Origin of the sequence: Serratia sp. BFP-2025 (assembly GCF_050880365.1) — a bacterium.
Taxonomy (GTDB): Bacteria; Pseudomonadota; Gammaproteobacteria; order Enterobacterales; family Enterobacteriaceae; genus Serratia; species Serratia surfactantfaciens.
This window is the reverse complement of record NZ_JBPAFV010000001.1, coordinates 2,336,329-2,393,999: the sequence shown is the minus strand read 5'-3', so window position 1 is coordinate 2,393,999 and position 57,671 is coordinate 2,336,329. Positions and strand designations below refer to the sequence as shown.

General features: G+C 58.7%; 44 protein-coding genes (2 of these 44 only partly in view). 28 read left to right on the top strand and 16 right to left on the bottom strand.

Annotation, left to right across the window (positions count from 1 at the left end):
* The 4 genes from cydC to ACRAWE_RS11440 all read right to left on the bottom strand — a co-directional run.
* On the bottom strand, nt 1-431 hold the 5' end (the start) of the coding sequence (gene cydC / locus ACRAWE_RS11455; protein WP_211130018.1) for a heme ABC transporter ATP-binding protein/permease CydC. It extends 1,309 nt beyond the left edge of the window; 431 of the gene's 1,740 nt are visible here — the first part of the coding sequence; its start codon is at nt 429-431; its stop codon lies off the left edge, out of view.
* Nucleotides 432-433: 2 nt separating this feature from the next.
* Nucleotides 434-2,200, bottom strand: coding sequence for a heme ABC transporter permease/ATP-binding protein CydD (cydD, locus tag ACRAWE_RS11450; protein ID WP_019454558.1), 1,767 nt, complete (start codon nt 2,198-2,200; stop codon nt 434-436).
* A gap of 240 nt (nt 2,201-2,440) precedes the next feature.
* Nucleotides 2,441-3,412 (bottom strand): thioredoxin-disulfide reductase, encoded by a 972-nt coding sequence (trxB, locus tag ACRAWE_RS11445; protein ID WP_019454557.1) that lies wholly within the window; start codon nt 3,410-3,412, stop codon nt 2,441-2,443.
* Nucleotides 3,413-3,570: 158 nt separating this feature from the next.
* Nucleotides 3,571-3,843 carry a hypothetical protein gene (locus ACRAWE_RS11440; protein ID WP_157783378.1) on the bottom strand — a complete coding sequence of 91 codons (273 nt, stop codon included), beginning with the start codon at nt 3,841-3,843 and terminating at the stop codon, nt 3,571-3,573.
* Nucleotides 3,844-4,066: 223 nt separating this feature from the next.
* Here ACRAWE_RS11440 and lrp point away from each other — a divergent pair, with 223 nt between their 5' ends.
* From lrp to serS, 5 genes are all read left to right on the top strand, one after another.
* Entirely contained in the window at nt 4,067-4,561 is a 495-nt protein-coding gene (gene lrp / locus ACRAWE_RS11435; protein WP_004928318.1) for a leucine-responsive transcriptional regulator Lrp, read from the top strand.
* Nucleotides 4,562-4,681: 120 nt separating this feature from the next.
* Complete coding sequence (locus tag ACRAWE_RS11430; protein ID WP_432525356.1) at nt 4,682-8,353, top strand: DNA translocase FtsK 4TM domain-containing protein; 3,672 nt, start codon at nt 4,682-4,684, stop codon at nt 8,351-8,353.
* Nucleotides 8,354-8,548: 195 nt separating this feature from the next.
* Nucleotides 8,549-9,160 (top strand): outer membrane lipoprotein chaperone LolA, encoded by a 612-nt coding sequence (lolA, locus tag ACRAWE_RS11425; RefSeq protein WP_019454555.1) that lies wholly within the window; start codon nt 8,549-8,551, stop codon nt 9,158-9,160.
* A gap of 67 nt (nt 9,161-9,227) precedes the next feature.
* Complete coding sequence (locus ACRAWE_RS11420; RefSeq protein WP_432525582.1) at nt 9,228-10,514, top strand: replication-associated recombination protein A; 1,287 nt, start codon at nt 9,228-9,230, stop codon at nt 10,512-10,514.
* A gap of 109 nt (nt 10,515-10,623) precedes the next feature.
* Complete coding sequence (gene serS, locus ACRAWE_RS11415; RefSeq protein ID WP_019454553.1) at nt 10,624-11,916, top strand: serine--tRNA ligase; 1,293 nt, start codon at nt 10,624-10,626, stop codon at nt 11,914-11,916.
* Nucleotides 11,917-11,969: 53 nt separating this feature from the next.
* Here serS and ACRAWE_RS11410 read toward each other — a convergent pair whose 3' ends face one another.
* Nucleotides 11,970-12,335 carry a DUF1801 domain-containing protein gene (locus tag ACRAWE_RS11410; protein ID WP_432525355.1) on the bottom strand — a complete coding sequence of 122 codons (366 nt, stop codon included), beginning with the start codon at nt 12,333-12,335 and terminating at the stop codon, nt 11,970-11,972.
* 163 nt (nt 12,336-12,498) lie between these two features.
* Here ACRAWE_RS11410 and ACRAWE_RS11405 point away from each other — a divergent pair, with 163 nt between their 5' ends.
* Nucleotides 12,499-13,650, top strand: a complete 1,152-nt coding sequence (locus tag ACRAWE_RS11405; protein ID WP_025159681.1) for an MFS transporter — start codon at nt 12,499-12,501, stop codon at nt 13,648-13,650.
* Nucleotides 13,651-13,699: 49 nt separating this feature from the next.
* Here the strand turns inward: ACRAWE_RS11405 and pflA are convergent, their stop codons facing one another.
* The 4 genes from pflA to ycaO form a co-directional block, all read right to left on the bottom strand.
* Nucleotides 13,700-14,440 carry a pyruvate formate lyase 1-activating protein gene (gene pflA / locus ACRAWE_RS11400; protein ID WP_063919123.1) on the bottom strand — a complete coding sequence of 247 codons (741 nt, stop codon included), beginning with the start codon at nt 14,438-14,440 and terminating at the stop codon, nt 13,700-13,702.
* Between the two features lie 280 nt (nt 14,441-14,720).
* Nucleotides 14,721-17,003: a formate C-acetyltransferase gene (pflB, locus tag ACRAWE_RS11395; protein WP_019454549.1), complete on the bottom strand. Its 2,283-nt coding sequence runs from the start codon at nt 17,001-17,003 to the stop codon at nt 14,721-14,723.
* Between the two features lie 54 nt (nt 17,004-17,057).
* Nucleotides 17,058-17,918: a formate transporter FocA gene (gene focA / locus ACRAWE_RS11390; RefSeq protein WP_019454548.1), complete on the bottom strand. Its 861-nt coding sequence runs from the start codon at nt 17,916-17,918 to the stop codon at nt 17,058-17,060.
* A gap of 457 nt (nt 17,919-18,375) precedes the next feature.
* Nucleotides 18,376-20,139: a 30S ribosomal protein S12 methylthiotransferase accessory factor YcaO gene (gene ycaO / locus ACRAWE_RS11385; RefSeq protein WP_063919125.1), complete on the bottom strand. Its 1,764-nt coding sequence runs from the start codon at nt 20,137-20,139 to the stop codon at nt 18,376-18,378.
* Nucleotides 20,140-20,287: 148 nt separating this feature from the next.
* Between ycaO and ansB the strand changes: the two genes are divergently transcribed.
* The 9 genes from ansB (at nt 20,288) to lpxK (ending at nt 32,594) form a co-directional block, all read left to right on the top strand.
* Nucleotides 20,288-21,334, top strand: a complete 1,047-nt coding sequence (gene ansB, locus ACRAWE_RS11380; RefSeq protein WP_063919126.1) for an L-asparaginase 2 — start codon at nt 20,288-20,290, stop codon at nt 21,332-21,334.
* A 302-nt stretch (nt 21,335-21,636) separates the two neighbouring features.
* Nucleotides 21,637-22,722, top strand: coding sequence for a 3-phosphoserine/phosphohydroxythreonine transaminase (serC, locus tag ACRAWE_RS11375; RefSeq protein WP_025159680.1), 1,086 nt, complete (start codon nt 21,637-21,639; stop codon nt 22,720-22,722).
* A gap of 113 nt (nt 22,723-22,835) precedes the next feature.
* Nucleotides 22,836-24,122 carry a 3-phosphoshikimate 1-carboxyvinyltransferase gene (gene aroA / locus ACRAWE_RS11370; protein ID WP_063919128.1) on the top strand — a complete coding sequence of 429 codons (1,287 nt, stop codon included), beginning with the start codon at nt 22,836-22,838 and terminating at the stop codon, nt 24,120-24,122.
* A gap of 266 nt (nt 24,123-24,388) precedes the next feature.
* Nucleotides 24,389-25,078, top strand: coding sequence for a (d)CMP kinase (gene cmk, locus ACRAWE_RS11365; protein WP_025159679.1), 690 nt, complete (start codon nt 24,389-24,391; stop codon nt 25,076-25,078).
* A 184-nt stretch (nt 25,079-25,262) separates the two neighbouring features.
* On the top strand, nt 25,263-26,936 hold the full coding sequence (rpsA, locus tag ACRAWE_RS11360) for a 30S ribosomal protein S1 (RefSeq protein WP_004928267.1): 1,674 nt from the start codon (nt 25,263-25,265) through the stop codon (nt 26,934-26,936).
* Between the two features lie 62 nt (nt 26,937-26,998).
* Nucleotides 26,999-27,283, top strand: coding sequence for an integration host factor subunit beta (ihfB, locus tag ACRAWE_RS11355; protein ID WP_004928264.1), 285 nt, complete (start codon nt 26,999-27,001; stop codon nt 27,281-27,283).
* Nucleotides 27,284-27,553: 270 nt separating this feature from the next.
* The gene (locus ACRAWE_RS11350) at nt 27,554-29,830 is read left to right on the top strand and encodes a ComEC family protein (RefSeq protein ID WP_432525581.1); all 2,277 of its coding nucleotides are present in this window, start codon (nt 27,554-27,556) and stop codon (nt 29,828-29,830) included.
* Nucleotides 29,831-29,865: 35 nt separating this feature from the next.
* Nucleotides 29,866-31,614 carry a lipid A ABC transporter ATP-binding protein/permease MsbA gene (gene msbA, locus ACRAWE_RS11345; protein WP_025159678.1) on the top strand — a complete coding sequence of 583 codons (1,749 nt, stop codon included), beginning with the start codon at nt 29,866-29,868 and terminating at the stop codon, nt 31,612-31,614.
* The gene (lpxK, locus tag ACRAWE_RS11340; protein WP_019454539.1) at nt 31,614-32,594 is read left to right on the top strand and encodes a tetraacyldisaccharide 4'-kinase; all 981 of its coding nucleotides are present in this window, start codon (nt 31,614-31,616) and stop codon (nt 32,592-32,594) included. The genes msbA and lpxK overlap by 1 nt, the downstream gene beginning before the upstream one ends.
* Nucleotides 32,595-32,596: 2 nt before the next feature.
* Here lpxK and hglS read toward each other — a convergent pair whose 3' ends face one another.
* Nucleotides 32,597-34,003 (bottom strand): 2-oxoadipate dioxygenase/decarboxylase HglS, encoded by a 1,407-nt coding sequence (gene hglS / locus ACRAWE_RS11335; protein WP_019454538.1) that lies wholly within the window; start codon nt 34,001-34,003, stop codon nt 32,597-32,599.
* 525 nt (nt 34,004-34,528) lie between these two features.
* Between hglS and cspE the strand changes: the two genes are divergently transcribed.
* The 6 genes from cspE to ACRAWE_RS11305 all read left to right on the top strand — a co-directional run bounded on the left by cspE (nt 34,529) and on the right by ACRAWE_RS11305 (nt 38,791).
* A complete protein-coding gene (gene cspE, locus ACRAWE_RS11330; RefSeq protein WP_019454537.1) occupies nt 34,529-34,738 on the top strand; it encodes a transcription antiterminator/RNA stability regulator CspE in 210 nt (69 codons plus the stop codon).
* A 221-nt stretch (nt 34,739-34,959) separates the two neighbouring features.
* Nucleotides 34,960-35,181, top strand: a complete 222-nt coding sequence (locus ACRAWE_RS11325; RefSeq protein WP_004928241.1) for a cold-shock protein — start codon at nt 34,960-34,962, stop codon at nt 35,179-35,181.
* Between the two features lie 113 nt (nt 35,182-35,294).
* Nucleotides 35,295-36,521: a winged helix-turn-helix domain-containing protein gene (locus ACRAWE_RS11320; RefSeq protein WP_019454536.1), complete on the top strand. Its 1,227-nt coding sequence runs from the start codon at nt 35,295-35,297 to the stop codon at nt 36,519-36,521.
* Nucleotides 36,522-36,817: 296 nt separating this feature from the next.
* A complete protein-coding gene (locus ACRAWE_RS11315; protein ID WP_004928237.1) occupies nt 36,818-37,000 on the top strand; it encodes a Trm112 family protein in 183 nt (60 codons plus the stop codon).
* Nucleotides 36,997-37,746, top strand: coding sequence for a 3-deoxy-manno-octulosonate cytidylyltransferase (gene kdsB, locus ACRAWE_RS11310; RefSeq protein ID WP_019454535.1), 750 nt, complete (start codon nt 36,997-36,999; stop codon nt 37,744-37,746). The genes ACRAWE_RS11315 and kdsB overlap by 4 nt, the downstream gene beginning before the upstream one ends.
* Before the next feature lie 148 nt (nt 37,747-37,894).
* Complete coding sequence (locus ACRAWE_RS11305) at nt 37,895-38,791, top strand: YcbJ family phosphotransferase (RefSeq protein WP_019454534.1); 897 nt, start codon at nt 37,895-37,897, stop codon at nt 38,789-38,791.
* 7 nt (nt 38,792-38,798) lie between these two features.
* Here ACRAWE_RS11305 and elyC read toward each other — a convergent pair whose 3' ends face one another.
* Nucleotides 38,799-39,572 (bottom strand): envelope biogenesis factor ElyC, encoded by a 774-nt coding sequence (gene elyC, locus ACRAWE_RS11300; RefSeq protein WP_154746873.1) that lies wholly within the window; start codon nt 39,570-39,572, stop codon nt 38,799-38,801.
* A gap of 152 nt (nt 39,573-39,724) precedes the next feature.
* On the opposite strand from elyC, the gene cmoM reads away from it, so the two are divergent.
* The 7 genes from cmoM to ACRAWE_RS11265 all read left to right on the top strand — a co-directional run bounded on the left by cmoM (nt 39,725) and on the right by ACRAWE_RS11265 (nt 50,453).
* Nucleotides 39,725-40,510 (top strand): tRNA uridine 5-oxyacetic acid(34) methyltransferase CmoM, encoded by a 786-nt coding sequence (gene cmoM / locus ACRAWE_RS11295; RefSeq protein ID WP_019454532.1) that lies wholly within the window; start codon nt 39,725-39,727, stop codon nt 40,508-40,510.
* Nucleotides 40,507-41,829 (top strand): chromosome partition protein MukF, encoded by a 1,323-nt coding sequence (gene mukF, locus ACRAWE_RS11290; RefSeq protein WP_004928228.1) that lies wholly within the window; start codon nt 40,507-40,509, stop codon nt 41,827-41,829. The genes cmoM and mukF overlap by 4 nt, the downstream gene beginning before the upstream one ends.
* A complete protein-coding gene (gene mukE, locus ACRAWE_RS11285; protein ID WP_025159676.1) occupies nt 41,810-42,538 on the top strand; it encodes a chromosome partition protein MukE in 729 nt (242 codons plus the stop codon). Before mukF ends, mukE begins: the two co-directional genes overlap by 20 nt.
* Nucleotides 42,535-46,983, top strand: a complete 4,449-nt coding sequence (mukB, locus tag ACRAWE_RS11280) for a chromosome partition protein MukB (RefSeq protein WP_019454530.1) — start codon at nt 42,535-42,537, stop codon at nt 46,981-46,983. Before mukE ends, mukB begins: the two co-directional genes overlap by 4 nt.
* Nucleotides 46,984-47,203: 220 nt before the next feature.
* On the top strand, nt 47,204-49,012 hold the full coding sequence (ldtD, locus tag ACRAWE_RS11275; RefSeq protein WP_025159675.1) for a L,D-transpeptidase: 1,809 nt from the start codon (nt 47,204-47,206) through the stop codon (nt 49,010-49,012).
* A 180-nt stretch (nt 49,013-49,192) separates the two neighbouring features.
* On the top strand, nt 49,193-49,741 hold the full coding sequence (locus tag ACRAWE_RS11270) for a YcbK family protein (RefSeq protein ID WP_025159674.1): 549 nt from the start codon (nt 49,193-49,195) through the stop codon (nt 49,739-49,741).
* A gap of 64 nt (nt 49,742-49,805) precedes the next feature.
* Nucleotides 49,806-50,453 (top strand): MBL fold metallo-hydrolase, encoded by a 648-nt coding sequence (locus ACRAWE_RS11265; protein WP_432525354.1) that lies wholly within the window; start codon nt 49,806-49,808, stop codon nt 50,451-50,453.
* A gap of 79 nt (nt 50,454-50,532) precedes the next feature.
* On the opposite strand, the gene ACRAWE_RS11260 is transcribed toward ACRAWE_RS11265, so the two are convergent.
* From ACRAWE_RS11260 to ACRAWE_RS11240, 5 genes are all read right to left on the bottom strand, one after another.
* Nucleotides 50,533-51,723, bottom strand: a complete 1,191-nt coding sequence (locus ACRAWE_RS11260) for an amino acid aminotransferase (protein WP_432525353.1) — start codon at nt 51,721-51,723, stop codon at nt 50,533-50,535.
* 244 nt (nt 51,724-51,967) lie between these two features.
* On the bottom strand, nt 51,968-53,110 hold the full coding sequence (ompC, locus tag ACRAWE_RS11255) for a porin OmpC (protein ID WP_063919135.1): 1,143 nt from the start codon (nt 53,108-53,110) through the stop codon (nt 51,968-51,970).
* Between the two features lie 301 nt (nt 53,111-53,411).
* Entirely contained in the window at nt 53,412-54,812 is a 1,401-nt protein-coding gene (asnS, locus tag ACRAWE_RS11250; protein ID WP_004928205.1) for an asparagine--tRNA ligase, read from the bottom strand.
* 212 nt (nt 54,813-55,024) lie between these two features.
* A complete protein-coding gene (gene pncB / locus ACRAWE_RS11245) occupies nt 55,025-56,230 on the bottom strand; it encodes a nicotinate phosphoribosyltransferase (RefSeq protein WP_025159673.1) in 1,206 nt (401 codons plus the stop codon).
* Between the two features lie 255 nt (nt 56,231-56,485).
* A protein-coding gene (locus tag ACRAWE_RS11240; protein WP_063919598.1) for a GGDEF domain-containing protein crosses the window boundary here: on the bottom strand, nt 56,486-57,671 show its 3' portion. Its footprint extends 515 nt past the window's final position; only the last 1,186 of its 1,701 coding nucleotides appear in the window; the start codon falls outside the window, past its right edge; it ends in the stop codon at nt 56,486-56,488.

Genomic DNA, 57,671 nt, shown 5'->3' with positions numbered 1-57,671 from the left:
GCACCTACCAGCGGTGAAATCACCCGCAGATAAAGGTGATCCAGCGTGTCCACGTCCGCCACCAGGCGGTTGAGCAGGTCGGCCTGGCGGAAGCGGGCGATGCCGCCCGGCGTAAGCGGCAGGATCTTGCTGAAGGTGAACACCCGCAGATGCGACAGCACGCGGAAGGTGGCGTCGTGGCTGACCACGCGCTCGGCGTAGCGCCCGGCGGTGCGGAAGATCGCCGCGCCGCGCACGCCGGCGGCCGGCAGCATGTAGTTGAAGGTCAGCAGACCCGCCAATCCGGCCAGCGAAGACGCGGCCAGGAACCAGCCGGAGAGCGCCAGCAGGCCGATGCTGGCCAGCAGGGTGACGATCGCTAAAAGGATGCCCAGGCTAATCAGCAGGCTATGGCGGCGATACAACGCCAAAAACGGCAGCAAAACGCGCATGATTAAAGCTCCCCGCGGCGATGGGCGATCAGACTGGCGAACAGGCCCGGTTGGGCGCTGAGGGTGGCGTAATTGCCCTGTTGCGCGATACGCCCATCATCCATCACCCAAATCTGGTCGTAGTCTTCGGTATCTTCCAGCTGATGCGTCACCAGCAGGGTGGTTTGCTGATGCGAAGCGGCGTTCAGCGCCTGCATTACCCGCTGTTCGCTATGGGCATCGAGGCTGGCGGCCGGCTCATCCAGCAGCAGCAGGCGGCGCGGGCCGATCAGCGCCCGGGCGACCGCCACGCGCTGCGCCTGGCCGACCGACAGGCGGGCGGCGTTGTCGCCCACTTCGGTGTCGAGCCCTTGCGGCAGATAGGGCAGCAGTTCGCTGACGTAGGCGTGTTCCACCGCCTGCTGCAGCTGCGCTTCGTCGGCCTGTGGGCAGCCCAACAGGATATTGGCGCGCAGGGTTTGCGCCGGCAAATGCGGGTTTTGCCCGACCCAACTGAGCTGTTGACGCCAGTTTTCTGCGGACAGCTCACGCAGCTCGACGCCGTTGACGGTCAACGACCCACGGTAGGGCAGGAAGCCGAGCAGCAGGTTGAGCAGCGAGCTTTTACCGGCGCCGCTCAGCCCGACCAATGCTACGCGCTGTCGCGGCTGCAGAGTGAAATTGAGCGGCCCGGCCAGTAGCACGCCGTTCGGCGACAGGATTTCCAACTCGTTCGCCTGCAGCGTCAGCGGCTGATCGGCGGGCAGCTGCCGCGTGCCGTTCCCCATCTGCTCGCCTTCGGCGCTGAGGAAGGTTTCCAGCGCTTCCGCCGCGCCGACCGCCTGCGCCTTGGCATGGTAAAAGGCGCCGAGATCGCGCAGCGGCTGGAAGAACTCCGGCGCCAGAATCAGCACCAGAAAACCGGAAAATAGCGTTACGCCGAGGCCGTAGCTGCCGAAGTTGAGTTCGCCGAGGTAGGAAAAACCGAAATACACCGCCACTACGGCGATGGAAATCGAGGCGAAGAACTCCAGCACGCCGGAAGAGAGGAAGGCCATGCGCAGCACTTCCATGGTGCGGCTGCGGAAGTCTTCGGAGGATTTGGCGATCTGCGCGGTTTCGGCCTGTGCGCGATCGAACAGCCGCAGGGTGTCCAGGCCGCGCAGGCGGTCGAGGAAGTTGCCGCTCAATCGCGCCAGCGCCACGAAGTTGCGGCGGTTGGCGTCGGCGGCCCCCATGCCGACCAGCGCCATGAACAGCGGAATGAGCGGCGCGGTCGCCAGCAGAATGATGCCTGCGGCCCAGTTGATCGGGAAGACGGCGATCAGGATAAGCAATGGGATGAACACCGCCAGATACATTTGCGGCAGATAGCGCGAGTAATAGTCCTGCATATCCTCGATCTGCTCGACGATGATGCTGGCCCAGCTGCCTGCCGGTTTGCCCTGGATCCACGCGGGGCCGAGCTGCTGGAGTTTATCCAGCACCTGCTGACGCATGCGCTGACGGATCACCTGACCACACAGGAAACCGACCCGCTCCCGCAGCCAGCTCAACAGCGCCCGCAGCGCAAACGCGACGATCAGCCAGATAAACGAAGGGATCAGCTGTTCGCGCGGAGTGTGCTCGATGATCAGGGCGTGCAGCAGGCTGGCCAGCAGCCAGGCCTGCGCCACGATCAGTAGGCCGCTGAATAGCCCCAACAGCATGGAAAGGCGCAGCCAACGCTGCGCTAACGAACTCTGGGTTTTAAGCCAACGGGTTAACTGTTGCTGTCTGGTTTTTTTCATCAGATATGCGTCTGCGTCGCCGGCGCCCGTTTGTTACGGGCTGGGTTAACGTACTGTTAAATAATAGTGTTTGGCGCAATCGGCGACAAACAAGCGAGGGCTCATGTTACCTCGTCACCCGGCAGACTGAAAAGAATAAAGCGGGCGAAAGTGGCTATAACAGATGGGAGAGGGCGATTGCAGAACGCAGAAACAAAAAAAGCGGCTCGAGAGCCGCTTTTTGCTGATGACGAGAAAGTCTTAGCAGACTTCGGCGCCGGCGATGCCGTCCAGGTAACGCTCTGCATCCAGCGCCGCCATGCAGCCGGTGCCGGCTGAGGTGATCGCCTGGCGATAGATGTGATCCATCACGTCGCCTGCAGCGAAGACGCCGGGGATAGTGGTTTGGGTCGCATTGCCGTGAATGCCGGACTGCACCTTGATGTAGCCGTTTTCCAGCTCCAGCTGGCCACCGAAGATGCCGGTGTTCGGGCTGTGGCCGATGGCGATGAACACGCCGGCCAGCTCCAGTTCACGGGTTTCGTTTTCCGCTTTGGTGCTGCGGATGCGCACGCCGGTCACGCCCATTTCATCGCCCAGCACTTCGTCCAGCGTGTGGTCGGTGTGCAGCACGATATTGCCGCTTTTCACTTTTTCCATCAGCCGGTCGATCAGGATTTTCTCCGAGCGGAAGCTGTCACGGCGGTGGATCAGATGAACCTCGGCGGCGATGTTGGACAGGTACAACGCTTCTTCAACGGCGGTGTTGCCGCCGCCGACCACCGCGACTTTCTGGTTGCGGTAGAAGAAACCGTCGCAGGTCGCACAGGCGGAAACGCCTTTGCCCTTGAACGCGTCTTCGGAAGGCAGACCAAGATAGCGGGCGGAAGCGCCGGTCGCGATGATCAGCGCGTCGCAGCTGTATTCGCCGCTGTCGCCGAACAGGCGGAACGGACGCTGCTGCAGATCGACGCTGTTGATGTGGTCGAAGACGATTTCCGTCTGGAACTTCTCTGCGTGCTCGCGCATGCGTTCCATCAACGCCGGACCGGTCAGGCCTTCGGCATCGCCCGGCCAGTTTTCCACTTCGGTGGTGGTGGTCAGCTGGCCGCCCTGTTCCAGACCGGTAATCAGCACCGGGTTCAGGTTGGCGCGCGCCGCGTAGACGGCGGCGGTGTAACCGGCCGGGCCGGAGCCCAGAATCAGTAATTTGCTATGTTTAGCCGTGCCCATGAATAACCTCTTTATTCCACAATGGCGGACAATGAAGCCGATTGTAGGGAAAATGACGCAGTAAAAAAAGCGCCGGGCGACGTTGTTAACGATTTGTATGATAGTTGTCGCCTATTAATGCGTCCATTGTCGGCAAATCGTACGCCGAACGCAGAAATTTAACTTATCAAAGCCGCCGTCCGCCAGCGAATCATCCACCGCGCAAAAACGGCGCATTCTGCGAGTTCAGCCGCTTCCGCCCGGGGTTTATCTGCCAGCGATTCATAACCAAAAATGGGATGCAGACTTTTCATGACGGTACGTTGTTCTGATTTTGCTTCTTTTACTTTGACAATCCGCTGCGCATTTGCGAAAACATCATAGGAAGAAGAAATTATCCCCGTAACACCAGCAAATCGTACGTATTTACGCCGTAAGGCGGCAATACGCACCAGGTGTGCGGAGCAGGGCGCGCAAGCGTTTGCTGATTTTTTCTCGACCGAAACGTCGTTACCGGCGCTGCGCGGGGTTGGACAGACAGGCTGCGCGGCGTGGAATGATGGTAGTGAAGAAGCATATGACAGGCATCGGGTCTTCGCTTGGAACGAACCCTTACACATTGACGTTGGCTAGGGTGTGGCAAGTGCACGGAAGAAAATAAGAGAGACAATAATAATGGCAGACAACAAGAAACGCCCGGGTAAAGATCTTGACCGTATCGACCGCAACATCCTGAATGAGCTGCAGAAGGATGGGCGTATTTCGAACGTCGAGCTTTCGAAGCGCGTGGGGTTATCCCCGACACCATGTTTAGAACGCGTGCGCCGTCTCGAGCGCCAGGGTTTCATTCATGGCTATACCGCATTGCTCAACCCGCATTATCTGGATGCGTCCCTGCTGGTTTTCGTGGAGATCACGCTGAACCGCGGCGCGCCGGATGTGTTTGAGCAATTCAACTCGGCAGTGCAGAAGCTTGAAGAGATTCAGGAGTGTCATCTGGTTTCCGGCGATTTCGACTACCTGTTGAAAACCCGCGTACCGGACATGTCGGCTTACCGCAAACTGCTGGGCGAAACCTTGCTGCGTTTGCCGGGGGTTAACGACACCCGTACCTACGTAGTGATGGAAGAAGTGAAACAGAGTAACCGTCTGGTTATCAAAACACGGTAAGGTGCAGGTGCAAAACCTGATTAAATTGGTTACACTCCTGTTTATTCATACAGTTTCGGCGCCGGGGAAGCTTCTCGGCGCTGTTGCTATGTCAGCTAACAGGAACCTGGAGAGCCTTTCTTGAGCCAGGAATATACAGAAGATAAAGAAGTTACCCTGAAAAGACTCAGCAGTGGCCGGCGTTTGCTGGAAGCTGTGTTGATCGTGGTAGCGATTTTTGCCGTTTACCTCATGGCTGCGTTGGTCAGCTTCAATCCGTCTGACCCAAGCTGGTCGCAGACCGCGTGGCATGAGCCGATTCACAACCTGGGCGGCGGTGTTGGGGCCTGGTTGGCCGACACGCTGTTCTTCACCTTCGGGGTGCTCGCCTACGCGATACCGCCGATCATGCTGGTTCTGTGCTGGGCGGCCTACCGCCAACGCGGCAACCGGGACTACGTCGACTATTTCGCGCTCTCACTGCGCCTTATCGGCACTCTGGCGCTGGTGCTCACCTCCTGTGGGCTGGCGGCGCTGAACGTTGACGATCTTTATTACTTCGCTTCCGGCGGCGTGATCGGCAGCCTGCTGAGCAACGCCATGTTGCCGTGGTTCAACGGCATCGGCGCCACGCTGGCGCTGCTGTGCGTGTGGGCGGCAGGCCTGACGTTGTTTACCGGCTGGTCCTGGCTGGTGATCGCCGAGAAGATCGGCGGTGCGGTGCTGGGCGTCGCGACGGTGATGACCAATCGCTCACGCCGCGAAGAACGCTATTTCGAGGATGACGAGCGTTACGTTGACGACGAGCCTGAGCAGGCAGGGAAGGGCGCCGCCGCAGCGGTTGCCGCGACCGCCGCCGGAGCCGCGGCCGCCGATGACGACGTGCTGTTCTCCGCGCCTTCGGTCACCGAAAGCGCCAAAGCGGCAGCGGAAGACGCTGCCGATCCGTTGCTCAGCGGCCTGCGTGCCGACGATGACGAAGTCGACGCTGAAGCGGCGCCAATCGCGCCGGCGGCTCCGCCTGCACCGGCGGTAACGGCGGCGGTGCACGAGCCCGTTGCTGCACCGGTTGGCGTTCAGGCGCCGTCGGTGACGGTGGCACCGGCCGCCCCGGCCTCGGTCAACCAGCACCCGGTAAGCGCCCCGCCACAAGACGCTACGCCGCCGCTATATTCTTTCGAGATCCCGGAAGAAACGCCGGCGCCGAAGGCGACGCGTCCGGTCGATCCTTATCAGGATGACGATGAGCCGCGCCTTGGCAACTGGCAAGAGCCGGCTGCGCCGCAACCGCAGGCGCATTCTCCCTTTGATTTTAGCGCTGCGCAGCGCGACAGCGTCGACCTCGGCGGTTCGGGCGGTTTCAGCGCCACCGGCGCCAGGCCGCAGCTGGACACGGCGGCGGCCACTGCCGCGGCGGGTGCAGCAGCAGCCACTGCCGCGGCGGGTGCAGCAGCAGCCACCTTCATGCCTGCTTTCACTGCGACCAGCGACGGCAATCCGCAGGTTAAACAGGGTATCGGCCCTGAGTTGCCGCGGCCGAATCCGGTGCGTATCCCGACCCGTCGTGAGCTGGCTTCTTACGGCATCAAGCTGCCTTCGCAGCGTGCGGCCGAACAGGAGCTGCGCCAGGCCGAGGCGGAGCCTCAACAGCCGGCGGCGGTGAACCCGCAGGAAGAAGAGGCGCTGCAAGAAGCCGCGCTGCGTCAGGCGTTTGCCGAACAGCAAAGCCAGCGCTACGGCGAAAGCTACGCGCCGGAGCAAGATGACGAGAGTGCATTGCAGGAAGCCGAGCTGAGCAAGGCGTTTGCCGAACAGCAGAGCCAACGTTACGGCGAAGAGTATCAACAGGACGACGAAGAGGCGCGGCAAGAAGCGGTGCTGCGTCAGGCGTTCGCCGAGCAGCAGCAGGCGCGCTACGGCCAGCAGGAGTCTGCCCCGCAGGCACCGGCCGCCAGTGCGGTCGATACCCGCAATGCTTTCAGCTTCTCGCCGATGGCGGATTTGGTGGACGATGGCCCTAGCGAGCCGATGTTCACGCTGTCGCCGCAGCTTGAAGAGCGCATTGAACTGCAGAGCGAGCAAGAGGACGATGTGCCGTTCGGCCAGTTTGAGCCTGCGGAACCAGCTGCCCAGCCTCAGCAACCGTACCAGCAGCAGTACCAACAGCCGCAGCAGCAGCCGTATCAACCGTCGCCGCAGCAGCAATATCAGCAGCCGCAGCAGGCACCGCAACAGTCTCAGCAACCGCAGGCCGAGCAGCATCCGGCGATGGACAGCTTGATTCACCCGTTCCTGATGCGCAACGATCAGCCGCTGCAGAAGCCGACCACGCCGCTGCCGACGCTGGATCTGCTGACCGAAGCGCCGAAAGAGGTGGAGCCGGTCGATTCCTTCGCGCTGGAACAGAAGGCACGCCTGGTAGAGGCCAGCCTGGCCGATTACCGCGTGAAAGCCGACGTGGTAGACATCCTGCCGGGGCCGGTGATCACCCGCTTCGAGTTGGATCTGGCGCCGGGGGTTAAAGCGGCGCGCATTTCCAACCTGTCGCGCGATCTGGCGCGCTCGCTGTCGACTTCGGCGGTGCGCGTGGTGGAAGTGATCCCTGGTAAGCCTTACGTCGGTCTGGAGCTGCCGAACACCAAACGTCAGACGGTCTATCTGCGCGAAGTGCTGGATTGCCCGGCCTTCCGCGACAACCCGTCGCCGCTGTCCATCGTGTTGGGTAAGGACATCTCCGGCGAACCGGTGGTGGCGGATCTGGGTAAGATGCCGCACTTGCTGGTTGCCGGTACCACCGGTTCCGGTAAATCGGTCGGGGTCAACGCCATGATCCTGAGCATTTTGTATAAGGCCACGCCGAAAGAAGTGCGCTTTATCATGATCGACCCGAAAATGCTGGAGCTGTCGGTTTACGAAGGCATCCCGCATCTGTTGACCGACGTGGTCACCGACATGAAAGACGCGGCCAACGCGCTGCGCTGGTGCGTGGGCGAAATGGAACGCCGCTACAAGCTGATGTCAGCCCTGGGCGTACGTAACCTGGCCGGCTACAACGAGCGTGTCGATCAGGCCGAAGCGATGGGGCGTCCGATCCCGGATCCGTTCTGGAAGCCGACCGACAGCATGGACATCACGCCGCCGGTACTGGAGAAAGAGCCATACATCGTGGTGATGGTCGACGAATTCGCCGACCTGATCATGACGGTGGGCAAGAAGGTTGAAGAGCTGATTGCTCGCCTGGCGCAGAAAGCGCGTGCGGCGGGCATCCACCTGGTGCTGGCGACCCAGCGTCCGTCGGTGGATGTGATCACCGGCCTGATCAAGGCCAACATTCCGACGCGTATCGCCTTTACCGTGTCGAGCAAGATCGACTCCCGCACCATCCTCGATCAGGGCGGCGCAGAGTCCTTGCTGGGGATGGGCGACATGCTCTATCTGGCGCCGAACTCCTCGATTCCGGTGCGTGTACATGGCGCATTCGTGCGCGATCAGGAAGTGCACGCGGTGGTCAAGGATTGGAAAGCGCGCGAGCGGCCCCAATATAAAGAGGGCATTCTCAGCGGCGGCGAAGACGGCGAGGGCGGAGCCGGCGGTGGGATGGACGGTGACGAAGAGCTGGATCCGCTGTTTGACCAGGCGGTGGATTTCGTGGTGGATAAACGCCGCGCCTCCATCTCTGGCGTACAGCGCCAGTTCCGCATCGGCTATAACCGCGCCGCGCGCATCATCGAACAGATGGAAGCGCAAGGCATCGTCAGTGAGCAGGGGCACAACGGCAACCGCGAGGTGCTGGCGCCGCCGCGGCATGACTGATGCTTTAGCCATTGCAATTCAATAAGAAAGGGCCGCTTAAGCGGCCCTTGTGCAAAGAAGCGTAAACCCGTTTCTTCTCGGAACATTGGCCTACCGACCGGCCGCCGGCTTCGGGTAAAGTAACGGGGTAAAGGGTTGATTTGACCCGCACGGCGTCGCCCTGCGGTTAACGCATTTCATAAGGTATCTGGAATAATGAAAAAACTGTTAGTTGCCTGCTGTCTGCTTTCGGGATTCGCTTCTACCTCCGTGCTGGCCGACGCCGCACAGGATCTGCAAAGTCGCCTGGCGAAGGTGAACAGTTTCCACGCCAGCTTCTCGCAAACCGTAACCAGCGCCGACGGCGCCGCGGTGCAGCAGGGGGAAGGCGAGCTGTGGGTGAAGCGGCCGAACCTGTTCAACTGGCACATGACGTCGCCGGATGAGAGCGTGCTGGTCTCCGATGGCCAGACCCTGTGGTTCTACAACCCGTTCGTTGAGCAGGTCACGGCGACCTGGCTGAAAAACGCCACCGGCAATACGCCGTTCATGCTGATCACCCGCAATAATGCCAGCGACTGGAAACAGTACAACGTGAAGCAAAAGGGCGATGACTTCGAACTGACGCCGAAATCCGCCAGCGGCAATCTGAAGCAGTTCGCCATCAGCGTGACCAACAGCGGTACCATCCGTAGCTTCGCCGCAGTGGAGCAGGACGGCCAGCGCAGTTCCTACACGCTGAAAAGCCAGCAGAACGTCGCCGCCGATCCGGCCAAATTCAAATTTACCCCACCGAAGGGGGTGACGCTGGACGACCAGCGCCAGTGAGGTGCAAGTGAGTAATAATCTGTCGCTCGACTTTTCCCAGAACGAGTTCCAGCCGTTGGCCGCGCGCATGCGGCCGACCACGCTGGCGCAATACATCGGCCAGCAGCATCTGCTGGCCGCCGGCAAACCGCTGCCGCGCGCCATTGAGGCCGGGCAGCTGCACTCGATGATTTTATGGGGGCCGCCGGGCACCGGGAAGACGACGCTGGCAGAGCTGATCGGCCGCTACGGTCAGGCGGATGTCGAACGAATTTCTGCCGTGACCTCCGGCATCAAGGAGATCCGCGAGGCGATCGAACGGGCGCGGCAAAACCGCGACGCCGGCCGCCGCACCATCCTGTTCGTCGACGAGGTGCACCGCTTCAACAAAAGCCAGCAGGACGCTTTCCTGCCGCACATTGAAGACGGCACCATCACCTTTATCGGTGCCACCACCGAGAATCCGTCGTTCGAGCTGAACTCGGCGCTGCTGTCCCGCGCCCGAGTCTATCTGTTGAAGGCGCTGACCGCCGAAGATATCGGCCAGGTGCTGGATCAGGCGATGAGCGACAAGACGCGCGGCTTTGGCGGCCAGAATGTCGAGCTGCCGGCGGAAACGCGTCGCCTGCTGTCGGAGTTGGTGGGCGGCGATGCGCGCCGGGCGCTGAACAGCCTGGAAATGATGGCGGACATGGCGGAGTTAGACGCCAAGGGCGTGCGGGTGCTGACGCCGGAACTGCTGAAAGAGGTGTCGGGCGAGCGCAGCGCGCGCTTCGACAATAAGGGCGACCGTTATTACGATCTGATTTCCGCGCTGCATAAATCGGTGCGCGGTTCGGCGCCGGACGCCGCGCTGTATTGGTATGCGCGCATCATTACCGCCGGCGGCGACCCGCTTTACGTGGCGCGCCGTCTGTTGGCGATCGCCTCTGAAGACGTGGGCAACGCCGATCCGCGCGGCATGCAGGTGGCGATCGCCGCCTGGGATTGTTTTACCCGCGTGGGGCCGGCGGAGGGCGAGCGCGCCATCGCGCAGGCGATCGTCTATCTGGCCTGCGCACCGAAGAGCAACGCGGTTTACACCGCGTTCAAAGCCGCCATGCGCGATGCCAAAGAGCAGGCCGATTATGACGTGCCGGAACACCTGCGCAACGCGCCGACCAAGCTGATGAAGGAGATGGGGCTGGGGGCGGAATACCGTTACGCCCACGACGAACCCAACGCCTACGCCGCCGGCGAGAACTATTTCCCGCCTGAAATGGCCAAGACGCGCTACTATCAACCAACCTCGCGCGGGCTGGAAGGGAAAATCGGCGAAAAGTTGGCATGGCTGGCTGAGCAGGATCAAAATAGCCCGACAAAACGCTACCGCTAGCCTGGCCGTTGCGGTAAGGTTAGCGGGTATCACTCTTCTTTTATGCGGCTATAAATCAGCCGCATAGAACAACAACACTTCTTTCAATAACAACAAGCACAGGATTAGCATGCTCGATCCCAATCTGCTGCGTAATGAGCTAGACGCAGTCGCCGTCAAACTGGCTCGCCGAGGCTTTAAACTCGATCTGGATCTGCTGCGTTCGCAGGAAGAACGCCGCAAAGTTCTGCAGGTAGAAACTGAAACGCTGCAAGCGGAACGCAACTCCCGATCGAAATCCATCGGCGCGGCCAAAGCGCGTGGGGAAGACATCGAGCCGCTGCGTCGCGAAGTGAACGAGCTGGGTGACAAGCTGGATGCCGCCAAGGCGGAGCTGGATGCGCTGCAAAGCGAGATCCGCGATTACGCCCTGACGTTGCCTAATCTGCCGGACGACGCCGTGCCGGATGGTAAAGACGACAGCGAAAACCTGGAGGTCACCCGCTGGGGTGAACCGCGCCAGTACGACTTCGCGGTGCGCGATCACGTCGACCTGGGCGAAATGGCCGGCGGGCTGGATTTTGCCGCCGCGGTTAAGCTCACCGGTTCGCGCTTCGTGGTGATGAAGGGGCAAATCGCCCGCATGCACCGTGCGCTGTCCCAGTTCATGCTGGATCTGCACACCGAGCAGCACGGCTACCTGGAGGCCTACGTGCCTTACCTGGTTAACCACGCCACGCTGTACGGCACCGGCCAGCTGCCGAAGTTCGGCGAAGATCTGTTCCATACCCGTCCGCTGGAAGAAGAAGCTGACAGCAGCAACTACGCGCTGATCCCAACGGCGGAAGTGCCGCTGACCAACCTGGTGCGCGACGAGATCGTGGAAGAGGAATCTCTGCCGCTGAAGATGACCGCGCACACGCCATGCTTCCGTGCGGAAGCCGGTTCTTACGGCCGCGACACCCGCGGTTTGATCCGCATGCACCAGTTCGACAAGGTCGAGATGGTGCAGATCGTTCGTCCGGAAGATTCGATGGACGCCCTGGAAGAGCTGACCGGCCACGCGGAAAAAGTGCTGCAACTGCTGAACCTGCCTTATCGTAAGGTGCTGCTGTGCACCGGCGACATGGGCTTCGGCGCGTGCAAGACCTACGATCTGGAAGTGTGGCTGCCGGCGCAGGATACCTACCGCGAGATCTCGTCCTGCTCCAACATGTGGGACTTCCAGGCGCGTCGCATGCAGGCGCGCTGCCGCAGCAAAGCCGACAAGAAACCGCGTCTGGTCCACACGCTGAACGGTTCCGGCCTGGCGGTTGGCCGTACCCTGGTGGCGGTGCTGGAGAACTACCAGCAGGCCGACGGCCGTATTCAGGTGCCTGAAGTGCTGCGCCCTTATATGGGTGGCCTGGAATATATCGGCTGAACAGCCAATCACCAGAAAAAAGCGCCTGCGGGCGCTTTTTTTATGTCGAGAATTCAGTCTGCCGCCAGCGCGTAAGCCTGTTTAATGTAGTCGGCCAGATGTTTGCTTTTCACCTCGGCGGGTGAGTGGAGCTTGATGTGCCGCCGATACTGGCCGCTGCCTTCAAGTTGGTGATGGCGATCTGTCAATCGGTAGCCGTGGCCGAATTCCACCGTAACGTGGTTGCGATAGGCGAAAACGCCGCAGAAAAATTGGCGATGCGAGAACATGATGCCACCGTATTTGACCGATTCGGTGACGCCATCGCCGCTCGTGGCAGCGGCCCGGCGAACCTGTTGCACTATCTCCAGCAGCTCGCCGTGCGTGCTGCCGATGTCCGCCAGCAGGGCTGCGACCGCCGCATCATTTGCCTGACTCATCCTGTTTCCTTATCGTCAAATACGCACTGCGCTGAGCATAGCGCTTTTTCAGTCGGTTAACCGGAAACAAATCGTGCGGTGGAATGATAAGAGGCGATTGACTTTTTTATCGCCAGTGGCATGATGCGCGCACTCTCATTGCGCGTTCGGTCACAATTTCACTATGTCCGCATACTCCCGCCCGGTGCTGTTATTGCTCTGCGGCCTCTTGCTGCTCACGGTATCCATTGCCGTTTTGAATACGCTCGTGCCCCTTTGGTTAACCCATGCTCAGCTGTCGACCTGGCAAGTGGGAATGGTCAGCTCTTCTTATTTCAGCGGCAACCTGTTGGGCACGCTGGTGGCGGGCAAACTGATCCAACGCGTCGGCTTCACCCGCAGCTATCACCTTTCTTGTCTGGTATTCGCCGCCGCGACCGCTGGTATGGTGCTGTCGATCGATTTCTGGAGTTGGCTGGGTTGGCGCTTCTTCGCCGGCGTCGGCTGCGCCTGGATTTGGGTGATCGTAGAGAGCGCGCTGTTGCGCAGCGGCAACCTGAGCAACCGCGGCCAGCTGCTGGCGGCCTATATGATCGTCTATTACCTCGGAACGGTGACCGGCCAATTGCTGTTGAGCATGACCTCGACCGAATTGCTGCACGTGGTGCCGTGGGTAACCGCCATTGTGATCAGCGCCATGCTGCCGATGCTGTTCGCGCGGGTCAACCGTCATGAAGATGAGCCGCAGCAGGCGGCGGTGTGGTCGATGCTGAGACGCCGCAGCGCGCGCCTTGGCATCAACGGCTGCATCATCTCCGGCATTGTGCTCGGTTCGCTGTACGGCCTGATGCCACTGTACCTCTCTCATCAGGGCATGAGCGACGCCAACGTCGGTTACTGGATGGCGCTGCTGGTCAGCTCCGGCATCGTCGGCCAATGGCCGGTTGGACGCCTGGCCGATCGTTACGGGCGTCTGCTGGTGCTGCGCATTCAGGTGTTCGTGGTGATCCTCGCCAGCGTGGCGATGCTCGGCAACTATGCCATGGCGCCTTCGCTGTTCATCCTCGGTTGCGCCGGCTTTACCCTGTATCCGGTAGCGATGTCCTGGGCCTGTGAGAAGGCGATGCCACACGAGCTGGTGGCGATGAACCAGGCGCTGTTGATGAGCTACACCATCGGCAGCCTGCTGGGCCCATCGATGACGGCGCTGCTGATGCAAAACTACTCCGACCGCGTGCTGTTCGTGATGATTGCCGCCGTGGCGCTGGTTTATCTGCTGATGCTGCTGAAAAAGCAGAAACCGGATCACCACCACACGCCGTTCGCCGCCGCCTGAGCATAAAAAAACCGGCCATGAGCCGGTTTTTTCTTGTGGCGTGCGCCAATCAGTAGATCACTTTGTGGCCGTAGCTTTCCAGGATGCCTTTGACGCGATCCATGGTCTCGGCTTTTGGCGGATGCACGCCGTCCAGCTTGTACTCTTCCCCCATCGCCACCCATTTGTGCTTGCCCAGCTCGTGGTAGGGCAGCAGCTCGATTTTCTCGATGTTGGCCATGTCCTTGGTGAACTCGCCCAGCAGATGCGCCGACTTATCGTCGTCTGACCAACCCGGTACCACCACGTAGCGGATCCAGGTGCGCTGGTTGCGTTTCGCCAGGTAGCGGGCGAATTCCAGCGTGCGGTGATTGGAGACGCCAACCAGGTTCTGGTGGATCTCGTCGTTCATCTGTTTCAGGTCCAGCATCACCAGATCGGTGGTATCCAGCAGCTCGTCGATCACCGGATCGTAGCGGCGCACGAAACCGTTGGTATCCAGGCAGGTATTGATGCCTTCGGCATGGCAGGCGCGGAACCAGTCGCGCACGAATTCAGCCTGCAGAATCGCTTCGCCGCCGGATGCGGTCACGCCGCCGCCGGAGGCATTCATGAAGTGGCGATAGGCCACCGCGTCTTTCATCAGCTCTTCGACGGTCACTTCTTTGCCGCCGTGGGTGTCCCAGGTATCGCGGTTATGGCAATAGAGGCAGCGCATCAGGCAGCCCTGGAAGAAGACGATAAAGCGGATCCCGGGCCCATCGACGGTGCCGCAGGATTCGAAGGAGTGGATGCGACCAGTTACTGACATTGCGGGGTTTTCTCCAATATTGACTGTCAAACGCAGTCTAAAAATAGGCGCGTGGCCGCCGGCCAGGTATCTGCGATGCAGCGGCGGGATGAGCCCGCCACCGGGGGTAATGATGCCTGTCGGCCGGTCAGTTGCCGGATAACTGTTTTGCCGGCTATCCATTCAGTATAGATGTCCGGCAAAACAGACTCGCACAGAGTCAGGGGAGAGCGGTGGGAGAAAAGGGCCGGAAGAACCGGCCCGACGTTGCTACCGGGCGGTTTCCCGCCTGGCTGGCGCATTACATCGTTTGAGTGAAGGTACGAGTAATGACGTCCTGCTGTTGCTCTTTGGTCAGCGAGTTGAAGCGCACGGCGTAACCGGAGACGCGGATGGTCAGCTGAGGGTATTTCTCAGGGTTTTCCATCGCATCCAGCAGCATTTCGCGGTTCATCACGTTGACGTTCAGGTGCTGGCCGCCTTCGATGGAGGCTTCATGGTGGAAGTAACCATCCATCAGGCCAGCCAGGTTGGCTTTACGCACGTCGTCGTCTTTACCCAGCGCGTTAGGCACGATGGAGAAGGTGTAGGAGATCCCGTCTTTCGCGTAGGCAAACGGCAGTTTGGCTACCGAGGTCAGGGAGGCTACTGCGCCTTTCTGGTCGCGGCCGTGCATCGGGTTGGCACCTGGGCCGAATGGTGCGCCAGCGCGGCGGCCATCCGGGGTGTTACCGGTTTTCTTACCGTATACCACGTTGGAGGTGATGGTCAGTACGGACTGAGTTGGTACCGCGTGGCGGTAGGTGCGCAGTTTCTGAATTTTCTTCATGAAACGCTCAACCAGGTCGCAGGCGATGTCATCGACGCGGGCGTCGTTGTTACCGAACTGCGGATACTCGCCTTCCACTTTGAAGTCGATAGCCAGGCCGTCTTCGTCGCGAATGGTGGTGACTTTCGCGTACTTGATGGCGGACAGGGAGTCGGCCGCAACGGACAGACCGGCGATGCCGCAAGCCATGGTGCGATAAACGTCACGGTCATGCAGCGCCATCAGCGCAGCTTCGTAGCTGTACTTGTCGTGCATGTAGTGAATGATGTTCAGCGCGGTCACATACTGCTTGGCCAGCCAATCCATAAAGTGGTCCATGCGGGCCATGACTTTGTCATAGTCCAGCACTTCGTCCATCATTGGCGCTTCTTTCGGGCCGACCTGCATTTTCAGTTTTTCGTCAACGCCGCCGTTGATGGCGTACAGCATGGTTTTCGCCAGGTTGGCGCGGGCGCCGAAGAACTGCATTTGTTTGCCGACGATCATCGGGCTGACACAGCAAGCGATGGCGTAGTCATCGTTGTTGAAGTCAGGGCGCATCAGGTCGTCGTTTTCGTACTGTACGGAAGAGGTGTCGATGGACACTTTCGCCGCGAATTTCTTGAAGTTCAGCGGCAGCTTCTCAGACCACAGGATGGTCATGTTCGGTTCCGGAGACGGCCCCATGGTGTACAGGGTGTTCAGGAAACGGAAGCTGTTTTTGGTGACCAGGGTACGGCCGTCGACGCCCATACCGGCCAGGGACTCAGTCGCCCAGATTGGGTCGCCGGAGAACAGCTCATCGTACTCAGGGGTACGCAGGAAGCGCACCATACGCAGTTTCATCACCAGGTGGTCGATCAGTTCCTGCGCTTGTTCTTCGGTCAGTTTGCCCGCCTTGATGTCGCGCTCGATGAACACGTCGAGGAAGGTGGACACGCGGCCGAAGGACATGGCAGCGCCGTTCTGGGATTTCACTGCGGCCAGGTAGCCGAAGTAGGTCCACTGCACCGCTTCTTGCGCGCTGGTGGCCGGGCCGGAGATGTCGTAACCGTATTTGGCGGCCATCTCTTTGATTTGAGCCAGAGCGCGATGCTGTTCAGCGATCTCTTCGCGCAGCTGGATGGTCATTTCCAGGTCTTCGCCGTTTTCCAGTTTTTCCTGCAGCGATTTGAACTGGTTCAGCTTGTCGGCCATCAGGAAGTCGATACCGTACAGCGCCACGCGGCGGTAGTCGCCGATGATGCGGCCGCGGCCGTAGGCGTCTGGCAGACCGGTCAGCACGCCGGATTTACGGCAGTTCAGGATGTCTTTGGTGTAAACGTCGAATACGCCCTGGTTGTGGGTTTTGCGGTATTCGGTGAACACTTTTTTCAGCTGCGGATCCAGTTCGCGGCCGTACACTTTGCACGAACCTTCGACCATTTTGATACCGCCGAACGGGATCAGTGCGCGTTTCAGAGGGGCGTCGGTCTGCAGACCCACGATGGTTTCCAGCTCTTTGGCGATGTAACCCGCGTCGTGAGAAACGATGGTTGAAGCAACGTTGGTGTCGAAATCAACCGGCGCGTGAGTGCGGTTTTCCAGTTTGATCCCTTCCATAACCTTGTCCCACAAGGTGGTGGTGGCTTGAGTAGCACCAGCCAGGAAGGATTCGTCACCCTCATAAGGCGTGTAGTTTTTCTGGATGAAGTCACGAACGTTGACTTCATTCTGCCAGTCACCCTTGCTGAAACCTTCCCAAGCGTTGGCTAATTTCTCGTTAAGTTCGGTCATTGTACACCTACCTTTGATTGTGGATTTCTAACTCTGCGCGCGGTAACTCACAGCTTAGTGCTGCTCGCGGCCCCCGCGCAGATAAATTACCCAGTAAGTCAACCCAACCAGCAGACCGCCGCCGATGATGTTACCGATGGTGACCGGAATCAGGTTGTCGATGATGAAGTTGCTTACTGTCAGATGAGCGAATTGCTCAGGTACCGCCCCTACGGCTTGCCAGAATTCTGGCGTGGCGAAGTGTTTGACCACGATGCCCATAGGGATCATAAACATGTTGGCGATGCTGTGTTCGAAGCCGCTGGCGACAAACATACCGACCGGCAGCACCATGGCGAGCATCTTGTCGGTCAGGGTGCGGCCGGAGTAGCTCATCCAGACCGCCAGGCAGACCATCAGGTTGGCCAGAATGCCGAGGCATACGGCTTCGATGAAGGTGTGATGCAGCTTATGGTCTGCGGTTTGCAGGACATTCAGGCCCCACTGGCCGTTGGCGACCATATACTCGCCGGAGAACCAAATCAGCGCCACGAAGAACAGCGCGCCGACCAGGTTGCCGAGATAAACGTTCAGCCAGTTGGCGCCCAGCTGGCCCCAGCTGATGCGGCCGCTGGCCTTGGCGATGACGATAAGTACGGTAGAGGTGAACAGGTCGGCGCCCGACACCACCACCAGCATTAACCCGAGAGAGAAGCAGATGCCGCCGACCAGTTTCGCCAGCCCGAAAGGCACGCCGGCGGTGCCGGTAGTCGCCGTGATGTAGAAGACGAAGGCGATGGAAATGAAGACACCAGCGGTGATCGCCAAATAAAACGTTTTCAGCGGATGTTTGGTGGCTTTATACACGCCGGCATCCTCAGCGATTTTCGCCGTTGCCGCAGGTAAAATCAGATCGAAGGGGCTGTCAGTTTTCAAACTAACTCTCGCTCTTAAGGGTTAAAACAACGCAATGAGATACTAGCAAAGCAGTATAGGGGAAAATTTGATTTGGATCATAAGGCGGGGAAGTAGAGCGGCAAAATGACGTGTTTTTTGTGTGGTTTTTGTGGTTAATTAACTGATTTTTAAGAAAAAACAATTTTTTAATGTTTGCAAATTTTTTTGAATAAGCAGGGTGGGCCGCAGGCGCTAAAGTTAAATTTTTAGACGTTTTGTCGCTGTTCGTCGCTGAAAGTTTAATTATCGGTTAATTATTATTTCACCGTCCGGCAACAATCGCCGGTTTATTTCTTTTTATGGCCGTTTAACCGCCTACTTCCCAGCTGGAAAATAAGTCAGAATACGTTGAAATAACGCGCAAAAATAAAAACGCCGCAACGGAGTGCGGCGTTCAGCAACAGGGGTACTCCCAAAGTGGCAGCCCCCGATGGCATTAGGCCTTGGCCCAGTGGCGACGTTTGGCCGCTTGCAGCTTCTCGTAGGCCGCCAGCAGCGCCTGGTGGGCCGGCAACGCTTTCAGATCGGCATCGACGGCGAACAGCCCGTTGAAGCGCTCTTCACCGCTGATGGCGGCGGATGCTGCGTCAACCGCTTCCTGGCCGTACATCTTCACGAACGCGGTATAGTACTGCGCCGCTTCGCGCTCAGGCTCCTGCGCCAGCAGCAGCAGCGTTTGCAGGCAGCGGTAGTAGTTGCTGCGCGCCGGGCTCAGCACCGAGGCGTTGAAGTCCTGCGTCCATTCGGTCCAGATCAGCGCCTGATCCAGATCGCCGCCCGCCAGCGCCAGCATCGACTTCAGCTCGCCGATGCGCAGGGTATGCCAGGCGTTGTCTTTGCCGCTGGCAATACCCAGCAGTTCGCGCACGCGGGTGAAATCGTCCAACCCTTCGTCGTCCAGCTGTTCGATCAGCGCCAGGTATTCTTCCGGTTCCCACTCGCTGCCCGGCAACGCCAGCAGGGTGTCGCGCAGGTGCGCGCCCATGCTGTTGTTGGCCAGCAGCAGGTCTTCCGCCGGATAAATGTCGGACATGCCCGGTACGATGATGCGGCAAGCGTAGACGCCCAGATGCTCGTAGTCGGCGATGTACACTTCCGCGTCTTCTTTGTCGAAGATGCTCATCAGGGTGGCGAACTCTTCCTGCGTGCTGCCGCTGAAGCTCCAGTCAACGAACGGATAATCCGCGTCCTGCTTGAACAGATCCCAGGAGATCAGGCCGCTGGAATCGATGAAGTGCGTTTCCAGGTTGGTGTGTTCCGCCACTTCTTCGTCATCGAAGGTTGGCGCGGTGAACACGTCGAGATCTTTCAGGCTGCGGCCCTGCAGCAGTTCGGTCACCGTGCGCTCCAGCGCTACGCCGAAGTCCGGGTGCGCGCCGAACGAGGCGAAGCAGGTGCCGTTGGTCGGGTTGAACAGCACCACGCAGATCACCGGGTAGTTGCCGCCCAGCGACGCGTCGTAGGAGAGGATCGGGAAACCTTCCTCTTCCAGCTTGGCGATGGCTTCCACCACGCCCGGGTAGCGGTTCAACACCTCGTCCGGGATCGCCGGCAGGCTGATGGATTCGGCGATGATGCGGTTTTTCACATAGCGCTCGAACACTTCCGACAAACCCTGCACGCGCGCTTCATTAGCGGTGTTGCCGGCGGACATGCCGTTGGACACATACAGGTTGCCGATGATGTTCATCGGGATATACACGGTTTGCTGGTCAGACTGACGGGTAAACGGCAGCGCACACACGCCGCGATCGGCATTGCCCGATTGCAGATCGACAAGATCGCTGGCGCTCAGCTCTTGCTGCGGATCGTAGAAGGCGTGCAGACGCTCGTCGAGCAGGCCGGCCGGCAGCGTATCGTCCGCCGGGATCGGGAACCATTTCTCATTCGGATAGTGCACGAAGTCGCCTTCGGCGATCTGCCGGCCCAGGTAGAAATCGGCGAAGAAGTAGTTGGTGGACAGGCGCTCGAAATATTCACCCAGCGCCGAGGCCAGCGCGGCTTTTTTGCTGGCGCCTTTGCCGTTGGTGAAGCACAGCGGGCAATCGCGATCGCGAATGTGCACCGACCATACGTGCGGCACCGGGTTCAGCCAGGAGGCTTCTTCGATGTTAAAACCGAGATCGCTCAGTTTCTGCTGGAAACGGGCGATGGAGTCTTCCAGGGCGGCGTCTTTACCGGGGATAAAAGTTTGCGTCATTGTCTTCACTTTTTGCGCGTACTAAAAACGCGCAATGATACGGGGTTTTACGCCGGAGCTCCACGTATTCCTAAAGCGGCGGCAAAGTCACAGTTTTTTTAAGGATAAAGGCCATAATTCAGCGAGTTATCTGTCAAGGAGAAATCTAATGAAATCAGTGAAACTCAGCGTGTTAACCCTCTTGTTGACCGGCGTCAGCGCCTCGGCGCTGGCGCTGCCCAACATCACCCTGCTGGCGACCGGCGGCACCATCGCCGGCGGCGGCGACTCGGCGACCAAGTCCAACTATACTTCGGGCAAATTGGGCGTCGAGGCACTGGTCGATGCGGTCCCGGCGCTGAAGGACATCGCCAACGTGCAGGGGGAGCAGGTGGTGAACATCGGCTCGCAGGACATGAACGATCAGGTCTGGCTGACGCTGGCGAAGAAGATCGACGCCGACTGCGGCAAAACCGATGGCTTTGTCATCACCCACGGCACCGATACGCTGGAAGAGACGGCCTATTTTCTCGACCTGACGGTGAAGTGCGACAAGCCGGTGGTGCTGGTCGGGGCGATGCGGCCGGCGACGGCGATGAGTGCCGATGGTCCATTCAACCTGTATAACGCGGTGGTGACGGCGGCGGATCCGCAATCGGCCAATCGCGGGGTGCTGGTGGCGATGAACGACAGCGTGCTGGACGCACGCGACGTCACCAAAACCAACACCACCGCCGTGCAGACCTTCCAGTCGCCGAACTTCGGCCCGCTGGGGTATATCCACAACGGCAAGGTCGATTACCAGCGCTCGCCGCAGCGCAAACACACCCGCGATACGCCGTTCGACGTCAGCAAGCTGAACGAACTGCCGAAGGTCGGCATCGTCTACAACTACGCCAACGCTTCCGATGCGCCGGCCAAGGCGCTGATCGCCGAAGGCTACCAGGGCATCGTCAGCGCGGGGGTCGGCAACGGCAACCTGTATAAAACGGTGTTCGACACCCTGGCGACGGCGGCGCACAACGGCGTGGCGGTGGTGCGTTCTTCGCGCGTGCCGACCGGCGCCACCACCGAGGACGCGGAAGTGGACGACGCCAAGTACGGCTTCGTCGCGGCCGGCACGCTGAATCCGCAAAAAGCGCGCATTCTGCTGCAGCTGGCGTTGACGCAAACCAAAGACGCGAAGCAGATCCAGCAAATGTTCAATCAGTACTGATCGTTTTCTCTCCTGCGGGCGCCGGCCGGGCTCCCGCAGCCATCTCGGCTGAATACAGCATAAAACACCGCGTTAACCCGCTGAATTTCCCCATGTCGCAGGGTTTTATCGTCCAAACAATCGCGACGGCCGCAGAGCCTGTCATCACCCGGTGCGGCCGTTTGCCGCCGACGGGTGAATAAGCGTTGCAGCTATGGGGCGTGAGTGATAAAACCGAAGGGTTGGTTAACGCGAGCGTTAACTTCGGGCGTCTTTTCGACAGGTCGCTTTTCTGCGGCGAACAGTGAATGTGGTGAGGGGAAATGACTCAGGTTTATAATTTTAGCTCTGGCCCGGCGATGCTGCCGGTGGAAGTGTTGCGTCGTGCGGAACAGGAACTGTGCAACTGGCACGGTCTGGGAACGTCAGTGATGGAGATCAGTCACCGCAGCAAAGAATTCATCGCCGTTGCCGAGCAGGCGGAACAGGATCTGCGCGATCTGCTGAAAATCCCCTCCAACTATAAAGTGCTGTTTTGCCACGGCGGCGCCCGCGGTCAATTCGCCGCGCTGCCGCTGAACCTGTTGGGCGACAAGACCACCGCCGACTATATCGACGGCGGCTATTGGGCGCATAGCGCCATCAAGGAAGCGGAAAAGTATTGCGCCCCGAACGTCATCGACGTGAAAACCCGCATCGACGGCCTGAGCGGCATCAAGCCGATGAAAGAGTGGCAGCTCAGCGCCGACGCCGCCTATGTGCACTATTGCCCGAATGAGACCATCGACGGCGTGGCCATCGATGAAACGCCGGACTTCGGCGACAAAGTGGTGATTGGCGATTACTCCTCGACCATCCTGTCCCGCCCGCTCGACGTCAGCCGTTTCGGCGTGATTTACGCTGGCGCGCAGAAAAATATCGGCCCTGCCGGCCTGACGCTGGTGATCGTGCGCGACGATCTGCTGGGCAAGGCGCGCAAAGAAGTGCCGTCAATCCTCGATTACACCGTGCTGGCCGAGAATGACTCGATGTTCAACACGCCGCCGACCTTCGCCTGGTATCTGTCCGGGCTGGTGTTCAAATGGTTGAAAGAGCAGGGCGGCCTGGTGGAGATGCAGAAACGCAATCAGGCCAAGGCCGAGCTGCTGTATGCGACCATCGATAAATCCGACTTCTACCGCAGCCAGGTGGCGATCGCCAACCGTTCGTGGATGAACGTGCCGTTCCAGCTGGCCGATGCTGCGCTTGACAAAGTGTTCCTCAGCGAAGCCGAAGCCATCGGCCTGCAGGCGCTGAAAGGCCATCGGGTGGTTGGCGGCATGCGCGCTTCTATTTACAATGCCATGCCGCTGGCCGGCGTGCAGGCGCTGACCGACTTTATGGCCGACTTCGAACGTCGTCACGGTTGATCCCGGCAGCTCGCTAGGTGCGGGCTGCTCAGGCTGTTGTCCTTTTGCATTAAAGCGGCTCCGGCATTATCCCGGAGCCGTTTCGTTTATCAGAATTGGAGAGTTTTGTTCACATGGTGGATTCCCTGACGTTACAACCGGTTGCCCTGGTCAATGGCACCGTCAACTTACCCGGCTCCAAGAGCGTTTCTAACCGCGCTCTGCTGCTGGCTGCGCTGGCGAAAGGAACGACCCGGCTGACCAACCTGCTGGACAGCGACGACGTGCGCCATATGCTGAACGCGCTGCAGGCGTTGGGCGTGAGCTATCAGCTTTCCGCTGACCGCACCGTGTGCGAAGTGACCGGCGTGGCCGGCCCGTTGGTGGCCGAACGGCCGCTGGAACTGTTCCTCGGCAATGCCGGCACCGCGATGCGCCCGTTGGCGGCGGCGCTGTGCCTCGGCGAAGGCGACGTGGTGTTGACCGGTGAACCGCGCATGAAAGAGCGCCCGATCGGCCATCTGGTGGATGCGTTGCGCCAGGGCGGGGCGCAGATTGACTACCTCGAGCAGACCGATTACCCGCCGATTCGCCTGCGCGGCGGCTTCCAGGGCGGCGACGTCACCGTCGACGGCAGCGTCTCCAGCCAGTTCCTGACCGCGTTGCTGATGACCGCGCCGCTGGCGCCGCAGGATACGCAGATCCACATCAAGGGCGAGCTGGTCTCCAAGCCGTACATCGACATCACGCTGCATCTGATGCGCACCTTCGGTGTAGCGGTCAGCCACGACAACTATCGGGTGTTCCATATCCAGGGGCGCCAGACGTATATCGCGCCGGGCGATTACCTGGTTGAGGGCGACGCCTCTTCCGCCTCTTACTTCCTGGCGGCGGCGGCGATCAAGGGCGGCACCGTGCGTGTGACCGGCATTGGTCGCAAAAGCGTGCAGGGCGACACCAAGTTCGCCGACGTGCTGGAGAAAATGGGCGCGCGCATCACCTGGGGCGACGATTTCATCGAGTGCAGCCGCGGTGAACTGCGCGGCATCGACATGGACATGAACCACATTCCGGACGCGGCGATGACCATCGCCACCGCGGCGCTGTTCGCCGAGGGGCCGACCACCATCCGCAATATCTACAACTGGCGGGTGAAGGAGACCGATCGTCTGGCGGCGATGGCCACCGAGCTGCGCAAGGTCGGGGCGGAAGTGGATGAAGGCGAAGACTACATTCACGTAGTGCCGCCGGCCAAGCTGCAGTTCGCCGAGATAGGCACCTACAACGATCACCGCATGGCGATGTGTTTCTCGCTGGTGGCACTGTCGGATACCCCGGTCACCATTCTCGATCCGAAATGCACCGCGAAAACCTTCCCTGACTATTTCGAACAGCTGGCGCGCATCAGCCAGCCGGCGTAACCCGTCAAATCGTTTATTTTAAGGCCCCTTTGCGGGCCTTTATCATTTTTAACCTTTGGCGACCGGCGTTTCTTCTATACTTTTTCGCGGTTGTGCGCTTATTTTCAACAACCGGACAGTTCCAGGGTAACAGATCGCCGTAGGGCAGCGTATAATACGCCACCGTATTTGCCCCTGATTGGGCAGGTGACAGAGAGTGCGGCGCGCGGGCTTTGAGCCGAAGCACGCCGTGTCTCTGTGAGGTTTTCTACCTGAAGGAGAGAGAAATGACGGCTACAGCCCCGGTGATAACCGTTGATGGACCAAGTGGCGCAGGCAAAGGCACGCTGTGTAAAGCGTTGGCCGAGTCCCTTGGTTGGCGTTTGCTGGACTCCGGCGCGATCTATCGCGTGCTGGCGCTGGCGGCGTTGCATCATCAGGTGGATATCACTTCTGAGGAAGCGCTGGTTCCGCTGGCCGCACATCTCGATGTTCGCTTCGTTGCCCAGGACGGCAAGCTGCAGGTGATTTTGGAAGGTGAGGACGTCAGCAACGAGATCCGCACCGAAACCGTCGGCAACACCGCGTCGCAAGCGGCGGCGTTTCCGCGCGTGCGCGAGGCGCTGCTGCGCCGCCAGCGTGCATTCCGCGAGGCGCCCGGCCTGATTGCCGATGGCCGCGACATGGGCACGGTGGTGTTCCCGGACGCGCCGGTCAAGATTTTCCTCGACGCCAGCTCGGAGGAGCGCGCGCACCGCCGCATGCTGCAGTTGCAGGAGAAGGGCTTTAATGTTAACTTTGAACGTCTTTTAGCCGAGATAAAGGAACGGGACGACCGTGACCGTAATCGGCCTATCGCGCCTCTGGTGCCCGCTTCAGACGCCCTCGTGCTGGATTCTACCAGCATGTCGATCGAAGAAGTAATCCGGCAGGCGTTGACGTATGCACAGAAAGTGTTGGCGTTGCCGCAGCGATAAGCGCGGCGGCGCTATTGGCTTTTTGTCATATTTGTCATAGCGGTATCGCAATATATCGGGTAAAATTTTACCCCTGTAACCTTAAACCCTGTCGGCATGGAGCCAATGGCGGGGTATGTGAAACAACCCCATTCGGCGGGATGCTAAATGGACGTTAAACTAAAGAACCCTGAAGATTAACAACATGACTGAATCTTTCGCTCAACTCTTTGAAGAATCCTTAAAAGAAATCGAAACCCGCCCGGGTTCCATCGTTCGTGGCGTCGTTGTTGCTATCGACAAAGATATCGTACTGGTTGACGCCGGTCTGAAATCTGAGTCTGCCATCCCGGCTGAGCAATTCAAAAACGCCCAGGGCGAGCTGGAAATCCAGGTTGGTGACGAAGTTGACGTTGCTCTGGATGCTGTTGAAGACGGCTTCGGTGAAACCCTGCTGTCCCGTGAGAAAGCTAAGCGTCACGAAGCTTGGATCACGCTGGAAAAAGCCTACGAAGAAGCTGAGACTGTAACCGGTGTTATCAACGGCAAAGTGAAGGGTGGCTTCACCGTCGAGCTGAACGGCATCCGCGCGTTCCTGCCAGGTTCCCTGGTTGACGTGCGTCCGGTACGTGACACTCTGCACCTGGAAGGCAAAGAGCTTGAGTTCAAAGTCATCAAGCTGGATCAGAAGCGCAACAACGTTGTCGTTTCTCGCCGTGCGGTTATCGAATCCGAGAACAGCGCTGAGCGCGATCAACTGCTGGAAAACCTGCAGGAAGGCATGGAAGTTAAAGGTATCGTTAAGAACCTCACTGACTACGGTGCATTCGTTGATCTGGGCGGCGTAGACGGCCTGCTGCACATCACTGACATGGCTTGGAAACGCGTTAAGCACCCAAGCGAAATCGTCAACGTTGGCGATGAAATCACTGTTAAAGTGCTGAAGTTCGACCGCGAGCGTACTCGTGTATCCCTGGGCCTGAAACAGCTGGGCGAAGATCCATGGGTTGCTATCGCGAAACGTTACCCAGAAGGCACCAAGCTGACTGGTCGTGTAACCAACCTGACTGATTACGGCTGCTTCGTAGAAATCGAAGAAGGCGTTGAAGGTCTGGTACACGTTTCTGAAATGGATTGGACCAACAAAAACATCCATCCGTCCAAAGTTGTTAACGTGGGCGACGTAGTGGAAGTGATGGTTCTGGACATCGATGAAGAACGTCGTCGTATCTCCCTGGGCCTGAAGCAGTGTAAATCCAACCCATGGCAGCAGTTCGCAGAAACCCACAACAAGGGCGACCGCGTTGAAGGTAAAATCAAGTCTATCACTGACTTCGGTATCTTCATCGGCCTGGACGGCGGCATCGACGGCCTGGTTCACCTGTCTGACATCTCCTGGAACGTTGCAGGCGAAGAAGCAGTACGTGAATACAAGAAAGGCGACGAAATCGCTGCGGTTGTTCTGCAAGTTGACGCAGAGCGCGAGCGTATTTCCCTGGGCGTGAAGCAACTGGCTGAAGACCCGTTCAATAACTACCTGTCTATGAACAAGAAAGGTGCTATTGTTACTGGTAAAGTCACTGCAGTTGACGCCAAAGGTGCTACAGTTGAATTGGCAGGCGGCGTAGAAGGTTACCTGCGTGCATCTGAAGCCTCTCGCGACCGCATTGAAGATGCAACTCTGGTTCTGAACGTAGGTGACGAAGTTGAAGCTAAATTCACCGGCGTTGACCGTAAGAACCGCGTTGTAAGCCTGTCCGTACGTGCTAAGGACGAAGCTGACGAGAAAGACGCCATCGCAACTGTTAACAACAAACAGGAAGAAGGCAACTTCTCTAACGCAATGGCTGAAGCTTTCAAAGCGGCTAAAGGCGAGTAATGACGGGGGGCGGTCTCTGGCCGCCCCGATACGGTAGTTTAGCTGCAAAGCTTGGAGGTACTATGACCAAGTCTGAACTTATTGAAAGACTTGCTGGCCAGCAATCTCATATTCCGGCGAAGGCCGTTGAGGATGCAGTGAAAGAGATGCTTGAGCACATGGCCGCTACGCTGGCCGAGGGCGAACGCATTGAGATCCGCGGATTCGGCAGTTTTTCTCTTCACTACCGTGCCCCGCGTGTAGGTCGTAACCCGAAAACCGGTGACAAAGTCGAGCTGGACGGCAAGTACGTTCCTCACTTCAAACCAGGCAAAGAGTTGCGTGACCGCGCCAATATCTATGGTTAGTCGCTGACTGCTCATAGCGTTGTTGCTTGTAAAGAATATAAAACGGTGCCTTTAAGGCGCCGTTTTTTTTCGCCTGTGGTTCTCAGCGCTCCGCTCGTGAATTGCGTACCGCGCCGCATGTGCAGTGTGGTTACTGCATAAACTTCTCTTATCCTGCCAGGTTCACCGCATCTTCGCTAAAGCCCGCTGGCGGCGGCATATCGCCTGAATAATCCTGTTTGCCTGCCGCGACGCGCTTTTGCTGATGGCGGGTAGGATGGGAGAAGAGCGATCAAACTTTCGCTGGATCTGGCGATTTTCGCCGTTATCGGCGGCATTCTGCCGCTGCTGGTTTTACCGCGGTTGCCTGAGCCATGGCTGCTGTGGCCGATATTGCTTGCCGCCGGTTTACTGCTGCGTATGCGTTGGTCGTTCTGTCGCTATTTGGCCTGTCTGGGGTTGGGATTCACATGGGCGGTTTTTAACGCCGGAACCCTGATCGGGCAAATGGAACGCTTAAGCCACGGGCCGGAGGTGACGGCGGTGGCGCAGGTAAGCAGCATCGCGCTGGAGTCCGCCGACAGCAAGCAGACATTGATGCGTATCGAGCGGATCGATGGCCATTGGCTGGTGCCTGCGCTGGCGTTTACCACCGCATGGGTTCCGCAACAGCGGCGGTTGTGCGCCGGGCAGCGTTGGCAATTGAAACTGCGTTTACGCCCGGTGCATGGCAAGCTCAATGAAGGGGGATTCGACAGCCAGCGTTGGGCTATCGCACAGCGCCAGCCGCTGACCGGCCAGGTCAGGCAGGCTTATTTATTGGAAGGCGGTTGCAGCCTGCGCCAGCGCATCATCAGCCATGCGGAAACCAATATCGGTGAGCTGCGTTACAAGGCCGTTTTGCTGGCGCTGGCGTTTGGGGAACGAACCGCGCTGGAACAGGCTTTACGCACGCTGATGCTGAAAACCGGCATTGCACATTTAATGGCCATTTCAGGGCTGCATGTAGCGATGGTCGCCATCTTGCTCTGGGCTGTGCTGCGCGGGCTGCAGTTTTTTCTTCCCGCCCACCTGATTGGCTATCGTTTTCCACTGATCGCGGGCTGGGTGGCGACGCTGATCTATGTCTGGTTGGTGGGCGCCCAGCCGCCGGCGGTGCGCTCCCTCCTGGCAATGACATTGTGGATGTCGCTGCGCCTGCGTGGGGTGCTTTGCTCTTCCTGGCAAGTGTGGCTGTGGTGTGTCGGGCTGATTTTGCTGTGCGATCCGCTGGCGGTATTGTCAGACAGCTTCTGGCTGTCGGTGTTGGCGGTAGGTTGCCTGATTTTTTGGTTTGAATGGGCGCCGCTCGGTGAACGATTTCGCTCAGCCTGGTACTGGGCGCCGGTGCGCTGGTTACATATTCAACTTGGCATGACGCTGCTGCTGGTGCCGATGCAGGCCGCGTTGTTTCTGGGCCTGACGCTGACCTCATTGCCGGCTAATTTGTGGGCGGTGCCCATCGTTTCATTGATGACGGTGCCGTTGATCTTGCTGGCGGTGATCTTTGGCTTCGCTCCTTCATTAAGCTACGGGTTATGGTGGCTGGCGGACGTCACGTTGCACTGGGTGTTTGTGCCGCTGAATCATCTGCAGCATGGCTGGGTGGATTTGGGGGCCGCTTCGCTGGTGGCCAGCGCAGCGGGATGGCTTATCGTTATCTGTTGGCGATTTCATTGGTGGTGGCGCTATGCGCCGGGGCTGGCGGCGGTGGCGATATGCTGCGTGTTGTGGCGTGGCAAAGCGCCGGACTATCGTTGGCGTGTCGATATGCTTGATGTCGGGCACGGGTTGGCGGTGGTTATCGAGCAAAACGGCAAGGGGATACTGTACGATACCGGCGATCGTTGGCCCGCGGGCAGCGCTGCCGAGCGACATATCTTACCGATGCTGAACTGGCGGGATATTGAGCTGGAGCAGATCATTATCAGCCATATTCACCTCGATCATATCGGCGGGTTGCCGGCGGTGCGGCGGGCGTTTCCGCAGGCTACGGTGCGCAGCCCGATACGCGGGGAAGGGCACTTGCCCTGCGTCGCCGGTGAGCGTTGGCGCTGGCAATCGCTGCAATTCGAGGTGCTGTGGCCGCCGAAAACGCTCAAAAGGCCGGTCAATGACGACTCCTGCGTGATCCGTATCGACGATGGAAAATACAGCCTGCTGCTCACCGGCGATGCGGAAAAGAAGGCGGAGGCGCAGTTGTTACGGTTGCGGCGCGATCGTTTGGCCGCCACGGTGTTGCAGGTGGGACACCACGGCAGCAGGACGTCCTCGACGCCGCCGTTTCTGCGCGCGGTCAATCCCGAAGCGGCGCTGGCGTCCGCATCTCGTTACAACAAATGGCGATTACCGGCGCGGAAAGTGGTCGCCAGATACCGGGCAAATGGCATCCAATGGCGCGATACGACGCGCTCCGGTCAGTTATCGGTACTTTTTTTCGACAACGATTGGCAAATTAAAGGCTTTCGCGAACAATTAATGCCCCGTTGGTATCATCAGCGGTTTGGCGTAGAGGGTGATAATGAGTAAAATAGGCCGCTATTTCTTCCGATGCTGGTATTTGCATGATGAATGATAAAGATCTCTCGACCTGGCAGACGTTCCGTCGACTCTGGCCGATGATCACTCCTTTTAAGACCGGGCTGATTGTGGCCGCCATTGCGTTGATTATGAACGCAGCGGGGGACACGCTGATGCTGTCTCTGCTTAAACCGCTATTGGACGATGGGTTTGGAAAAACCGACAGCAGCGTGCTGGTATGGATGCCGTTGGCGGTCATTGCGCTGATGTTGATGCGTGGCGTGACCAGCTTTGTTTCAAGCTACTGCATTTCCTGGGTTTCCGGCATGGTAGTGATGCAGATGCGTCGCCGCCTATTTGGCCACATGATGAGAATGCCGGTGGCCTTCTTCGATCAGCAGTCCACCGGGACTCTGCTGTCGCGCATCACCTATGATTCCGAGCAGGTGGCTTCCTCCTCCTCCAGCGCGCTGGTGACCGTGGTGCGGGAAGGGGCCTCGATCATTGGCCTGTTCATCATGATGTTCTACTACAGCTGGCAGCTGTCGGTGATCCTGATCGTGCTGGCGCCGATCGTTTCCATCGCCATTCGCCTGGTGTCCAAGCGTTTCCGCAACATCAGCAAGAACATGCAGAACACCATGGGGCAGGTCACCACCAGCGCCGAACAGATGCTGAAAGGCCATAAAGAAGTGCTGATCTTCGGTGGCCAGCAGGTGGAAACCGAGCGCTTTAACTCGGTGAGCAACCGCATGCGCCAACAGGGCATGAAACTGGTGTCCGCGTCTTCGATCTCCGATCCGATCATTCAGTTGATCGCTTCGCTGGCGCTGGCGTTCGTGCTGTTTGCCGCCAGCTTCCCAAGCGTGATGGAAACCCTGACCGCCGGTACCATTACCGTGGTGTTCTCGTCGATGATCGCGCTGATGCGTCCTCTGAAATCGCTGACCAACGTCAATGCCCAGTTCCAGCGTGGGATGGCGGCCTGCCAGACGCTGTTCTCCATTTTGGATATGGAACAGGAAAAAGACACCGGCACCCGTGAAGTGAAGCGTGCGAAAGGCGATATCGAATTCCGCAATGTCACCTTCTACTACCCGGCCAAAGAAACGCCGGCGCTGCGTGACATCAACCTGAAAATCGCTGAAGGCAAGACCGTGGCGCTGGTAGGGCGTTCGGGGTCAGGTAAATCCACCATCGCCAACCTGCTGACGCGTTTCTACGATATCCAGGAAGGCGAAATCCTGATGGATGGCCACGATCTGCGGGAATACACGCTGGCTTCGCTGCGCAATCAGGTGGCGCTGGTCTCGCAAAACGTGCACCTGTTCAACGACACCATCGCCAACAACATCGCCTATGCGCGCGAAAGCGAATACAGCCGCGAGCAGATTGAGAAAGCGGCCGAAATGGCGTACGCGATGGACTTCATCAACAAGATGGAAAACGGCCTGGACACGGTGATCGGTGAAAATGGCGTGATGCTGTCCGGCGGCCAACGTCAGCGTATCGCCATCGCGCGTGCGCTGCTGCGCGACTGCCCGATCCTGATCCTGGATGAGGCCACTTCTGCGCTGGATACGGAATCCGAACGCGCCATTCAGGCTGCGCTGGACGAACTGCAGAAAGACCGCACTTCGCTGGTGATCGCGCACCGTTTGTCGACCATTGAGAAGGCGGACGAGATCCTGGTGGTGGAAGATGGGCGCATCGTCGAACGCGGCGAGCACGCTGAGTTGCTTGAACAGCACGGCGCCTATTCGCAGCTGCACCGCATGCAGTTTGGCCAATAATGATCGAGCGCATTTGGTCCGGCGGATCGCTGCTTTATCTGGCGCTGCTGCCGCTCTCCTGGCTGTATGGCCTGTTCAGTTGGCTGATTCGCCTAAGCTATCGCTGCGGCCTGCGCAAAAGCTGGCGCGCGCCGGTGCCGGTGGTGGTGGTGGGCAACCTCACCGCCGGCGGCAACGGCAAAACCCCGATGGTGATCTGGCTGGTGGAACACCTGCAGCAGCGGGGCTACCGCGTTGGCGTGGTGTCGCGCGGCTACGGCGGCAAGTCGGCAGTCTATCCCCTGGTGCTCAGTCGGAATACTTCAACCCGTGAGGCGGGGGATGAGCCGGTGCTGATTTATCAGCGCACCGGGGCGCCTGTGGCGATCGCGCCCAAGCGGGCTGAGGCGGTGCAGGCATTGCTGCAGCAACAACCGTTGGATGTGATCATCACCGATGACGGCTTGCAGCACTATGCTTTGCAGCGCGATTTCGAGCTGGTGGTTATCGACGGCGTGCGCCGTTTCGGCAACGGTTGGTGGTTGCCGGCCGGGCCAATGCGCGAGCGCGCCGCGCGGCTTGCCAGCGTCGACGCGCGCGTCGCCAACGGCGGCGTGGCGCAGGCTGGGGAAATCGCCATGCGCTTGCAGGCGCGTGACGCGGTTAATCTGCTGAGCGGTGAACGCCGCCCGGCGGCCGAGCTGCCGCGCGTGGTGGCGATGGCAGGCATCGGCCATCCGCCGCGTTTCTTCGCGACGCTAGAAAAGTTGAACGTCGACGTTGTGCAGGAAGTGGCGTTCGCCGATCATCAGGAATATCAGCAGGCGCAGTTGGCGGCACTGGTCTGTGCAGACCAAACGCTGCTGATGACGGAGAAAGACGCGGTGAAGTGTCGCGCCTTTGCTCAGCCCAATTGGTGGTATTTACCGGTTGATGCGGTGCTGCCGTCCGCTCAGGCTGAGCAACTGCTGCAGGATATCGAATCCTTGCTGACTAAATAACCTCAGGATGCCAGCGTGGCAAGCCCCAGGGCTTGTGCGCAGGCCTCCAGCGAACGCTGCTGGGTCTGCTGATACAGCGCTAGTTCATCGATCACCTCACTGCCCAACGCTTGTTCAAACGCCGCCCGGCTGGAAACCGCGTTGTACTGCGCGTGACGGCTGTCCCCCAGATTCGACTGGAAAATCCCCGCAGCGCTGACCGGTAGAAAATCTTCATACACCAGCGGTTGGAAGCGAACGTGTTCTTTCGCGATCAGCTGCTCCAGTGTGCTGTGTTTATCCAGCGATTCTTTGGCCGCCAGGCCGCATTCGGTCGGGAAGTAGCGGAACCAGGCCAGCTGCTGCTCGCGCAGCGTGGCGTAATCATCCGGAAACGCCCGGAAGTTTTCTTCCAGCAGTTGATAGTAGCGTTCCGCATTTTTCTCGCTCGGCGGCGCCTGCAGCGCATCGTTGGTCGCTTGCAGCAGGCGATCGTAGAGTTCACGGCCTTTAGGTGTCAGCGCCACGCCGCGCTGTTCGATTTCGCCGAAGCGTGCGGTATGGTGACCGGCGACGGCGTGGCCATCTCGCTCAACGAAATCGACGCTTTCCTCCAATGCTTTGAAGCTGGTTTGGCGCAGCAGGATTGCACGGCGGCGGCGCGGCGGGCCCTCGATAACCGCCTTAGGCGTAATGCCGCGGCCGGGCATCGCCTGCTGAACGCGATCGATATCCAGCGTGCGCGGCGTCAGGTGGTTGATATGCGGCCCTTTAAACGCCACCACGTCGGCGATCAGGCGATGTTGATCGTGCAACTGTCGGTATTCTTCGGCGCTGACCGTCGCCTGATTGTGCCAGCGGAAGGTTTCCAGCGCTTGCTCGACAAACTCTTGCGCCTGCGCTTCGTTCAATCCGCCTTGCGTTTCTTGCAGCGCGATCAGTTCCAGCGCGCGTTCGGTAAAGATGCGGCGGCGCGCCAGCAAGCGCTCGGCCAGCTCACGCAGCGCGAGATCTTCAATCAGTTCCAGGCGCAGCAGTGAGGTGAATACGCGGAATGGGCTGACCTGCAGCGCGTCTTCGTGTACGGCGCGAAAGGCGGTGGAGTGCACCGGAACGCCCGCCACCGACAGATCATAGTAGCCGACCGGCGCCATGCCCATCACCCGGAACAGGCGGCGCAGGGTGGCCAACTCGTCCGCGGTGCCGACGCGGATTGCGCCGTGGCGCTCCATCGCGAGGCGTTCGATCTCGCCGGTAATTTGCAGTTGATGGGCCAGTGCGGCATCTTCGCGCAGAACCTGTCGGTTGGTTTCCGCCACCAGTTCCAGCAGATCGCCGTACAGCGGTACCTCTTTTTGGTACATGTCCGACATGGCGTGAGAGAATCTGGCGCGGATTTCATTAGGTGAAACGAACTGCTGGGCGGTCATGCGCATAGCTCCTTGATTCAGCATAATCTGAAAAATCGTGTTTTTAGCGGCAAAAGTGCTGGCGAAAAAGCCGTCTGCCTTGTTTTCCCCTCAAGTTTAGCCATCTGATTTGGGATTTGTTATAGACGCGCCAAGCATATTAGAGTTTTATGCGTTAGCTCTCATTTGCAGCGTACGGACGGGCAAAGGATGCCCTGGCGAGGGGGCGGATGCGGCGGATGGGCTGCGGCGAACGATAAATTAATTCATGTATATTCAGCAGGATAAAAATAAATCCGGCGTAATGGCGAATTTAATGCAATAAACCTCTTGTGCATTCACCATTTTTATGAGTAAATGCAAGTCGGCCTGTAATCCAGACCTATTTATGTTCGAGTTTAGAGTTAAGCAGTTCCTCCAAAAACGTTATCATCCGATTCCGCTTCAAAGACGAACCTTCTAAGTACCTCCCATAAGTAATGTTTCTGAAATGGCCCCAATTGCCTCTTATGGCAGGTTTTGTAAATATATTTAAAGGTAAATGTAATGTCTAAGAAGACTGGTCAGGTTAAGTGGTTCAACGAAAGCAAAGGTTTTGGTTTCATTGAGCAGAACGACGGCGGCAAAGATGTATTCGTACACTTCTCCGCAATCATGACCGACGGTTTCAAGACCCTGGCTGAAGGCCAGCGTGTCGAGTACACCATCCAGGACAGCCCGCGCGGGCCGGCTGCCGCCAACGTTGTTGCTCTGTAAGAATACAGGGAACGCGTATAAGAGATCTTAATACAACCATGGTGACGCCTCAGCGCTGAGTCATGCGGAAGATATTAAGTTCAACAAGCCCGCCTTAGTGCGGGTTTTTTATTTTTTGCTCACGAGAGGTTTGTTACGAAAAACTTTAGGATGGGCTGGTAGCGTCCAGACAATATAAAAAATGACGTTGTCAAGGATGCTCAAGTAAAAGGATATCAGTTATGTTTAAAAATACCGTGTTAAAAATGGGCCGTGTGAAATGGTTTAATCAGGCCGAAGGTTATGGTTTTATTTCACCGGTAGATGGCAGCGACGAAATCTATGTCAATCGCAACGCTATCGCCAACACCAAAAATAAGTCGTTGAACGAAGGTCAGAACGTTGAGTTCTCGATCTATCGCAGCTCGCATGGGCTGTCCGCGGCAGACGTTATCGCGTTCTGATCGCACCCTCCTTCCTCGCCAGTGCCGGTGTCGCCACCCGCATGCACTGGCGAAGATAAATCCCTCGATATCCACTATTATCAGGCCATTGCCTACTCGTCACGGATATCAGGATGACCACCCCGATGATTTCCCTTACCGCCGCTCGCGCGCTGCACCTTGCCGCCCAGGGGTTGCTTTCTCCGCTTAAACGCCAGGCTCGGCCCGATGACGTCGTGAGCGCGATCCGGCGCATGGGGCTGTTACAAATCGATACCATTAGCGTTGTCGCCCGCAGCCCGTATCTGGTGTTGTTCAGCCGCCTGGGGGCCTATCAGCCGGAATGGCTGGAGCAGGCGCTCGCCGGCCGCCAGCTGTTCGAATATTGGGCGCACGAGGCCTGCTTCCTGCCGATCGAGGATTTTGGTCTGTTGCGACATCGCATGTTGGCGCCCCATGACATGGGTTGGAAATACTCCGCCGACTGGGTGCGGCAGCATCAAGCGGCGATGGAAAGTCTGTTGCGGCACATCGAACGACAGGGGCCGGTGCGTTCCGCGGATTTCAGCGCCGAGAAGAAGGGCAACAGCGGGTGGTGGGACTGGAAGCCGGAGAAACGGCACCTGGAGATCCTGTTTACCGCCGGCAAACTGATGGTGGCCGAACGCCGCAACTTCCACCGGGTTTACGATCTGACCGAAAGGCTGCTTCCGGCCTGGGACGATGCGCGCCATACGCTGCCTGTAGAGCAGGCGCGCCGACAGATGCTGCGCCGTACCTGCCGCTATCTGGGCATTTTTCGCGCCGAATGGTTGGCGGATTATTATCGCTTGAAGCGCGTGGCGCCAAAAGCCTTGCTGGCCGAGTTGCAGGAGCAGGGAGAGATTACGCCGGTGCGGGTAGCGGAGCTGGAAGGGCAGTTCTATGTGCATGAATCACTGGCGGAACTGCTGCCGCTGGCGGAGCAGGGCAAGCTCAAATCGACGGTCACCAGCCTGCTGTCGCCTTTTGATCCGGTGGTTTGGGATCGCCGCCGTGCGCTGGAGCTGTTCGGCTTTGACTATCGTCTGGAGTGTTACACGCCGAAAGAAAAACGCCGCTACGGTTACTTCACGTTGCCGGTGCTGCATCGCGGTGAGCTGGTGGGGCGAATTGACGCCAAGGCACACCGCCGCCAGGGCGTATTCGAGATCATCAGTTTCCATGCCGAGCCTCAGGTGCGCTTCGGCAAACAGCGGGCGCAGGATATCCGGCAAGCCATCGCACGCACGGCCAAATGGCACGGTGCTCAACGCGTAGCGCTGGGCGACATTCCGGCGGCGCTGGCCGCTGAATGGGGAGCTGGCTGGGAAGTGGGATAACGAGCGACGCCGTCGGTGGGGTAAAACGAAGTACCGCGTCGCTCGTTACAAAGGGGCTCAGTGGCTGTAGTTAGCGAACAGAGCGATGATCTTATGCAGACGTTTGATCACGTATCACTGCCTTTTTGTGATTTGTATCACAAAATTCTACGCCGGGATGCGCCGCAGTTCAAGCCGTTGCGCCGGCGTCGTGAGGAAATATCGGCGGGTGGACGCCGCCGGTGATTAACCTGAGGCCGGACGTTATGCTATCCTCATCCCCTTTCCCAGATGACCTATCCCCTTGCGGAGGATGCATGGACCACCGTTTACTCGAAATCGTTGCCTGCCCGGTATGCAACGGCAAACTCTATTTCAATAAAGAAAACCAGGAACTGGTGTGCAAAGCGGACGGGCTGGCTTACCCGCTGCGCGATGGCATTCCGGTGCTGTTGGAAAATGAAGCGCGTGCGCTGTCGCTGGACGAGAAGCACGCATGAGTTTTATCGCTATTATCCCTGCTCGCTACGCCTCGACCCGTTTGCCGGGCAAACCGCTGGCCGATATTCACGGCAAACCGATGGTGGTGCACGTGATGGAGCGCGCCCGTGAGTCCGGCGCCAGCCGCGTCATCGTGGCGACCGATCACCCTGAAGTCGCCAAAGCGGTGGAAGCCGCCGGCGGTGAAGTGTGCATGACCAGTCCGGATCATCATTCCGGCACCGAGCGTTTGGCGGAAGTGATCGCGCATTACGGCTTTGCCGACGACCAGATCATTGTCAACGTGCAGGGCGATGAGCCGCTGATCCCGCCGGTGATCGTGCGGCAGGTGGCGGAGAACCTGGCGGGCAGCCAGGCCGGCATGGCGACGCTGGCGGTGCCGATCGACAGCGCCGAAGAAGCTTTCAATCCTAATGCGGTGAAGGTCGTGATGGATGCGCAGGGTTATGCGCTCTACTTTTCGCGCGCCACCATTCCGTGGGATCGCGAGCGTTTCGCCGCGTCGAAAGAGAGCATCGGCGACAGCCTGTTGCGTCACATCGGTATCTACGCTTACCGCGCCGGCTTCGTGCGCCGCTATGTCAGCTGGGCGCCAAGTCAGCTGGAACAGATCGAGCTGTTGGAACAGCTGCGCGTACTGTGGTACGGTGAAAAAATCCACGTGGCGGTCGCGAAAGCGATCCCGAGCGTGGGGGTCGATACGCCGGAAGATCTCCAGCGCGTGCGCGACAGCATTCAACCCTGAGCCTGAGTTCGTCGGCGCGCTGCGCAACGCGCCGACGATGCAATACCCCCTATCTGATCCCCGTTTTGTTGATCTGCGTTGAAGTATTTTTCCGCTCACCGTTCGATGATGTTACGCATCCCCCTTATTAGCCTGAGGTGAATGCTTTATGGAGCAGTTACGCGCCGAACTGAGCATTGTGCTGGGTGAGTCCATCAGCCGGCTGGAACGGGTGAGCGAGCAGCCTTACGCACATATGTATTCCTTGTACGATCGGCAGGGCAACGCCATGCCGCTGATGGCGAAAAGCTTTATCTGTCAGGGCATCGCCCAGCAAGAGGCTTACAAGCTGTCGATGCTGGCGCGCGACGGGGATATTCGTCTGCCCACGGTGTACGGCGTGGTATGCACCCACCAGGCGCCGTATAAGGAAATTTTGCTGATCGAGCGCCTGCGCGGCGTATCGGTCGAAGCGCCGACACGTTCGCCGGATCGCTGGAACATGCTGATGGAGCAGATCGTCGATGGGATGTTGGCCTGGCACCGCATCGACAGTCACGGCAGCGTAGGCAGCGTCGATAGTACGCAGGAGAACGACTGGTTTTGCTGGTATCAGCAGCGGGTCGAAGTGCTGTGGGCGACGGTGGTCAATCTCAATACGCCGCAGTTGACCATGGCGGATCGGCGTTTGCTGTACCGCACGCGCGAAGCGCTGACCCATTTCTTCGTCGGTTTCGACGATCCCTGCGTGCTGGTGCATGGCAACCTGTCGCTGCGCAGCATGCTGAAAGATCCCAAAACCGATCAGCTGCTGGCGATGCTGAATCCCGGCGTGGTGCTGTGGGCACCGCGCGAATACGATCTTTTCCGCCTTTGCGAGGCGGGCATGCCCAGCCAACTGCTGTTCAGCTATCTGCAGCGGGCGCCGGTCGCCGATTCATTCCTGGCGCGACGCTGGCTGTACGTGGTGTGGGAAGCGGTAGGGCGTTTGATACATACCGGCCAGCTGGAGCGGCGGCCGTTCGACTCTGCGTCGCAACAGCTGCTGCCCTGGCTGGCCGGTTGAACGGAACTTACTCGGCGCCGGCGTGATCCGCGCCTTTCAGCCATTGCCACAGGCTGCCCAGCGTTTCATACCAGGCGCGCTCGGTATGGCCGAGGAACATCGACGACGGCGTGGCGCGATCCCAGATATTCAGCGGCGAGTCGATCGCCAACTGGTTGGCCGGCGCCGGGATCGGGTGCAGGCCTTTCGCCTCGAAGAAGCGCATGGCGCGCGGCAGATGGTTGGCGGAGGTCACCAGAATGAACGGTTGCTCGCCGACCAACTTGGCGACCTGAGCGGCTTCTTCCTCGGTATCGCGCGGTTCCCTCAGGATCACCATATCGCTGCGCGGCACGCCCAGGCTTTCGGCCACCAGCGCCGCCGTGGCGGCGTTGCTTTGCATGCTTCCGGCGGATGCGCCGGTAAACACCATTCTGGCGCCGGGATGCGCAAGGTAAAGCCGCACGCCTTCCGTCACGCGCGGCAGGCTGTTGCCGAGCAAATTCGAGCTGGGCGCCCAATCGGGATTGTAGGTATAGCCCCCGCCCAACACCACGATGTAACTGACCGGATCGTTGCCGCGATAAGTCTGGTATTGGGCTTCGATCGGCCGCAGCAGCCGGTCGGCCACCGGCTGCAGGCTGAAAAGCAGTAAAAACAGCCAGCTCAGCGTAAAAATCGTTTTACCGCTTTTTTGCCAGCGGGTGAACCACAGCAGCAGCAGCGCCAGCCCCATCAGCAGCATCAACAGCGGCAGCGGCATCAGCATGGCGCCAAAGAACTTTTTCAGGTTGAACAGCATCGAAAATCAGATCCTTTTGGGTGAAAAAGCGGCATCCAGGCATAAACAGGCCGCAAGAAGATACATTCTAAGCCAGTCTGTGCCAAAATAGCAGGTTTGAATGGGCGTGCGCTTTGCCGCCGACAAGAATGAGATCAGCGGAGCCGTTGTCCATGCAGGATCGCAATTTTGACGATATTGCTGAAAAATTTGCGCGTAATATTTACGGCACCACCAAAGGAAAAATCCGCCAGGCGGTGGTTTGGCAGGATCTGACCGGGTTGCTGGCGCAGTTGCCGCAGCGGCCGCTGCGTATCCTCGACGCCGGGGGCGGTGAAGGCCATATGGCCTGCCAACTGGCAGAATTAGGACATCAGGTGTTGTTGTGCGATCTTTCTGGTGAGATGATCCAGCGCGCTGCGCAGCTGGCGGAGCAGAAAGGTGTGAGCCAGAACATGCAATTCGTACAAAGTTCTGCGCAGGATATTGCTCAACATTTGGAACAGCCGGTTGATCTGATATTGTTTCATGCAGTGCTTGAATGGATCGCCGAACCCGAAGCGGCGCTGGAGGCGTTGTATGACTGCCTGACGCCGGGGGGCGCGCTGTCGCTGATGTTCTTCAACGCCAACGGCCTCTTGATGCGCAACGTGGTGTTGGGTAACTTCCAACTGGTGGATCCCGAGGTCAGGCGGCGCCGCAAGCGTTCGCTGTCGCCGCAATATCCGCACGATCCGCTATTGGTCTACGGCTGGCTGGAACAGCTGGGCATGCGCATCAGCGGCAAAACCGGCGTGCGGGTGTTCCACGACTATCTGCAGAGCAGACAGCTGCAAACACAAAAATTTGAAGAGTTACTGGCGCTTGAACAGCACTATTGCCGGCAGGAGCCGTACGTGAGTTTGGGGCGCTATATTCACGTCATGGCGCATAAACCAAACCTGAAGGACGAACTATGAGTGAATTTTCCCAGACAGTACCCGAACTGGTCGCCTGGGCACGGAAAAATGATTTCTCTATTTCGCTCCCTACGGAGCGTCTCGCATTTCTGCTCGCCATCGCTACCCTGAATGGCGAACGGCTGGACGGCGAGATGAGCGAAGGTGAGCTGGTTGATGCATTTCGCCATGTCAGCAAAGGTTTTGAACAGACGCATGAAACGGTGGCGATGCGCGCCAACAATGCGATCAACGACATGGTGCGCCAGCGCCTGTTGAACCGCTTTACCAGCGAACTGGCAGACGGTAATGCGATTTACCGCCTGACGCCGTTGGGTATCGGCATTACCGATTACTATATTCGCCAACGCGAATTCTCCACGCTGCGCCTGTCGATGCAGCTGTCGATCGTGGCGCAGGAACTGAAGCGCGCCGCCGACGCCGCCGACGAAGGCGGCGACGATTTCCATTGGCACCGCAACGTGTTCGCGCCGTTGAAATATTCGGTGGCGGAAATCTTCGACAGCATCGACATGACGCAACGCGTGATGGATGAACAGCAGCAGAGTGTGAAAAACGACATCGCGGCGCTGCTGAGCAAAGACTGGCGGGCGGCGATCTCCAGCTGTGAAATGCTGTTGTCGGAAACCTCAGGCACCCTGCGCGAGCTGCAGGATACGCTGGATGCGGCGGGCGATAAGCTGCAGGCCAACCTGCTGCGCATCCAGGACGCAACCCTCGGCAACGTGGAGCTGGGCTTCGTCGACAAGCTGGTGTTCGATCTGCAGAGCAAGCTGGATCGCATCATCAGCTGGGGCCAGCAGGCGATCGACCTGTGGATCGGCTACGATCGTCACGTGCACAAATTTATCCGTACCGCTATCGATATGGATAAAAACCGCGTGTTCGCCCAACGCCTGCGCCAGTCGGTGCAAACCTATTTCGACCACCCGTGGGCGCTGACCCATGCCAATGCCGATCGTCTGCTGGACATGCGCGACGAAGAACTGGCGCTGCGCAGCGAGGAAGTGACCGGGGAACTGCCGCCGGATCTGGAGTTCGAAGAGTTCAGCGAAATTCGCGAACAGCTGGCGGCGATGATCGAAGAAGCGCTGAAGGTGTACCAGGAACAGCAGATGCCGCTCAACCTTGCAGCGGTGATGCGCGATTACCTGGCGCAATATCCGCGTGCGCGTCATTTCGACGTGGCACGTTTAGTGGTCGACCAGGCAGTGCGCCTCGGTGTGGCTGAAGCAGATTTCTCAGGGTTGCCGGCGGAATGGCAGGCAATCAATGATTACGGAGCCAAGGTCCAGGCCCATGTCATCGACAAATATTGAACAAGTAATGCCAGTCAAACTGGCCAAGGCGCTGTCCAACTCGCTGTTCCCGGCGCTGGACAGCCAACTGCGCGCGGGTCGTCACATCGGTATCGATGAGCTGGACAACCACGCCTTTTTAATGGATTTCCAGGATGAGCTGGAAGAGTTTTACAACCGTTACAGCGTCGAGCTGATTCGGGCGCCGGAAGGCTTCTTCTATTTGCGCCCGCGCTCCACCACGCTGATCCCGCGTTCGGTGCTGTCCGAGCTGGATATGATGGTCGGCAAGATCTTGTGCTACCTGTATCTCAGCCCCGAGCGCCTGGCGCATGAAGGTATCTTCAGCCATCAGGAGCTGTACGACGAGCTGCTGAGCCTGGCCGATGAGAACAAACTGTTGAAGTTCGTCAACCAGCGTTCCACCGGTTCGGATCTCGATCGGCAGAAGCTGCACGAAAAGGTGCGCACCTCGCTGAACCGCCTGCGCCGTCTCGGCATGGTCTATTTCATGGGCAATGACAGCAGCAAGTTCCGCATTACCGAGGCGGTGTTCCGCTTTGGCGCCGACGTGCGCAGCGGCGACGATCCGCGTGAAGCACAGCTGCGCATGATTCGCGACGGCGAGGCGATGCCGGTTGAAACCAGCCTGTTGCTGAACGATGAGAATGACGCTGAGGATCAGCAGGTTGATAACGCTCCTGACGGTGCAGAGGATGAACAGGAATGATTGAACGCGGTAAATTTCGCTCGCTGACGCTGGTTAACTGGAACGGCTTCTTCGCCCGCACCTTTGATCTCGATGAGTTGGTGACCACGCTGTCCGGCGGTAACGGGGCGGGGAAATCCACCACCATGGCGGCTTTCGTCACCGCATTGATTCCCGATCTGACGTTGCTGCACTTCCGTAACACCACCGAAGCGGGCGCCACCAGCGGTTCGCGTGACAAAGGCCTGCACGGCAAGCTGCGCGCCGGCGTGTGTTACTCCACCCTCGATGTCGTCAACTCGCGCCACCAGCGCGTGGTGGTTGGCGTGCGTCTGCAGCAGGTGGCGGGGCGCGATCGCAAGGTCGATATCAAGCCTTTCACCATCCAGGGCCTGCCGACTGCAGTACAGCCGACCGAGCTGCTGACCCAGACGGTGGGTGAACGCCAGGCGCGCGTGCTGTCGCTGCAAGAATTGAAAGAGCGCGTGGAAGAGATGGAGGGCGTGCAGTTCAAGCAGTTCAACTCCATCACCGATTACCACTCGCTGATGTTCGATCTGGGCGTGATCCCGAAACGCCTGCGTTCGTCCGCCGATCGCAGCAAGTTCTACCGACTGATCGAAGCGTCGCTGTATGGCGGTATCTCCAGCGCCATCACCCGCTCGCTGCGCGATTACCTGCTGCCGGAAAACAGCGGCGTGCGCAAGGCGTTCCAGGACATGGAAGCGGCGTTGCGCGAGAACCGCATGACGCTGGAGGCGATCCGCGTCACCCAGTCGGATCGCGACCTGTTCAAACATTTGATCTCCGAGGCCACCTCTTATGTGGCGGCGGACTATATGCGCCACGCCAACGAACGCCGCATCCATCTGGACGGCGCACTGGCGCTGCGCAGCGATCTGTTGGGCAGCCGCAAGCAGCTGGCCGCCGAACAGTATCGCCATGTGGAAATGGCGCGCGAGCTGAGTGAGCAGAGCGGTGCCGAATCCGATTTGGAAACCGATTACCAGGCCGCCAGCGACCACCTGAATCTGGTGCAGACGGCGATGCGTCAGCAGGAGAAGATCGAACGCTATGAAGCCGATCTGGAAGAGCTGACCTACCGTCTGGAAGAGCAGAACGAAGTGGTGGCCGAGGCGAGCGAACAGCAGGCCGAAAACGAAGCGCGCGCCGAAGCGGCCGAGCTGGAAGTGGATGAGCTGAAGAGCCAGCTGGCCGACTACCAGCAGGCGCTCGACGTGCAGCAGACCCGCGCCATTCAGTATCAGCAGGCGCTGCAGGCGTTGGAGCGCGCGCGCGCGCTGTGCCAACTGCCGGATCTGACCGCCGACAACGCCGAGCAGTGGCTGGACACTTTCCAGGCCCGCGAGCAGGAAGCGACCGAAGCACTGCTGATGCTGGAACAGAAGTTGAGCGTGGCCGACGCCGCGCACGGTCAGTTCGAACAGGCCTATCAGCTGGTGGGTAAAATCGCCGGCCAGGTCAGCCGCAGTGAAGCCTGGCAGTGCGCGCGCGAATTGCTACGCGACTGGCCTTCGCAGCAACACCTCGCCGAGCGCGTTCAGCCGCTGCGTCTGCGCCTGAGCGAACTGGAACAGCGCCTGCGCTCGCAGCAGGACGCCGAGCGCCTGCTGCAAGAGTTTTGCAAGCGCCATGGCCAAGAATACCAGCCTGACGATCTCGACATGCTGCAGCAGGAGCTGGAAGAGCGCCTGGAAGCGCTGTCGCAGAACGTCAGCGAAGCCGGCGAACGCCGCATGGAGATGCGCCAGGAGCTGGAGCAGATCCAGCAGCGCATCCGTGAGCTGACGGCGCGCGCCCCGGTGTGGCTGGCGGCGCAGGACGCCCTGGGCCAGCTCAGCGATCAGAGCGGAGAGCCGCTGGAAAACAGCCAGCAGGTGACCGAATACATGCAGCAGCTGCTGGAGCGCGAGCGCGAAACCACCGTCGAGCGCGACGAAGTGGCGGCCCGCAAGCGTGAAGTGGAAGCGCAGATCGAACGTCTCAGCCAGCCGGGCGGCGCGGAAGATCAGCGCCTGGTCACGTTGGCCGAGCGTTTCGGCGGCGTGCTGCTGTCGGAAATTTACGATGACGTTACCATCGACGACGCGCCTTACTTCTCGGCGCTGTACGGCCCTTCGCGCCACGCCATCGTGGTGCCGGATCTGTCGTTGGTGCGCGAGATGCTGGAAGGGCTGGAAGATTGCCCGGAAGATCTTTACCTGATCGAAGGGGATCCGCAGTCGTTCGATGACAGCGTGTTCGCCGTCGAAGAGCAGGACAAAGCGGTGGTGGTGAAAATCGCCGATCGCCAGTGGCGTTATTCCCGCTATCCGGAAGTGCCGCTGTTCGGCCGTGCGGCGCGCGAAAACCGCCTGGAAGTGCTGCATGCCGAGCGTGAAACGCTGGCGGAACGCTACGCCACGCTGTCGTTCGACGTGCAGAAAACCCAGCGTTCGCACCAGGCTTTCAGCCGCTTTATCGGTACCCATCTGGCGGTGGCGTTCGACGCCGACCCGGAAGCGGAGATCCGCGGCCTGAACGGCCGTCGCGGTGAGATCGAGCGCGCGCTGAACAACCACGAAGCGCAGAACCAGCAGCAGCGTCAGCAGTACGATCAGGCCAAAGAGGGCATTTCCGCGCTCAACCGCCTGATGCCGCTGGTATCGTTGCTGAACGACGAAACGCTGCAGGACCGCGTCGACGAAATCCGCGAAGAGCTGGAAGAAGCACAGGACGCCGCGCGTCATATTCAACAGCATGGCGTATCGCTGACCAAGCTGGAGCCGCTACTGTCGGTGCTGCAAAGCGATCCGCAGCAGCATGAACAGCTGCAACAGGACTACGCGCAGGCGCAAAGCGTGCAGCGTCAGGCTAAACAGCAGGCGTTCGCGTTGACTGAAGTGGTGCAGCGTCGTGCGCACTTCAGCTATACCGACTCCGCCGGTATGCAGAATGCCAACAACGATCTCAACGACAAGCTGCGTCAGCGTCTGGAGCAGGCGGAAGCCGAACGCGCCCGCGCCCGCGAGCAGCTGCGTCAGTATCAAACCCAGTTCACTCAGTACAGCCAGGTGCTGGCCTCGCTGAAAAGCTCGTACGAAGCCAAGCGCGACATGCTGAAAGAGCTGAGCCAGGAACTGGTGGACATCGGCGTGCAGGCCGACGCCAACGCCGAAGCGCGCGCGCGCCAGCGTCGCGACGAACTGCATGCGGCGCTGAGCAACAACCGCGCTCGTCGCAATCAGCTGGAGAAACAGCTAACCTTCTGCGAAGCCGAAATGGATGGCCTGCAGAAAAAACTGCGCAAGCTGGAACGCGACTATCATCAGCTGCGCGAGCAGGTGGTGACCGCCAAGGCGGGATGGTGCGCGGTGATGCGCCTGGTGAAAGACAACGGCGTGGAGCGCCGCCTGCATCGCCGCGAGTTGGCGTATATGGATGGCGACGAACTGCGTTCGATGTCGGATAAGGCGCTCGGTGCGCTGCGTCTGGCGGTAGCGGACAACGAACACCTGCGCGACGTGCTGCGCCTGTCGGAAGATCCGAAGCGCCCGGAGCGTAAAATTCAGTTCTATATCGCGGTCTACCAGCACCTGCGCGAGCGTATCCGCCAGGATATCATCCGTACCGACGATCCGGTCGAGGCCATCGAGCAGATGGAGATCGAGCTGGGCCGTCTGACCGAAGAGCTGACCGCGCGCGAGCAGAAGCTGGCGATCAGTTCGAAAAGCGTGGCCAACATCATCCGCAAAACCATTCAGCGCGAACAGAACCGCATTCGCATGCTGAACCAGGGGCTGCAGGCCGTTGCCTTCGGCCAGGTGAAGAGCGTGCGCCTGAACGTCAACGTGCGAGAAGCACACGCCACCCTGTTGGACGTGCTCTCCGAACAGCAGGAACAGCATCAGGATCTGTTCAACAGCAACCGCCTGACCTTCTCCGAAGCGTTGGCCAAGCTGTACCAGCGCCTGAATCCGCAGATCGACATGGGGCAGCGCACGCCGCAGACCATCGGCGAGGAGTTGCTCGATTACCGCAACTACCTGGAGATGGAGGTGGAGGTATATCGCGGTTCCGACGGCTGGCTGCGTGCGGAAAGTGGCGCGCTGTCTACCGGTGAAGCCATCGGTACCGGGATGTCAATCCTGGTGATGGTGGTGCAGAGCTGGGAAGAAGAATCCCGTCGTCTGCGCGGTAAAGACATCTCGCCGTGCCGCCTGCTGTTCCTCGATGAAGCGGCGCGTCTGGATGCCAAATCGATCGCCACGCTGTTCGAGCTGTGCGACCGTCTGGAGATGCAGCTTATCATCGCGGCGCCGGAAAACATCAGTCCGGAGAAGGGCACCACCTATAAACTGGTGCGTAAGGTGTTCCAGAACCACGAGCATGTACACGTGGTGGGGCTGCGCGGTTTCGCCAGCGAGCCGCCGGCGTTGGGCACTGCGCCGGTCGAAACGCCGTAACGCAAAAAAACGCCCTAAAAATCTGAAAATAGCCGCCGCAGGGTGGCTATTTTTTTGTGCGCGTGGATGATAGTCCTGCTTTTTTATCCGTTGAAAAGCGGTTAGTTTAATCACATAAACAGTTATTCGACGCCCGCAGGGCGAAACGGCCTTTCTGTTTGTATACTGAAACTATATGCAGTTTTTGACGTTTTTTTTGTGAGCATACAGGGGGCAAGGGATGGTGCTTAAAAAGGGAAACTCTCTACGACGTTTGGCGCTGAGTGGCGCTATCGCCTGTAGTCTTGTGTCGTCGTTTTCCGCATCGGCCACCGTGACGGCGTTACCGGTGGCATCAGCAGGCATGTCCGTTGCGCAGAGCCGTTCTGAACTGTTGGCCGCGCTGCCGCGCGGCATGGAACTGCATTACCTTTCCACGCTGGCACCGCTGTATGCGGCGAATCATATGCAGCCGATGTGGCAGGATCGCGAGGCCGTTCAGCAGTTTCAACAGCAGCTGGCTGAGCTGGCAATGTCCGGCGTGCAGCCGCAGTTCACCCAATGGGTGAAAATGTTGACCAATCCGGCGCTCAATGACGTAGGCCGCGATGTGGTGCTGTCCGATGCGATGCTCGGTTACCTGCAGTTCGTGTCCGCTATCGGCGCCAACGGCAACAACTGGCTGTACAGCAATATTCCCTACAAGCTTGGTTTGCCGCCTAATGCGGTGATCAACCAATGGCAGCTGGCGGTGCGCCAGGCGCGCACCCTGAGCTACGTGAACTCGCTCGCGCCGCAGCATCCGCAATACGCCAAAATGCATCAGGCGCTGCGCGACATGCTGGCGGATAATCGTCCCTGGCCGCAGGTGGGCAGCGGCCCGAGCCTGCGCCCTGGGCAAATGAGCAATGATATTCCAGCGCTGCGGGAAATCCTGACCCGCACCGGCATGCTGGCCGCCTCGGCGCCTGAAGCGGAGCCGGAGCCGGCGGTGGTTTCGGCGAAGAGCAATGAGCCGGACGACGGCGGGCTGACGGTAGACGAAGAAAAAAGCCGCGTGACGGTCAGCCCATCGGCGGCGCCGGTGACGGAACTGACGGCGGAACAGACACCGCCGCAGGTCGGCAGCGTGGTGAGCGACAACCTCTACACCAACGAGCTGGTGGAGGGCGTCAAGCGCTTCCAAAAATGGCAGGGGCTGACGGCGGACGGCGTGATTGGCGTGCGCACCCGCGAGTGGCTCAACGTGTCGCCAAAGACTCGCGCCGCGCTGCTGGCGCTGAATATCCAGCGCCTGCGAATTTTACCGGGGCATGTCAGCACCGGCATTATGGTGAATATTCCCAACTATTCGCTGACCTACTACCAGAACGGCAACGAGGTGCTCTCTTCCCGCGTTATCGTCGGGCGCCCAAGCCGCAAGACGCCGCTGATGAGCAGCGCCTTGAACAACGTGGTGGTCAACCCGCCGTGGAACGTGCCGACCACTCTGGTGCGCGAGGATATTGTGCCGAAGGCGATGCGCGACGGTAATTATTTCCAGAAACACGGCTATACCGTGCTGTCGGGCTGGAGCAACGACGCGGAAGTGATCAATCCGGCGATGATCGACTGGAGCATGGTCTCTGCACGCAATTTCCCCTATCGCGTGCGCCAGGCACCGGGCGCCACCAACTCACTGGGGCGCTTCAAGTTCAACATGCCGAGTTCAGACGCTATCTACCTGCACGATACCCCGAACCACAGCCTGTTCCAGAAAGACATTCGCGCGCTTAGCTCCGGCTGCGTGCGGGTGAACAAAGCGTCCGATTTGGCGAATATGCTGCTGCAGGATGCCGGCTGGAACAACAGCCGCGTTTCTTCCACGCTGAAAGAGGGGAATACCACTTATGTGAATATTCGCCAGCGTATTCCCGTAAAACTGTATTATCTGACCGCCTGGGTTTCGGATGACGGCCAACCGCAATTCCGCACAGATATTTACAATTATGATAATACGGTGCGATCGGGCGCACAAATTTTGGCTCAGGCCAAAAAATTAATGCAGTAAATGCAGTAATTATAAATAAATAACGGTCAGAATGTTTGGCTATACCACAGGCCCCCACAGGCGGGGGCCTGTAAACCTAGGCGTATCGCGGGTTGACTCAGCATACGCAGGCGGTTATGGTTCGGACAGTGCGCTGCTTTGTGCATTTATTTTGACATTCTTGCCGGGTTTAACAGAGTCATGGACAAAATTGATCATCACCGCCGTAAATGGCTGGCGCTAGGTGGCGCTGCTATGGGCATAGCGCTGCTCCCAGGGCAGGCGTTTGCCAGTCTTTCCACCGCTCGACCGCGTATTTTAGTGCTGAATAACCTGAATACCGGTGAATCTATTAAAGCCGAGTTCTTTGACGGCAAAGGTTACAATAAAGAAGAGTTGGTTCGGCTAAATCATCTGTTCCGCGATTATCGCGCCAACAAGGTCAAATCGATCGATCCCAGCTTGTTTGATCACCTCTACCGCCTGCAGGGGCTGCTGGGTACCAGCAAGCCGGTGCAGCTGATCTCCGGTTACCGTTCCGTAGATACCAACAATGAACTGCGCGCTCACAGCCGCGGCGTGGCCAAGCACAGCTACCACACCAAGGGCCAGGCGATGGATTTCCATATCGAAGGTATCCAATTGAGTAATATCCGTAAAGCGGCGTTAAAAATGCGCGCCGGTGGTGTAGGATATTACCCACGTAGCAACTTCGTGCACATCGATACCGGCCCGGTTCGGAACTGGTAACCGCTGTGCCCTCAGTGAATAACGCCGCTCCTTGCGGAGGCGGCGTTATTGTCGTTGGAGCCTTATGAAATACCATCTTATTCCCGTTACCGCCTTTAGCCAGAACTGCAGTCTGATCTGGTGTGAAAACACGCAACAGGCGGCGTTGGTCGATCCCGGTGGCGAAGCGGAAAAAATTAAAGCGGAAGTGGCGCAGCAGGGTGTGACAATTACGCAGATTTTGCTGACGCACGGCCATTTGGATCACGTCGGCGCGGCGGCGGAGCTGGCGGATCATTATCAGGTGCCGATTTACGGCCCGGATAAAGAGGACGCTTTTTGGCTGGACGGTTTGCCGGCGCAGAGCCGGATGTTCGGGCTGGAAGAGTGTGCGCCGCTGACGCCGACTCGCTGGCTGTCGGAAGGCGATGAGATGCGGGTGGGCGAGATGACGCTCAAGGTGCTGCATTGCCCAGGGCATACGCCGGGCCACATCGTCTTTATTAATGAACAGGCGCGTTTGGCGCTGGTGGGGGACGTGCTGTTTAACGGCGGCGTGGGGCGCAGCGACTTCCCGCGCGGTGACCATCACGCGCTGATCGCCTCTATTCGCACCAAGCTGCTGCCGCTGGGTGACGACATGCGCTTTATTCCCGGCCACGGCCCGATGTCGACCTTCGGCCACGAACGCCAGACCAACCCGTTCCTGCGTGAAGAGCCGGCGGTGTGGTAACGATTATTTCCCGGCAGAAATAATCAAGGGGCGCTTAGAGCGCCCCTTTTTTATGTCCTGATGGCCTGCGCCGACGCGCTTAGAGCACGGCGACGATGGCTTCGCACAGCGGCGCCATGTTGTCCGGCGTCATGCCGGCAACGTTAACCCGGCCCGAGTTCACGGCGTAGACGCCAAACTCTTCGCGCAGACGCAGCACCTGTTCTTTGGTCAGGCCGCTGAACGAGAACATGCCGTTCTGCTGGATGATGAAGCTGAAGTCCTGCTGTGCGCCTTTCTCCTGCAGAGTGTTCACGAACAGCTGACGCATGCGGTGAATGCGCTGACGCATATCGGTCAGCTCCTGCTCCCACATCGCACGCAGCGCGTCATTGCCCAGAATGGTGGCGACAACGGCCGCGCCGTGTGACGGCGGGTTGGAGTAGTTGGCGCGGATAGCCGCTTTCACCTGGCTAAAGGCGCGATCGGCGGTCTCGGCATCGGTAGCAACAATGGTGCAAGCGCCGACGCGCTCATTGTACAGACCGAAGTTTTTCGAGTAGGAGCTGGCGACGATCAACTCTTTATGTTTGGCGGCGAAAATACGCAGACCTTGCGCGTCTTCTTCCAGCCCGTTGGCGAAGCCCTGATAAGCGAAGTCGAACAGCGGCAGCCAGCCGTTGACGACGGAAAGCTCAGCCAACTGAGCCCACTGCTCCGCCGTCGGATCGATACCGGTCGGGTTATGGCAGCAGCCGTGGAACAGCACCACATCACCGGCCTGCGCCTGTTTCAGGCTGTTCAGCAGGCCGTCAAAGTCCAGCGCGTGGTTGGCGGCGTCGTAATAGGCGTATTCCAGCACTTCCAGGCCCACGGCGCTAAAGACGTTTTTGTGGTTCGGCCAGCTTGGGTTGCTGATCCAGATGCGTTTGGCGCTGGTCTGGTTAGCGATAAAGTCTGCCGCCACGCGCAAGCCGCCGGTGCCGCCTGGCGTCTGTGCGGTGCGCGCGCGACGATCGGCGACGATCGGGCTCTCTTTACCGAACAGCAGCTCTTGCGTGCAGCTGGCGAATGCCGGGATGCCCTCAATGCCGAGATAGTTTTTGGTGGTCTCATTTTCCAGCAGATACTGTTCAGCTTTTTTTACGCTGGTCAGCACCGGGGTTTTACCGGTTTCGTCTTTATAAACGCCAATCCCTAAATTGATTTTATTCGGGCGGGCGTCGGCGCGGAAAATGTCGGTCAGGCCCAGGATCGGGTCGGCGGGTGCGGCGGTGATTTTTTCAAACATGTCAGGTGCTTCCAAATCTCGGAGTTAAGCAGACAGAAGCATCAGGGTAACGCCAGTTACCGGCTTTGCCAACCGTTTGCGACAAAAACACCGCGATCTTGTGAAGGGGAAGAGTTAGGCAGAAAAAATGATGGGGAAGGGGGAATTGGCAGAATAAAAAGTTACCGGCTGACACAAACAAAAACAGGGCCGAAGCCCTGTTTTTTAACTTAGCCGGCAGTAAACCGCCGTTAAGCGAGACAACTTAGAACTGGTACACCAGACCAACAGCTACGATATCGTCGGTAGCGATGCCGGCTGCTTTGGTGAACGCGTTGTCATCCAGCAGGTTGATTTTGTAATCAACGTAGGTGGACATGTTTTTGTTGAAGTAGTAAGTGGTACCAACAGAAACATATTTAACCAGATCCTGGTCAGAGCCCGCGCCTGGGACGTTCATGTTCTTGCCTTTAGACTGCAGGTAAGACACTTCTGGACGCAGACCGAAGTCGAACTGGTACTGTGCGGTCACTTCGAAGTTCTGAGTTTTGCTGGCGAAACCACCGCAGCTGTTGTTCTGAGTGTCTGCACAAGAGGTAGTGCCGTCTTTCAGAGAGTTGTTACCACCGTAAGGGGTCATGTTACGGGTTTCTGCGTACATTGCCGCCAGGTAAACGTTGTTGGCGTCGTATTTCGCGCCCACGGTCCATGCGTCAGCCTTGTCGCCACGCTCGTTGGACTTGTTCTTCTGAGCATCGGTACGGTTGGAGGATGCGTATGCTGCACCTACGCTGATGCCTTCGCCGATGTCATAAGTAGAGGAGATACCCCAGCCGTCGCCGTTCTGTTTCTTGATGTCGCGACCGTCGTTCTGGTTTTTGCCCTGGTATTGCAGAGCGAAGTTCAGACCGTCAACCAGACCGAAGAAGTTGTTGTTACGATAGGTCGCAACGCCGTTGGTACGGCCGGTCATGAAGTTGTCGGTGTAGGTGTAGGTATCGCCACCGAACTCTGGCAGCATATCGGTCCAGCCTTCCACGTCGTACAGTACGCCGTAGTTACGGCCGTAGTCGAAGGAGCCGTAGTCAGCGAATTTCAGACCGGCGAAGCCCAGACGGGTTTTGGTGCCTTCGGTGCCCTGAGACTCGGAGTGGTTGGACTGAACGTTGTATTCCCACTGGCCGTAACCGGTCAGTTGGTCAGTAATTTGGGTTTCACCTTTGAAGCCAAAACGAACATAGGTCTGATCGCCGTCATTACCTTTGTCTTTGGAGAAGTAGTGCAGACCGTCAACTTTGCCGTACAGATCCAGCTTGTTGCCGTCTTTGTTGTAGATTTCAGCTGCGTTTGCTGCACCAGCAGCCAACAGAGCCGGGATAACCACTGCAAGAATGTTGCGCTTCATCATTATTACCCTCATTGGTGTTATTCGGACACCTTTGCCACTGCCGCCAATAATTCTTTGGGAACTATTGTTGATAGATTGGTGTCGTCCTGTGTCTGAACGCAGTGTTCCATTCACAGGCGGGTTAATCTAGGACGAAAATGATACCAATGTCCCAATCAGGTTGCAAAAAGAAAGTATGTGTAACTAAATGTAATTTTTAGGGAACTTTGTGACGTGCGTCAATATTAAAAAATGCGAAAGGCCAGCGATGCTGGCCTTTGTTTTGTAACGAAATCGTTTAAAAAACGTTTGATCGTATAAATTAGAAGCTTGCGTTACGTGGTGTGCGTGGGAATGGGATCACATCGCGCACGTTTTGCACGCCGGTGACATAGGCGATTAAACGTTCAAAGCCCAGGCCGAAACCAGAGTGCGGCACGGTGCCGTAGCGGCGCAGATCGCGGTACCACCAGTAGTCTTCTTTATTCAGACCCATCTCTTCCAGACGCTGATCGAGCACGTCGAGGCGTTCTTCACGCTGCGAGCCACCGATGATTTCACCGATGCCCGGTGCCAACACGTCCATGGCCGCGACGGTTTTGCCGTCTTCGTTCATACGCATATAGAAGGCTTTGATGTCTTTCGGGTAGTTTTTCACCACCACCGGCGCCTGGAAGTGTTTCTCTGCCAGGTAACGCTCATGTTCGGAAGAGAGATCGATGCCCCAGGAAACCGGGTTTTCGAAGGTTTGGCCCGATGCCAGCAGGATTTCGATGGCGTCGGTGTAGTCCACCTGGGCGAAATCGGAAGAAACGAAGCGCTCCAGACGGGCGATAGCGTCTTTATCTACGCGCTCGGCGAAGAATTTCAGGTCATCGGCGCGCTCATCCAGCACCGCCTGGAACACATACTTCAGCATGCTTTCGGCCAGGCCGGCAACGTCGTCTAGCGTAGCGAAGGCCACTTCCGGCTCGATCATCCAGAATTCCGCCAGGTGACGGCTGGTGTTGGAGTTTTCAGCGCGGAAGGTTGGGCCGAAGGTGTAAACCTTGGACAGCGCGCAGGCGTAGGTTTCGCCGTTCAGCTGGCCGGAAACGGTGAGGAAGGCTTCCTTACCGAAGAAGTCTTCGCTGAAGTCGACGGCGCCCTTGTCGGTGCGCGGCAGGTTTTCCAGATCCAGCGTGGATACGCGGAACATCTCGCCAGCGCCTTCGGTGTCGGAGGCGGTGATCAGCGGGGTGGACACCCAGAAATAGCCATTTTCATGGAAGAAGCGATGGATCGCCTGCGCCAGGGTATGACGCACGCGCGCCACGGCGCCGATCAGGTTGGTGCGCGGGCGCAGGTGGGCCACTTCGCGTAGGTATTCAATGCTGTGACGTTTGGCCGCCATCGGGTAGGTGTCCGGATCGTCGACCCAGCCGACCACTTTGATCGCGGTGGCTTGCAGTTCGAAGCTCTGGCCTTCGCCCGGTGAGGCGACAACCTTGCCGGTGACTTCAACCGAACAACCGGTCGTCAGATGCAGCACTTCATCCTGATAATTCGGCAGAGAATTATTAACGACGGCCTGTAACGGATCAAAGCAGGAACCGTCATAGACGGCCAGGAAGGAGATACCAGCTTTTGAATCTCTCCGGGTACGTACCCAGCCGCGTACGGTGACTTCACTGTCAACCGCAGCACGACCTTGCAGTACGTCGACTACAGGCACTACGCTCATAGATTTCTCTCTTTAATAATTTGGTTTAGAAATAGCTTACAACCCAAGAATATGGGGGTAATGGCTATGTTACTTGCCGCGGTGCAGAGCACAAGCAGAAATCATCGGATTGGCGCAACATTTATCGCGGCTGGCTGAAAAGAGGGCGTTCGGAAATAAAAACAAAAAAGCCGGCGCGGAAACCGGGCCGGCTTTCTTTATATAAAGAAGGATCAGCTGGCCTTCTTCACCAGCGGCAGATCGAAGGCTTTGCGCAGGGCTCTGACGAACGCCTGATCCTGGCAGATGGTCTTGCCGGGGCTGTCGGAGAGCTTAGCCACCGGCTTGCCTTTGCACTCGACCAGTTTGATCACGATATTCAACGGCTTGACGCCCGGAATATCGCAGGTCAGGCGCGTGCCGATACCGAAGCCGAGATTGATGCGTTGATAGAAGTGGCGATAGAGCGCCAGCGCTTTTTCCAGATCCAGGTTGTCCGAGAACACCAGCGTTTTGCTCATCGGATCGATGCCCAGCTTCTGGTAGTGGGCAATGGCTTTTTCACCCCACTCGACGGGATCGCCCGAATCGTGGCGCAGCCCCTGATAACGCTCGGCGAACTGCGGGCCGAAGTCGCGCAGGAAGGCGTCCATGGTGATGCAATCGGTGAGCGCGATGCCCAGCTGGTCCGGGTATTCATCCAACCAGGCTTGCAATGCGGCGCGCTGGCTGTTGGCCAGTACCGGGCTTATCTGCTGATGTGCCTGGAACCACTCGTGCGCCTGGGTACCGACCGGCGCCAGACCGAGTTGGTGCGCCAAATCGTAATTGCTGGTGCCCGACAGATAGGGGAACTCGGCCTGCAAGGTGCTGACGATGGCCTGCTGCACGCCCTGAGAGAAACGGCGACGGGTGCCGAAGTCCATCAGCTTGAAACGCGAGAGATCCAGGTCGCCCGCCAGCGTTTTGAACTGCGCCAGTTTGGTTTGCAGGTGCGCCACCGCCTGTTCCGGCGTCGCCAGTGGAGAGCGCCGGCGGTGCACCACTTCGCTGATCACCGCCAGCAGCGGCACTTCCCACATGATCACTTCGCGCCATGGCCCGGCGATGCGGATTTGCAGCCTGCCGTCGCGGTTGTCGATAGACACCTGCTGCGGATCATAGCGGAAGGTGCGCAGCCAGTTCAGGTAATCCTGGCGGAAAAAGGGCAGGCCCGAGAGGTAAGCGAATTCGGCATCGGTCAGCGCCAACTGACTCATCAGCGCCACCTGCGCGCGGATCTCGTCGGCATATTCGCCCAGCAGTTCGTCGCCGCGGCAGCGGAATTCCGCCGCCACGCTGATCGCGGGATAGCGATGGAACACTGCTTGCTGCATATGAAGCTTGTAAGCGTCGGTATCAAGCAGTGATGTCAAAATCGGGGAAGCGTATTGAGTCATAGCGCGTTACAGCATCCTCGTCAGGCGCGTGTCCAAATCCGGATAATCATAAAAGTGGGGGTGGAGTATACCCGGATTATCCTGTTATTGAAGCTGCATCACACCATAAATCACCAAAGCGGGTCGAGGATTAAACGTGCCTTTATGGCGGCCTGGCGGCGGCGGGGCGACAAAAAAGTCAGATATGCCTGTAAGGTGAATGACTTAGCCTAATTAGTCATAAAAATTATAATGTTAATTATTTTAAACAGCAAATCAGATAAACCCGGCCAGGGTATGCACGCTGACCCGATCCTTGCCGTTCTTTTTGCAGAAATAGAGCGCTTCGTCTGCCTGCTTGATCGCCGCCTGAAGCGCGCTGAACGCGCTGACCGGCGCAATGCCGCAACTGGTGGTGAAACGCACCTGCCGTCCGTCGGCCAGATTTAACGTCAGTCCATGGGTGCGCGCGCGCAACTGTTCCATGATGTCCCGCGCATTGTCCAACGAACAGCTGCCCAGCAGCACCGCAAACTCTTCGCCGCCGTAGCGGCAGAAAATGTCGCTGGCGCGGAACGCGCGCTGCAACAAGTGGCCGAACTCCACCAGCACCCGATCCCCGACGTCGTGGCCATAGCAGTCGTTGAGCTGTTTGAAATTGTCGATATCGATCAGGCAAAAGGCCTGCGGATAGCTGCCGGTGCCCAATAGCTGACATTCGAGGAAGAATTTACGGCGGTTATAAATGTTAGTGAGCGGATCGAGGAAGGAAGAGGCCTCGAGCTCTTTAATCAGCAGCTGTTTCTCGCTCTCCAGCGAGACCTTGTCCAGCTGATATTGTCTGAGTTGCTGAATGGCGTCGCTGATGGCGATCAGCTCCCGGCTGTAGAAAGCCTCATTGCGATCGATATTCATCTCGCCGCGCGACAATCGCACGATATTGTTGTGGGTCTTGGTCAACCAGCGGTTGATGCTGGTGCAAAATACCAGCGCCGGCAAGATAAACAGCAGCACCACCAGACCGGCCAGCGCGATCATGCCGTAAATGGTGGTCTGGCTGTCATAAATTTTGTGACGCGAAGCGACGGTTTCCAGCTCGAAACTGCGTTGATACAGCGCCTGCGAAAGCCCGCTCAGCTCGTCGACATAATGCGAAATAAGCGCCGCGGGATAGGGTTTTTGGGTATTGATGGCGGTATACAGTCCATCGGTAATCTGCTTGAGGCGCTCGGCGGACACCTCGGTGAGCAATTGGTTGACGAGGTCGGTGGTTTGCACGTCGTCGTAGTTGATCTTCATGAAGATCAATCGGGTGCTCAGCGCGTTCAGTACGCCGGTCAGCTGGATGGACTTCAGGTAGGCGTCTTTGCGATCGAGCGGGCTGACATTGACGTCGATAATCTGATCGCTTAACTCCGTCAGTGACATATTCAGCCGATTGTTGAGGCGGATGGCCTCGAGA

What these genes read in the sequence shown, in the direction of transcription:
- cydD (WP_019454558.1), bottom strand. Translation starts at nt 2,200, where the DNA reads ATGAAAAAAACCAGACAGCAACAGTTAACCCGTTGGCTTAAAACCCAG.
- trxB (WP_019454557.1), bottom strand. Translation starts at nt 3,412, where the DNA reads ATGGGCACGGCTAAACATAGCAAATTACTGATTCTGGGCTCCGGCCCG.
- lrp (WP_004928318.1), top strand. Translation starts at nt 4,067, where the DNA reads ATGGCAGACAACAAGAAACGCCCGGGTAAAGATCTTGACCGTATCGAC.
- lolA (WP_019454555.1), top strand. Translation starts at nt 8,549, where the DNA reads ATGAAAAAACTGTTAGTTGCCTGCTGTCTGCTTTCGGGATTCGCTTCT.
- ACRAWE_RS11420 (WP_432525582.1), top strand. Translation starts at nt 9,228, where the DNA reads ATGCGGCCGACCACGCTGGCGCAATACATCGGCCAGCAGCATCTGCTG.
- serS (WP_019454553.1), top strand. Translation starts at nt 10,624, where the DNA reads ATGCTCGATCCCAATCTGCTGCGTAATGAGCTAGACGCAGTCGCCGTC.
- ACRAWE_RS11410 (WP_432525355.1), bottom strand. Translation starts at nt 12,335, where the DNA reads ATGAGTCAGGCAAATGATGCGGCGGTCGCAGCCCTGCTGGCGGACATC.
- ACRAWE_RS11405 (WP_025159681.1), top strand. Translation starts at nt 12,499, where the DNA reads ATGTCCGCATACTCCCGCCCGGTGCTGTTATTGCTCTGCGGCCTCTTG.
- pflA (WP_063919123.1), bottom strand. Translation starts at nt 14,440, where the DNA reads ATGTCAGTAACTGGTCGCATCCACTCCTTCGAATCCTGCGGCACCGTC.
- pflB (WP_019454549.1), bottom strand. Translation starts at nt 17,003, where the DNA reads ATGACCGAACTTAACGAGAAATTAGCCAACGCTTGGGAAGGTTTCAGC.
- ycaO (WP_063919125.1), bottom strand. Translation starts at nt 20,139, where the DNA reads ATGACGCAAACTTTTATCCCCGGTAAAGACGCCGCCCTGGAAGACTCC.
- ansB (WP_063919126.1), top strand. Translation starts at nt 20,288, where the DNA reads ATGAAATCAGTGAAACTCAGCGTGTTAACCCTCTTGTTGACCGGCGTC.
- serC (WP_025159680.1), top strand. Translation starts at nt 21,637, where the DNA reads ATGACTCAGGTTTATAATTTTAGCTCTGGCCCGGCGATGCTGCCGGTG.
- aroA (WP_063919128.1), top strand. Translation starts at nt 22,836, where the DNA reads ATGGTGGATTCCCTGACGTTACAACCGGTTGCCCTGGTCAATGGCACC.
- cmk (WP_025159679.1), top strand. Translation starts at nt 24,389, where the DNA reads ATGACGGCTACAGCCCCGGTGATAACCGTTGATGGACCAAGTGGCGCA.
- rpsA (WP_004928267.1), top strand. Translation starts at nt 25,263, where the DNA reads ATGACTGAATCTTTCGCTCAACTCTTTGAAGAATCCTTAAAAGAAATC.
- ihfB (WP_004928264.1), top strand. Translation starts at nt 26,999, where the DNA reads ATGACCAAGTCTGAACTTATTGAAAGACTTGCTGGCCAGCAATCTCAT.
- msbA (WP_025159678.1), top strand. Translation starts at nt 29,866, where the DNA reads ATGATGAATGATAAAGATCTCTCGACCTGGCAGACGTTCCGTCGACTC.
- lpxK (WP_019454539.1), top strand. Translation starts at nt 31,614, where the DNA reads ATGATCGAGCGCATTTGGTCCGGCGGATCGCTGCTTTATCTGGCGCTG.
- hglS (WP_019454538.1), bottom strand. Translation starts at nt 34,003, where the DNA reads ATGACCGCCCAGCAGTTCGTTTCACCTAATGAAATCCGCGCCAGATTC.
- cspE (WP_019454537.1), top strand. Translation starts at nt 34,529, where the DNA reads ATGTCTAAGAAGACTGGTCAGGTTAAGTGGTTCAACGAAAGCAAAGGT.
- ACRAWE_RS11325 (WP_004928241.1), top strand. Translation starts at nt 34,960, where the DNA reads ATGTTTAAAAATACCGTGTTAAAAATGGGCCGTGTGAAATGGTTTAAT.
- ACRAWE_RS11320 (WP_019454536.1), top strand. Translation starts at nt 35,295, where the DNA reads ATGACCACCCCGATGATTTCCCTTACCGCCGCTCGCGCGCTGCACCTT.
- ACRAWE_RS11315 (WP_004928237.1), top strand. Translation starts at nt 36,818, where the DNA reads ATGGACCACCGTTTACTCGAAATCGTTGCCTGCCCGGTATGCAACGGC.
- kdsB (WP_019454535.1), top strand. Translation starts at nt 36,997, where the DNA reads ATGAGTTTTATCGCTATTATCCCTGCTCGCTACGCCTCGACCCGTTTG.
- ACRAWE_RS11305 (WP_019454534.1), top strand. Translation starts at nt 37,895, where the DNA reads ATGGAGCAGTTACGCGCCGAACTGAGCATTGTGCTGGGTGAGTCCATC.
- elyC (WP_154746873.1), bottom strand. Translation starts at nt 39,572, where the DNA reads ATGCTGTTCAACCTGAAAAAGTTCTTTGGCGCCATGCTGATGCCGCTG.
- cmoM (WP_019454532.1), top strand. Translation starts at nt 39,725, where the DNA reads ATGCAGGATCGCAATTTTGACGATATTGCTGAAAAATTTGCGCGTAAT.
- mukF (WP_004928228.1), top strand. Translation starts at nt 40,507, where the DNA reads ATGAGTGAATTTTCCCAGACAGTACCCGAACTGGTCGCCTGGGCACGG.
- mukE (WP_025159676.1), top strand. Translation starts at nt 41,810, where the DNA reads ATGTCATCGACAAATATTGAACAAGTAATGCCAGTCAAACTGGCCAAG.
- mukB (WP_019454530.1), top strand. Translation starts at nt 42,535, where the DNA reads ATGATTGAACGCGGTAAATTTCGCTCGCTGACGCTGGTTAACTGGAAC.
- ldtD (WP_025159675.1), top strand. Translation starts at nt 47,204, where the DNA reads ATGGTGCTTAAAAAGGGAAACTCTCTACGACGTTTGGCGCTGAGTGGC.
- ACRAWE_RS11270 (WP_025159674.1), top strand. Translation starts at nt 49,193, where the DNA reads ATGGACAAAATTGATCATCACCGCCGTAAATGGCTGGCGCTAGGTGGC.
- ACRAWE_RS11265 (WP_432525354.1), top strand. Translation starts at nt 49,806, where the DNA reads ATGAAATACCATCTTATTCCCGTTACCGCCTTTAGCCAGAACTGCAGT.
- ACRAWE_RS11260 (WP_432525353.1), bottom strand. Translation starts at nt 51,723, where the DNA reads ATGTTTGAAAAAATCACCGCCGCACCCGCCGACCCGATCCTGGGCCTG.
- ompC (WP_063919135.1), bottom strand. Translation starts at nt 53,110, where the DNA reads ATGATGAAGCGCAACATTCTTGCAGTGGTTATCCCGGCTCTGTTGGCT.
- asnS (WP_004928205.1), bottom strand. Translation starts at nt 54,812, where the DNA reads ATGAGCGTAGTGCCTGTAGTCGACGTACTGCAAGGTCGTGCTGCGGTT.
- pncB (WP_025159673.1), bottom strand. Translation starts at nt 56,230, where the DNA reads ATGACTCAATACGCTTCCCCGATTTTGACATCACTGCTTGATACCGAC.